The sequence below is a fragment of the Finegoldia magna genome, from assembly GCF_003182075.1.
GTDB classification, from domain to species: Bacteria; Bacillota; Clostridia; order Tissierellales; family Peptoniphilaceae; genus Finegoldia; species Finegoldia magna.
Genome location: NZ_QGTH01000018.1, coordinates 1 through 47,974, shown reverse-complemented (window position 1 = coordinate 47,974; position 47,974 = coordinate 1). Strand labels below are relative to the sequence as shown.

51 protein-coding genes are annotated in these 47,974 nt (G+C 31.0%); 21 read left to right on the top strand and 30 right to left on the bottom strand.

Annotation, left to right across the window (positions count from 1 at the left end; all coding sequences use genetic code 11):
- The 18 genes from DES33_RS07640 to DES33_RS07550 form a co-directional block, all read right to left on the bottom strand.
- Positions 1-541: leucine-rich repeat domain-containing protein (locus DES33_RS07640; RefSeq protein WP_146199873.1), on the bottom strand; the 541-nt coding region annotated here is incomplete at its 3' end.
- A complete protein-coding gene (locus DES33_RS07635; RefSeq protein WP_001035536.1) occupies positions 538-795 on the bottom strand; it encodes a hypothetical protein in 258 nt (85 codons plus the stop codon). The genes DES33_RS07635 and DES33_RS07640, both read right to left, overlap by 4 nt.
- 20 nt (positions 796-815) lie before the next feature.
- A complete protein-coding gene (locus tag DES33_RS07630) occupies positions 816-3,779 on the bottom strand; it encodes a CD1108 family mobile element protein (RefSeq protein WP_110058580.1) in 2,964 nt (987 codons plus the stop codon).
- A 9-nt stretch (positions 3,780-3,788) separates the two neighbouring features.
- A complete protein-coding gene (locus DES33_RS07625; RefSeq protein WP_110058579.1) occupies positions 3,789-4,754 on the bottom strand; it encodes a DNA-methyltransferase in 966 nt (321 codons plus the stop codon).
- Complete coding sequence (locus tag DES33_RS07620; RefSeq protein ID WP_019132982.1) at positions 4,726-7,221, bottom strand: VirB4-like conjugal transfer ATPase, CD1110 family; 2,496 nt, start codon at positions 7,219-7,221, stop codon at positions 4,726-4,728. The genes DES33_RS07625 and DES33_RS07620 overlap by 29 nt, the downstream gene beginning before the upstream one ends.
- The gene (locus DES33_RS07615; RefSeq protein WP_002838958.1) at positions 7,218-7,556 is read right to left on the bottom strand and encodes a PrgI family protein; all 339 of its coding nucleotides are present in this window, start codon (positions 7,554-7,556) and stop codon (positions 7,218-7,220) included. Before DES33_RS07615 ends, DES33_RS07620 begins: the two co-directional genes overlap by 4 nt.
- A complete protein-coding gene (locus DES33_RS07610; protein ID WP_110058578.1) occupies positions 7,556-7,813 on the bottom strand; it encodes a hypothetical protein in 258 nt (85 codons plus the stop codon). The genes DES33_RS07615 and DES33_RS07610 overlap by 1 nt, the downstream gene beginning before the upstream one ends.
- Positions 7,814-7,830: 17 nt before the next feature.
- Positions 7,831-8,694, bottom strand: coding sequence for a VirB6/TrbL-like conjugal transfer protein, CD1112 family (locus DES33_RS07605; protein WP_004838430.1), 864 nt, complete (start codon positions 8,692-8,694; stop codon positions 7,831-7,833).
- A gap of 1 nt (position 8,695) precedes the next feature.
- The gene (locus DES33_RS07600) at positions 8,696-8,911 is read right to left on the bottom strand and encodes a Maff2 family mobile element protein (protein WP_002838961.1); all 216 of its coding nucleotides are present in this window, start codon (positions 8,909-8,911) and stop codon (positions 8,696-8,698) included.
- Positions 8,912-9,235: a hypothetical protein gene (locus tag DES33_RS07595; protein WP_002838912.1), complete on the bottom strand. Its 324-nt coding sequence runs from the start codon at positions 9,233-9,235 to the stop codon at positions 8,912-8,914.
- A 191-nt stretch (positions 9,236-9,426) separates the two neighbouring features.
- Positions 9,427-10,293, bottom strand: a complete 867-nt coding sequence (locus tag DES33_RS07590; RefSeq protein WP_060800154.1) for an Abi family protein — start codon at positions 10,291-10,293, stop codon at positions 9,427-9,429.
- A 151-nt stretch (positions 10,294-10,444) separates the two neighbouring features.
- Positions 10,445-12,247, bottom strand: coding sequence for a VirD4-like conjugal transfer protein, CD1115 family (locus DES33_RS07585; protein ID WP_110058577.1), 1,803 nt, complete (start codon positions 12,245-12,247; stop codon positions 10,445-10,447).
- A 44-nt stretch (positions 12,248-12,291) separates the two neighbouring features.
- Complete coding sequence (locus DES33_RS07580) at positions 12,292-12,498, bottom strand: hypothetical protein (RefSeq protein WP_019117252.1); 207 nt, start codon at positions 12,496-12,498, stop codon at positions 12,292-12,294.
- Between the two features lie 197 nt (positions 12,499-12,695).
- On the bottom strand, positions 12,696-13,187 hold the full coding sequence (locus tag DES33_RS07570; RefSeq protein WP_050198395.1) for a PcfB family protein: 492 nt from the start codon (positions 13,185-13,187) through the stop codon (positions 12,696-12,698).
- Between the two features lie 14 nt (positions 13,188-13,201).
- Positions 13,202-14,059 (bottom strand): ATP-binding protein, encoded by an 858-nt coding sequence (locus tag DES33_RS07565; RefSeq protein WP_110058581.1) that lies wholly within the window; start codon positions 14,057-14,059, stop codon positions 13,202-13,204.
- A gap of 14 nt (positions 14,060-14,073) precedes the next feature.
- Entirely contained in the window at positions 14,074-15,051 is a 978-nt protein-coding gene (locus tag DES33_RS07560; protein WP_110058576.1) for a replication initiator protein A, read from the bottom strand.
- 86 nt (positions 15,052-15,137) lie between these two features.
- Positions 15,138-15,428: a CD1845 family protein gene (locus DES33_RS07555; RefSeq protein WP_094210146.1), complete on the bottom strand. Its 291-nt coding sequence runs from the start codon at positions 15,426-15,428 to the stop codon at positions 15,138-15,140.
- Between the two features lie 44 nt (positions 15,429-15,472).
- Positions 15,473-16,678, bottom strand: coding sequence for an ABC transporter transmembrane domain-containing protein (locus DES33_RS07550; RefSeq protein ID WP_227930625.1), 1,206 nt, complete (start codon positions 16,676-16,678; stop codon positions 15,473-15,475).
- 132 nt (positions 16,679-16,810) lie between these two features.
- Here DES33_RS07550 and scfA point away from each other — a divergent pair, with 132 nt between their 5' ends.
- From scfA to DES33_RS07520, 6 genes are all read left to right on the top strand, one after another.
- Positions 16,811-16,960: a six-cysteine ranthipeptide SCIFF gene (scfA, locus tag DES33_RS07545; protein WP_002835215.1), complete on the top strand. Its 150-nt coding sequence runs from the start codon at positions 16,811-16,813 to the stop codon at positions 16,958-16,960.
- 149 nt (positions 16,961-17,109) lie between these two features.
- Positions 17,110-18,468 carry a thioether cross-link-forming SCIFF peptide maturase gene (gene scfB, locus DES33_RS07540; protein WP_110058574.1) on the top strand — a complete coding sequence of 453 codons (1,359 nt, stop codon included), beginning with the start codon at positions 17,110-17,112 and terminating at the stop codon, positions 18,466-18,468.
- Entirely contained in the window at positions 18,461-19,705 is a 1,245-nt protein-coding gene (locus tag DES33_RS07535; RefSeq protein ID WP_110058573.1) for an aminotransferase class V-fold PLP-dependent enzyme, read from the top strand. Before scfB ends, DES33_RS07535 begins: the two co-directional genes overlap by 8 nt.
- A gap of 60 nt (positions 19,706-19,765) precedes the next feature.
- Positions 19,766-20,122, top strand: a complete 357-nt coding sequence (locus DES33_RS07530) for a GntR family transcriptional regulator (protein ID WP_094206139.1) — start codon at positions 19,766-19,768, stop codon at positions 20,120-20,122.
- Positions 20,119-20,823, top strand: coding sequence for an ABC transporter ATP-binding protein (locus DES33_RS07525; protein ID WP_094225027.1), 705 nt, complete (start codon positions 20,119-20,121; stop codon positions 20,821-20,823). The genes DES33_RS07530 and DES33_RS07525 overlap by 4 nt, the downstream gene beginning before the upstream one ends.
- Positions 20,816-21,652: an antibiotic ABC transporter permease gene (locus tag DES33_RS07520; RefSeq protein ID WP_110058572.1), complete on the top strand. Its 837-nt coding sequence runs from the start codon at positions 20,816-20,818 to the stop codon at positions 21,650-21,652. Before DES33_RS07525 ends, DES33_RS07520 begins: the two co-directional genes overlap by 8 nt.
- 30 nt (positions 21,653-21,682) lie before the next feature.
- Here the strand turns inward: DES33_RS07520 and DES33_RS07515 are convergent, their stop codons facing one another.
- From DES33_RS07515 to pfkB, 5 genes are all read right to left on the bottom strand, one after another.
- Positions 21,683-22,234, bottom strand: a complete 552-nt coding sequence (locus tag DES33_RS07515; protein WP_094202872.1) for a chromate transporter — start codon at positions 22,232-22,234, stop codon at positions 21,683-21,685.
- Positions 22,221-22,784, bottom strand: a complete 564-nt coding sequence (locus DES33_RS07510; protein ID WP_012290953.1) for a chromate transporter — start codon at positions 22,782-22,784, stop codon at positions 22,221-22,223. Before DES33_RS07510 ends, DES33_RS07515 begins: the two co-directional genes overlap by 14 nt.
- 91 nt (positions 22,785-22,875) lie before the next feature.
- Positions 22,876-23,742: a class II fructose-1,6-bisphosphate aldolase gene (gene fba / locus DES33_RS07505; protein ID WP_110058571.1), complete on the bottom strand. Its 867-nt coding sequence runs from the start codon at positions 23,740-23,742 to the stop codon at positions 22,876-22,878.
- Between the two features lie 52 nt (positions 23,743-23,794).
- A complete protein-coding gene (locus tag DES33_RS07500; protein ID WP_110058570.1) occupies positions 23,795-25,666 on the bottom strand; it encodes a PTS fructose transporter subunit IIABC in 1,872 nt (623 codons plus the stop codon).
- Positions 25,656-26,579 (bottom strand): 1-phosphofructokinase, encoded by a 924-nt coding sequence (gene pfkB, locus DES33_RS07495; RefSeq protein ID WP_110058569.1) that lies wholly within the window; start codon positions 26,577-26,579, stop codon positions 25,656-25,658. The genes DES33_RS07500 and pfkB overlap by 11 nt, the downstream gene beginning before the upstream one ends.
- 70 nt (positions 26,580-26,649) lie before the next feature.
- Here pfkB and DES33_RS07490 point away from each other — a divergent pair, with 70 nt between their 5' ends.
- Both DES33_RS07490 and DES33_RS07485 read left to right on the top strand, forming a co-directional pair.
- Positions 26,650-27,288, top strand: a complete 639-nt coding sequence (locus DES33_RS07490; RefSeq protein ID WP_110058568.1) for a Maf family protein — start codon at positions 26,650-26,652, stop codon at positions 27,286-27,288.
- Positions 27,289-27,299: 11 nt separating this feature from the next.
- Positions 27,300-27,737 carry a 2-thiouracil desulfurase family protein gene (locus tag DES33_RS07485; RefSeq protein ID WP_110058567.1) on the top strand — a complete coding sequence of 146 codons (438 nt, stop codon included), beginning with the start codon at positions 27,300-27,302 and terminating at the stop codon, positions 27,735-27,737.
- 213 nt (positions 27,738-27,950) lie between these two features.
- Here DES33_RS07485 and DES33_RS07480 read toward each other — a convergent pair whose 3' ends face one another.
- The 5 genes from DES33_RS07480 to DES33_RS07460 form a co-directional block, all read right to left on the bottom strand.
- Positions 27,951-28,976, bottom strand: coding sequence for a YeiH family protein (locus DES33_RS07480; protein ID WP_110058566.1), 1,026 nt, complete (start codon positions 28,974-28,976; stop codon positions 27,951-27,953).
- 107 nt (positions 28,977-29,083) lie between these two features.
- The gene (locus tag DES33_RS07475; protein WP_110058565.1) at positions 29,084-30,625 is read right to left on the bottom strand and encodes an ABC transporter ATP-binding protein; all 1,542 of its coding nucleotides are present in this window, start codon (positions 30,623-30,625) and stop codon (positions 29,084-29,086) included.
- A 46-nt stretch (positions 30,626-30,671) separates the two neighbouring features.
- Positions 30,672-31,535 (bottom strand): lipoyl synthase, encoded by an 864-nt coding sequence (lipA, locus tag DES33_RS07470; protein WP_110058564.1) that lies wholly within the window; start codon positions 31,533-31,535, stop codon positions 30,672-30,674.
- Positions 31,528-32,490, bottom strand: coding sequence for a lipoate--protein ligase (lplA, locus tag DES33_RS07465; RefSeq protein ID WP_110058563.1), 963 nt, complete (start codon positions 32,488-32,490; stop codon positions 31,528-31,530). The genes lipA and lplA overlap by 8 nt, the downstream gene beginning before the upstream one ends.
- Positions 32,491-32,499: 9 nt before the next feature.
- Complete coding sequence (locus tag DES33_RS07460) at positions 32,500-32,919, bottom strand: PPC domain-containing DNA-binding protein (protein ID WP_002835234.1); 420 nt, start codon at positions 32,917-32,919, stop codon at positions 32,500-32,502.
- 145 nt (positions 32,920-33,064) lie between these two features.
- Here DES33_RS07460 and DES33_RS07455 point away from each other — a divergent pair, with 145 nt between their 5' ends.
- From DES33_RS07455 to DES33_RS07400, 12 genes are all read left to right on the top strand, one after another.
- Entirely contained in the window at positions 33,065-33,535 is a 471-nt protein-coding gene (locus tag DES33_RS07455; protein WP_094206151.1) for an acyl-CoA thioesterase, read from the top strand.
- Positions 33,532-35,778: an ATP-dependent DNA helicase gene (locus DES33_RS07450; RefSeq protein ID WP_110058562.1), complete on the top strand. Its 2,247-nt coding sequence runs from the start codon at positions 33,532-33,534 to the stop codon at positions 35,776-35,778. Before DES33_RS07455 ends, DES33_RS07450 begins: the two co-directional genes overlap by 4 nt.
- A gap of 78 nt (positions 35,779-35,856) precedes the next feature.
- Positions 35,857-36,117, top strand: a complete 261-nt coding sequence (locus DES33_RS07445) for a hypothetical protein (RefSeq protein WP_002835237.1) — start codon at positions 35,857-35,859, stop codon at positions 36,115-36,117.
- Entirely contained in the window at positions 36,117-37,445 is a 1,329-nt protein-coding gene (gene rlmD / locus DES33_RS07440) for a 23S rRNA (uracil(1939)-C(5))-methyltransferase RlmD (RefSeq protein WP_110058561.1), read from the top strand. The genes DES33_RS07445 and rlmD overlap by 1 nt, the downstream gene beginning before the upstream one ends.
- A gap of 44 nt (positions 37,446-37,489) precedes the next feature.
- Positions 37,490-38,518 (top strand): S66 family peptidase, encoded by a 1,029-nt coding sequence (locus tag DES33_RS07435; protein ID WP_110058560.1) that lies wholly within the window; start codon positions 37,490-37,492, stop codon positions 38,516-38,518.
- 273 nt (positions 38,519-38,791) lie between these two features.
- Positions 38,792-39,442 (top strand): hypothetical protein, encoded by a 651-nt coding sequence (locus tag DES33_RS07430; RefSeq protein ID WP_249033623.1) that lies wholly within the window; start codon positions 38,792-38,794, stop codon positions 39,440-39,442.
- 560 nt (positions 39,443-40,002) lie between these two features.
- Positions 40,003-40,527 carry a GNAT family N-acetyltransferase gene (locus tag DES33_RS07425; protein WP_110058558.1) on the top strand — a complete coding sequence of 175 codons (525 nt, stop codon included), beginning with the start codon at positions 40,003-40,005 and terminating at the stop codon, positions 40,525-40,527.
- A 182-nt stretch (positions 40,528-40,709) separates the two neighbouring features.
- Positions 40,710-41,102 (top strand): ferritin family protein, encoded by a 393-nt coding sequence (locus DES33_RS07420; protein WP_110058557.1) that lies wholly within the window; start codon positions 40,710-40,712, stop codon positions 41,100-41,102.
- Between the two features lie 87 nt (positions 41,103-41,189).
- Positions 41,190-41,753, top strand: a complete 564-nt coding sequence (locus DES33_RS07415; protein WP_110058556.1) for a flavin reductase family protein — start codon at positions 41,190-41,192, stop codon at positions 41,751-41,753.
- A 141-nt stretch (positions 41,754-41,894) separates the two neighbouring features.
- The gene (locus DES33_RS07410; RefSeq protein ID WP_110058555.1) at positions 41,895-42,206 is read left to right on the top strand and encodes a hypothetical protein; all 312 of its coding nucleotides are present in this window, start codon (positions 41,895-41,897) and stop codon (positions 42,204-42,206) included.
- A gap of 14 nt (positions 42,207-42,220) precedes the next feature.
- Positions 42,221-42,661, top strand: coding sequence for a GNAT family N-acetyltransferase (locus DES33_RS07405; RefSeq protein ID WP_110058554.1), 441 nt, complete (start codon positions 42,221-42,223; stop codon positions 42,659-42,661).
- A 162-nt stretch (positions 42,662-42,823) separates the two neighbouring features.
- Complete coding sequence (locus DES33_RS07400) at positions 42,824-44,200, top strand: ATP-binding protein (protein ID WP_110058553.1); 1,377 nt, start codon at positions 42,824-42,826, stop codon at positions 44,198-44,200.
- Between the two features lie 49 nt (positions 44,201-44,249).
- Here DES33_RS07400 and DES33_RS07395 read toward each other — a convergent pair whose 3' ends face one another.
- Positions 44,250-46,490, bottom strand: coding sequence for an FtsX-like permease family protein (locus tag DES33_RS07395; RefSeq protein WP_110058552.1), 2,241 nt, complete (start codon positions 46,488-46,490; stop codon positions 44,250-44,252).
- Positions 46,490-47,185 carry an ABC transporter ATP-binding protein gene (locus DES33_RS07390; protein WP_012290973.1) on the bottom strand — a complete coding sequence of 232 codons (696 nt, stop codon included), beginning with the start codon at positions 47,183-47,185 and terminating at the stop codon, positions 46,490-46,492. Before DES33_RS07390 ends, DES33_RS07395 begins: the two co-directional genes overlap by 1 nt.
- 243 nt (positions 47,186-47,428) lie before the next feature.
- On the opposite strand from DES33_RS07390, the gene DES33_RS07385 reads away from it, so the two are divergent.
- Positions 47,429-47,845: a hypothetical protein gene (locus DES33_RS07385; protein WP_110058551.1), complete on the top strand. Its 417-nt coding sequence runs from the start codon at positions 47,429-47,431 to the stop codon at positions 47,843-47,845.
- Positions 47,846-47,974: the final 129 nt, after the last annotated feature.

The window sequence follows — 47,974 nt, the reverse complement described above, 5'->3', positions numbered from 1 at the left end:
GTTCAATTGTCTTCACAGACTTCGGTATAGTTATTTCTTGGAGGTTATTTCTTTCAAAAGCATTATGTTCAATATTTACCAAAGTATCAGGTAAAGTCACTTCTCTAAGTCCACAATTGAAAAATACTAAACCACCAAGATAAGTTAGACTATTTGATAGTTTTACCTCGTCTATACTTGCATCGTAAAAGGCAGCATAACCTAAATGCTTAACAGAATCAGGAATAATTACTTTATCCCAATGTTTGCCACGTCCAAATTCTCTTTTATATCTAAGTTCATCGTTTGAATGACTTAAAGAATAATTTCCATTAATAGACTTCGTTCCTTCAGGAAATACTAGAATATTTGTCTTCTCTTTCTTTTCTAAGCCTTTATCACTAAAGGCTATTATATTTCCCTCAGAGGAATACATAAAATCATCTTCCGTCCACTCTACCTTATAATCTGTACTTGCATATACAGGACTTACAGCCACTATATTCACTAAACTTACAAGTAGCATTATCACAGCTAAAATTCCACTGGTTATTTTTTTCATAAATTTTCCTCACTTTCATTTGTATCTTTTCTTTTAAGTTCTTGTCTTTCTCTATTTTCTTCTTCCTTATTTTTTCTAACAATAAATAAAAATTCATCAAGAGATATTTTTCGACTTCGAAATTCCTTAATGACCTCTAAATTTTCTATTTCTTCTTGTTCCTCTACTAATAACTGAAGTTCTATTTCAATTTCTTCTTTTTTCTTTCTTAAATTCTTCTGTTTTTCTATGTTTCTGATTAATTTTTTATTCATAGATTTTTACTCCTTCCCCCTTATTTTGGTCTACCAAAGGAATAAAAGTGATTTTTCCAATACTTTGAGTTTATACTGGCATATTGGATAGGATCTCCTGCATGGAGCATCATTCCATTTCCGGCATATATCCCTACGTGAGAAATTGGCGTGCCGGAATTATATGTGCCTTTAAAGAAAATAATATCCCCAGGTTTTGCCTCGCTTGGAGATATTGGATTACAATAGTCTTTGTATATTCTCCATGCAGTTGTTCTTGGCATTCTCTTTACACCAGACTTTGTAAATGACCAACATACAAAACCTGAACAGTCAAAGTTAGATGGTCCACTTGCTCCAAACACATATCTTTTACCTATATGTTTTTCTGCTTCATTAAATAAGGCTTTGGCAGTTTCAGAATCAAAAGCAAGACCGGGATTTCCAAAGTTTGGATTGTCTATAATCTCTCCCAAGTTCCCATAGCTTGATCCAAAATATCCACTCATATTTCCCTGACTATCAAGTAAAGCTAAATAATGAGCCATATTTGTTTCATAGTTTGCAAATTCTTCTCTTGCTATTTCATCAATACTTTTCTTTTTTATAGTTAATGTTAGAATTCTATAGGTATATGGATTTCCTTCACTGTCATATTTTGTAATAGACTTTGAAGTATATTTTTTCTCATACATTTGATTAAATAGTATTTTTAATTCCTTTTGTATCTCTTCAGCTGACTTAATCTCTCCATATCTTGCTGTTAAATAGCTAAAAAGTTCGTGTAGATCATGACCAACAGAATCTCCTTTTATATGATATTCATCATAATTTGGATAATTTTCTTTAATACTATCTATTTCATCTTGTAATGCATATTCATAACTTGTAAATTCATTATTAATATCCATTAAAACTTCTTCTTTTGATAGATAGCTTGTAGCTATAACATTACTTGTTAATCCTGAAGTAAGACTGCCAACATTGCTAATTCCTTGAAATAGCATAAAAAAAAGTCCTAAAATACAAAGGGCAATTAAAATTTGCTTATATCCTTTGTTTTTTAAAACTTCCAATGTTTTCTTTCCAATATTAGCGAAAGATTTCTTTATTCTATTTACTAAACCTTCCCCGTGTTTCTTCCTAAAATCTCTCTGAAACTTCTTTTTCATAAAAAATCGATTCAATTTATTAGAGTTTTGATAAGCTTTAGTCTTCTTCAATTCTTCAAAATTTCTTTGAAAGAGGAGTTTACTTTCTTTCTTATAAATTTTCCCTTCTAAAGATTTTATTTTTCTTTGAGTTTTTAAAGGTTTTTTCCTTCTAAAATGGCTAATTTCTCTACCTATAACTTCGGTAGTTCTACTAAGCTTATAAGCAGCGTTAACGCCTGCATTATCATCTTTCCCACTATATAGATAGTTTGCCGTCATAGCACTCGCAAAAGTAATAGGTTTTTCTAAACCCGCTTTTTTTGACTTTTTCTTATCCTTAATTAACTCTTTTTCCTTTTTATTCTTTTTCTCATATAGTTTTGATATTTTATCTTCCTTTTTATAAAACTTATCTTTTTCACTTTTGTTATCTTTTTTAGAATGGAATTTAGTTTTATTTTTTGTATCTACCTTATTTTCTTCAGATAAATTTTTGGAATCCTGTACTTCTTTTTTTGTCCTGGTGTATTCTTTCTTTGGATCAAAGTTGCTTTTCTTTATAGTATTATCAAAAGCGTCTTTTATTTGTCTTTTCTTTCCCTTGTTTTTATTAGAAATTCCACTATGATTTAAATCAAGTTCATCTACTTCAAGATTCTCATTTTTTATTACGTTTTTTTCCTGTTTGAAGATTTCTTTTTTTGTGCCTATTTTTTCTTGATTCTTTTTATTTATATTATATTTATCTTTATTTTTTTCAGATTCACTTTTAAATCCTTCAGATATGCTATCCTGTCTAAATTTCCCACTAGAAACCCTACCCATTAGCATATTTTTTTCTTCTAAATTTCTAACTTTGCCTTTGAAATATTTGCTATTTTGTTTTTTATTAGTATTCAGGTCTTGAATTATTTTTTTATCTTCTTCATTTGCCTTATATGATAGATCTTTTCCTCTAAACTTCCCATTTAAAGATTTTAATTCTGCTTTTTCCCCTTTATCCTTAAACTGACTTTGAGATTGATAAAGTTTTTTAAAGGTGTTTTTTTGAAAGCTTTCTTTCCCTTTCTTACCAAGAATAGAATAACCATCCCAATTTTTTCTTTGCACATCAGAAGATGGTAAATACTTATAGTCATCTCTTGTATCCCTATAGGATACATTGCTATCACTAAAGTTAATGTCATAGCGATCTATGACACCATCATTATCTGAGTCCTGTGATAATGGATCATATGTTGAACTTACCTCTCTATTAAAATTCTTATCTTCTTTTCTAAATCTCCTTATTTTTTTCTCTGGCACATCATTAAAAGTTTCACTCTCAACGTTTTTCTTCCATTTTAAATTACTATTCCCCTTGCAATTTTTTTTGGGAGAAATGCTACTTTTTATATTAGAATTAGTTGAAATTGGTCCATCATTAAAATCTTCTTTAAAATTACTTAGCCTGTATTCTGTTTCTTGCCCGTGATATTCACCATATCTACTTTCTTCATTTTCTTCCATTTTTCTATGCTGCCGTTGCGAATATTCCGGCTGATATTCATTATGATAGGAGGCTTCTGCAAATTTTTCCTCATGGATTTTTCTTTGTCTTCTTTCTCTATTTGGCTTTTCTTTTTCTTTGAATAAATCCTGACTATTTTCTTGCAAATGATCTGAGTAATATTTAGAGTTTTCAACATTATTGTCTATGTTGTTCCTGCTTTTTACTTTATTTATTTCTTTTTTTGAAAAATCTGATGCTCTCTCTGTATTACTGAATTTTTCATTACTTTCTTCTTTCTTTTCTGATATAAGATTGGTCTTTGGTACATCTCTTGGGTTTACTTTCCCTTTCTTTTTCATATACACCTCCTATTTCATATTTTTCTCAATCCTTTCTTTAGCTATTTGACAGTAATCTTTGTTTATGTCGATTCCAATATATTCTCTGTCCATTCTAATAGCTACCATTCCAACAGTTCCTGAACCCATAAAGGGATCAAGAATCAAGCCTTTTTTAGGACATCCTGCTTTTATACAAAGTTCTACCAGTTTTGGTGGAAATACCGCATAGTGTTTTCCTTTAAATGCACTGGTGTTAATAGTCCAAATATCTCTATTGTTTCTAAACTTAGGGACATTATCTCCTATATATTCTCCATACTCTCTTGCTTCATTTATGCTCTGTCTTTTAGCTCCTGTACCTTCTTGTAAATACTTATTGTTTTTTCCTCTTGCCCTCATATATCTTTTCTTGCTTATTTCTTTTATTGGTTCTTTCATAGCGTCAAAGTTATAGAAATACTTTCTTGCTTTTGATAGTAGGAAGATATGTTCATAAGACCTTGATGGTCTATCTCTACAAGACTCAGGCATGGCATTTTCCTTATGCCAAATAATATCGCTTCGTAAATACCAACCGTCCTCTCTTAATTTTAAAGCTAGTTGCCAAGGTATCCCCATTAAGTCTTTTGCCTTGTAGCCACTGAGTTTTTCTGTAATAGACTCTTTTTGACCACTTCTTCCTTCTATGTTTTTAGGATCTTTATATTCTTTTTTGCTTCTTGTCCCTGCATAAGAATCTCCAATAACTACCCAAAGTGTTCCTTCTTTTTTTAATACTCTTTTTACTTCTCTAAAGACTTCAATTAATTTATTTAAATATTCCTCCGGACTTTCTTCTCTTCCAATTTGTCCTTCTGCTTTATAATCTCTAAGTCCATAATATGGAGGAGATGTAATACAGCAATCAAATGTTTTATCTGGAAATTCCTTTAGAGCAGAAATTGCATCTAAATTAATAATATAGTTAGTTTTTAACTTCTCTCTGTCTATCAATTTCTATCCCTTCCTTTAATTCTTCTGGTTTAGTTGTCATTAACTTATACAATTTTGTATCTTTAGGAAATCTATCTACAAAAGGTACTATTGTGTTTCCATAGAATAGTAATCCCTCTCCCTCATTGGAATTTGTGACGTAGGATAACTGATAAAGAGATATATTTAACTTGTTAGCTAAAATTTCCCTATCACCACTAGCTTGATTAAGCATTAAGATAAAATCAGTGTTATCAAATATATTTTCTATTTCAGGACTGGCTAAAAGGTCCTTTACATTTTGTGTTAATCCTGTTGGAATCCCGCCCCATTTTCTAAATCTCTTCCAAATTTCTATGGAATATGAGGCTGTTTGTTCTTCTCTTAAAAGCAAATGGAATTCGTCACAGTAATATCTGGTTTCCTTCTTATTTCTATTAATAGTTACTCTATTCCACACTTGATCTTGAACAATTAACATACCTATTTTTCTAAGTTGCTTTCCTAATTCCTTAATGTCATAACAAAGAATTCTATTTCCTGTATCTACATTAGTCCTATGGTTAAATACATTAAGACTACCTTTGACATAAATTTCCATTTCTACCGCTAATTTTTTCCCTACATTTTCTTCTTGTTTTAAAAGTAAATTATATAAATCTTCTAAAATTGGCATATTTTCAGGAATGGGATTGTCGAAGTAATCCTTATATAATATTGGAAGACATCTATCAATTACTGAAGTTTCTTCTGCACTTAATCCTTCCTTTCCTACTACAAGTTCAAACAGTGAAAGAATAAAATCAGACTTTAAAGATAAGGGATTGTCTTCATCGGCATAGTCTACATTTATATCCAACGGGTTTATATAATCCTTACTTGTTGGCGATATTTTTATAACTTCTCCACCTAGTGCCTTAGTTAAATTTCCATACTCCCCTTCCGGATCACATATAATGATGTCATCTTGTGTGATTAAAAAAGCATTGGTAATTTCTCTTTTAGCCGAAAAAGATTTACCACTACCAGGCGTTCCAAGTATTAAACCGTTTGGATTCTTTAAAAGCTTTCTGTCTGTCATAATGATGTTACGACTTAAAGCATTTAATCCGTAGTATAAGCTCTCTCCTTCTAAGCACAACTCTTCTGTTGTAAAAGGAATAAAGACTGCTGTAGAGCTAGTTGTAAGTCCTCTTTTTATTTCGATTTCATTTTTCCCAAGTGGTAGGGAGGAAATTAGTCCTTGTTCCTGTCTATAGTTAAGATTTTTCAATACACAATTATGCCTACCTGCTATTGAATTTAGTTGAAAGATTATATTACTCAATTTCTTTCTACTTTTTTCCATATTTGTAAACAAAATAGTTATGACAAACATTCTCTCATTATGATTTTGAAGTTCTACCAATAGTTTCTTAGCATCATTACCATAGGTAATTAAATCGCTTGGAAGAATATCAATGTCATATCCTGATCTTATAGCCTTCTTATTTTCTTCAATTTTCATTTTATCCAAGTCCGTTATTTTTCTTTTAATCATCTTTATAGCTTCTGTTTGATCAATGGAATTTATATGAAATGTTACAATCATATTTTCTTCAACCCCTAAAAATTCTGATAATAATCTATCTGATAATTCAGGTGCTAGAATTTGCAGAAAGTTTACTTCTCCAAAGTATTCTCCAATTTTAAATTGATTGTGAGATGAAAAGTTAAATGATGCTGGTACTATATAATCCTTAGTAGATAGTCCACTATATTTTAGGTCTTCAAAGGAAAAAACAAAATTCTTATTCGGATTTAAGATATCGTGAATAACCTTTAACCTTTCATATCCACTTAATACATAAGCTTTTACTCCCATCTGCTTGAAGTTATTTAATATATCCATTTCCATTCTTTCAAGTCTTGTAGTTGCCTCTTTTAAATCTTGTGCTTGTAAGCTAAAGGTGATATACATATATTTAGTAAGTCCATTATTTCCTTTTTGACTCTGATTTTTTAGCATTTCCCTGTACTCTTTTCGTATTTCATTATATGAATCGTTTCTATCCGGAACATTGATGTTTTTTTCTACTTCTTCATTTTTTCCTATGCGATTAATATATGAAAGTTCTATATCAACACTTGGATCAAAATAGTTTAAAAAACTTGAAAATTCATTAAATATACTTTCCTTATCTTCTTCTGTTGAAAGCTGGTAGTTAATATCTAAAAAACGTATCATTTTATTAAATTTGTTCTTCTCAACTTGGCAAATCCCATTTCTCAACATTCTTAAATAGGGGATTGTTTCCTGAACGCTCTTTTTCTTCTTCCCACCAAAAAAGGAAAGCTTCTTTTTGGGCTTTCCTTTTTCTTTAGAAATATTTGCTTTTTTCATCTTTTTTTGACTTATACTAATGCTTTTTAAATCTTCTTTTTGTTTTTTTAAATTTCTTTTTTCTTGATTTAATTTTTTCTGTTGTTTTTTCTGTATTTGATTCATTTACTCCTTTCCTTTCTTTGTTTCTTTATATCATAAATACATTCTGTCTTGTATATCCTTATACTTGTCTGTCTTTTCTTATCTATAATATACTTTAAATATTTTTCAAAATAGATCCCGTCCTTTTCATAAAGAGTTGCAAATATTATAGGAAAAGACACACCTATCATAATTAACATAGATAGGTCATTAGGCAGCACTTTTTTTACCATTAAATATACTGGAAAGCCTATTAGACCTGCAATTGTAAAGCCAATTAATTGTCTTTTTGTTAGATTTAGAGCTACCTTTGTTTTTACTTTTGTTAAGTCCTTTGGGACATTTACATAAGCCATTATTCTAACCCCTCTAAGTAAAATCCATATATATCTTCTCTGTTCAGATCTTCTAATAATTTTCCCATATTCACTGCTATTTCTAAGACTTTTTCATTCGTTTCTTCTCTATTATCTAAAACTTCCAATGTTTTTCTTATAATCATTCTATTTTGTATTTCTCTTGTAATATATCCCCCTATTAAAAGTATTGGGAGTCCTATTGTTCCAAGTGTTTTAAAATTAATTTTTTTGTCCTTTTTTCTTCTAATTTTCATCATCTTCTCCTTTTTTATTAATGAGCATTTAAAATTGATTTTGCAATACTTCCTGATTTCATCATAGTTATACCAAGTATTAAGGTGTATCCTAGTAATTCAAAAATACTTTTGTGTATGTCTGATATATTTAAAGTCTTAACAAGTACGGCATAAATTCCTACGCATATAAGTAAGAATAAACCTTGCAAGCCAAGTGCGAAGAGCCCTCTTATATAGTTTGTTCCAATACTTCCCCATTCTTTATTGCCCATTGTGGCAAAAGGTATGGCGCAAACTGAAGTATAAATATATATTTCTATCATCCTGCCGTATAGAATAACTGTAATGAGTATTGATATCCCTTGAATTATCATCTTTACAATTGATGTCTCTAGTACTATAGTCATTAATTTTCCTATTGACTCTCCTTTTAGGCTATCTACCATATTAGCTATATCACCTGGAGAAACTTTTGCACTAGCATTTGCCACACCTGCTGCCTTTCCTATTAAATTCTGTGCCACATCAAATACTGCCATAGAAAAGTCAAAAGCATGAGATACAAGCCATACTGCTATCCACATTTTTATCATATATTTAAAAAAATCAAAGGTATCTGTGTCATGCATATTATTTTTGTTCATTACCATTTGAATTAATTCAATACATAGTACAGCCGTTATGATAAGACCTGCTATGGGAAGTATAACATTTTCTGAAATAGACTTTATGAAGTGGAAAACCTCCGAGTTCCATCCACTCGGAGTCTTTCCTACCTCATTTGCTATCGTTGATACTTTGTCATTTATATCAAGGAGCATTCCGCTTAAATTTTCCTTGATCATATCAATAAGTATCTCCGAAAAAAACTCTTTGATCTTATCTACTATATTAAACATTTTATTTTAACACGTTTGCTAATAGCGGTATTAGTTTTAAACCTATGAGTACAATTCCCCCTCCAGCCATAAGCTGCTTAATACCTTGAGATTTAGCACCAGGGTTGTCATTCCCATAACCTTCCATCAGGTTGATAACACCCCATGCTCCAAGCCCTGCACCAATTGCTGTAACTAATATTTTTAATACATTTACTGCTTGTGTAAAAAATTCCATTTATATTTCCTCCTCTTTTTCTTCTTTTTCAATTTTATTTATGTGCTTTACGATAAAATTTTTAAATGTCTTGTCTTCTTTTTTTGTTTCCTTAAAATATCCAAAAATATGGATGTATTCTCCACTTTTAAATTCCTTCACACTTTTTGCCTTTTCCCCGTAGAGATTACAGTAGATATATTCTTTTTTAACCTTTCCTTCTTCTTTGTTCTTTCTAACTATTGTGAAGTTAGCTACCTCTTTTTCTCCTTCCTTTGTATCTATTGCAGTTGTTTTTATTTCTCCTACTAGATTTCCATTAATATTTAGCATTTCTCTTTCCATTTGTTCTATCTCCTTTATTCCATAAAAAAAAGCGATAGTTTTCTCTATCGCTTCTACTTCTAATTCATTAATATTTCATTTTTCTCTGTATCTTATTTTTTCGGCTCATCTCGTATATATTTCATTCTTCCTCCTTTGGGCATAAAAAAACACCGAAATGTTTTTTTCGGTGTAAATTTCTCTATTTAATTTTATGGTTTTAGTAATTCTTTCCAGTTTTCTATAAAGCCAACATGTCTTAATTCAATATTTTCATATCTTGCTATTAGTGCTGTTAGATCATGATAAAAATTTTTGTAATTTTCTTCTTCAGAAACTATTTTAAGATTAACTAATGTAGCAAATATTGTATTGTTTGAAATGTTATTTTTTAAATATTCTTTATATAGCTTTGGTGATTTTGTAAGCTTTGCTCCATATAGCCTGCCATAATGGGCACATATATTTCTTATATAGGCAAAATTTTCTATCCAAGATTCAAAGTAATGGTAGTCTGTATGAAAGACTTTTGCAATTTTACTTTTATCTTCATTTTTCATATTTTTATACATTTTAGATAAAGTTCCAAAACTTGCTACTTCTATCACTGCATATAGCGGAATTTCTCCACCTTCATAATTGTCTTTAAAGTTTTTTATAAATGGTGAGCGTCTATTTCTTTTTGTTTCTCTTTCTAAATCATTTAATGCTTCTTTATATCTGTTTTTATATTTTCCCACATTTGACAAATCTTTGTAGCCAAAATTTCCATATTTTAAAGAAAAATAGTTTGTGATAACTGCTCTTAAAGAAACTTCAATATGTTCTATTATTTCAAATATGAGTTGTCTAAGTTCTCTATCAAATTTATATAAACTTACAATATCTTCAAAACTTATTCCTGATATATATCTTCCATCTTTTTTTAATGTGATACTATAAGCTTTAATCAGCCTGTAATAGGATATTCTTCCAAGAATTTTCTTAGCATAAGTTTTATCTTCTACTAAAAGTCCTAAGTCTATTAAGTTTTTTACTTGATTTTCTATACTAATCGGTTCTTGATAGATTTTTTTCATTTTTTCTCCTAAAATCAAATGACCCGACTTGGTCCGCATTGTTAAGAGGCGTGTCGGGTGCTGTTGAAATTATTATATGTTATAAAATATTTTTTGTCAAGTATTTCCTTTTAATCTTTCCTAAATAGCTATCTTACTTCTAATTTTAAATTTATTCATCTAATATTTCAACTACCATACTCTCTTTTAACTTAACCTCATCTTTTCTCTGTAGGTATTTCTCTATGTCAAATATATTTCTCTTATCATAATCTTCAAGGAACTTATAATTCTTATGTTTAGTTATGTCAAATTTATAAGATAAGAAAGGTCTTACTCCTCTTAGCTGGTATATACACTTACCACCGTCCATTACAGTTATTTCATCTTGACTCATAAGTTCCTTACCGGTTTTTTGATAATTTAAACCAAAGCTCTTTTGATTTGATCTTGTTTCTGATGTGTTATATAGGTCTATGGTTTCTTTGCCCAGGCTTTCAGATAATTCTTTTAATGTTGTTCTTTCTTTGCCTCCTAAAAATAATGTAGAATCACAATTGCCAACTATGGTATCTGCATTATCTTTATAGATACTTTTTAGTTGTGATTGTGCTTGTAATATTATACAAGCTGATATTTCTCTACTTCTAATAGTTGCTATCAGCTTTTCAAATTTAGGAATTAAGCCGATATTTGCGAATTCATCAAGTAGGCATCTCACATGAACAGGAAGTCTTCCGCCATATTCGTCATCTGCTTTATCACATAATAGATTAAATAATTGTGAGTACATTATTGATACTACAAAGTTAAATGTATCATCTGTATCCGATATTATTACGAATAAAGCTGTTTTCTTTTCTCCAAGTGTATCAAGCTCCAGTTCATCTTCTTTCATTAAGTCCCTAAGTTCCTGAATATCAAATGGAGCAAGCCTTGCTCCACAGGATATAAGGATTGATTTGGCAGTTTTTCCTGCTGCAAGTTTGTATTTCTTATATTGTTTTACTGCGAAATGATTTGGCTTTTCTTTTTCTAATGCTTCAAACATATAGTCTACTGCATTTTTAAAATTTTCATCTTCTTCTCTTACCTCACTTGCATCTATCATAGCAAGTAAAGTTGTAAAGTTCTGTTCTTCTTTAGGAGCTTCATACCAGATATATCCTATAAGTGCTGTGTAATAGAGTTTTTCAGCTTTCACCCAAAAATCCTCAGTTGATTTTTCTCCTTCTCCCTTTGTATTTGCAATTATTGTTTGTACTAATTTCAAAATATCTTTTTCACTTTTCAAATATGCAAATGGATTATATCTCATGGATTTTTTAAAGTTTATTGTGTTTAGTATTTTTATCTCATATCCATTTCTTTCCAACATTTTCCCACATTCCAAGACTAATGTTCCTTTTGGATCAGTTACTACATATGAAGAGTGCATTTGCATGAGATTTGGCTTTACAAAAAACCTTGTTTTACCACTACCAGAACCTCCAATTACCAATACATTTTTATTTCTCGCATATTTTGGATTTTTAGGTCTATTGTTCATGGTAAGTCTTTCAGTTTGAGTTAATAGCACATTGTTTTCAAACTTCTTGTCAATGTATGGCTCAATGTCTTTTTCATTTCCCCATCTTGCCGATCCATATTCTCTGCCCTCTCTAAACTTTTTTGCATTTTTCTTTTTCTGTATAAGGATTAACTTAATAGCTACTGATAGAATTAGACCGGGTATCAGGTTTTTTATTTTTAATGATGGAATATAGTTTAAAGTATCTATTTGACTAAAAGCTACTAGAATTCTATCTATTATATCTCCTCCTACATAAGAGTTGACATGGCTTGCAAAGATATTTCCTATATAAAAAAATAAGAGGTAAGGAAGATTTTCTAATACAAATTTCTTCTTATCTCTTATCTTAAAAACATTTTTTATATCTTTTATTATTTCATTTAGTATTTTCGAATTAATCACTTCCTCTCCATAAAAAAGAGTAGATTTCTCTACCCATTAGTATTTTATTTATCTTTTTTATATCTTATTACTGGAACTTGTTTTATTTTTTTACCTATCTTTTTTCTTTCCAAGACAAACATCATATTTTCATTTCTTTTAAAATATCCTAAATCTTTATGATAGCTTATACCACACTTGCAATGTAATAAACCTATAAACTGTTGCCTCATCTTTGAGTTACATATGGGACATATTCTTTTATTTGTCATTTTGAACCACCATTATACTTATATTTTACTTTCAAAGGTATTTTTTAGTTTTTTCCCTAATGCTTCTGTTCTCATTTTTTATCTATAGATAAGAGAAATTCTTCTACTGGATGATTCCCATCTTCTTTTTCATAGTATTCAACAATAAAGCTATTCATGCCTTCTCATCATATATATTATATATCCAAGTGTTTTTATTATAAACTTTGTTCCTGATGTTTATGTTTAACCTTATCTCTGTCAATAGTATCTTTGACTTTATCCTTGAAGTCATTAAGCCTTTCTATTACAGATTTCCTTTTTCTTGACTTATCTTTAGTAAATTTCTGGACTGTCTTTTTAAAAGCTTGTTCCATTACTTTTATATCTTTTGCTTGAAAAAAGATAATGTTGTTTCCATTTTCTAAATCTTTCTTTATGGAAAATTTCACCCCATATCTTTTTAATTCTTTTTTCAATGCTTTTAAGTCTATGTCATTTAATTCTAAGGTTTCTACTTTACCTTTTTTTACGAGGTCTTTTACTTTTACTTTTTTAAATTTTTCTAAGGGTCTTGACTGTTCTGTCTGCTCTTTATGTTTATTTATTTCTAATATTTTCTTCATCAAATTTATAACTTGCTTGGCTGTTACTATACTTGCTTTTTTTACTATGGCTATTGTTCTGCTATTTATATCATCATTTTGCATTCACTCACCTACTTTCATTCTTTTTTTAATATTTCATAGGCTAATTTTGATTTCTCCTTCATTTTTTCTATTCTTCTATTTTCTCCTGTAAATATAATGGGACTGCATATTTCAAGTATCCTTGAATAAATTCTTTTATCTTTTATAGTTTCAGGATTAGTTAAAGCTGATATATTTAAGTTTGTTGTTATAATTAGAGGTTTCCCACTTCTATATCTACTATCTATTATGTTAAAGATATGCTCAGCTGCAAAATCTGTATCTCTTTCCATTCCAAAATCATCGATAATTAATAGTTCCTTTCGATTTAGATTGTTTATATACTTACTTTTATCAATCTCAAAGTTAGTCATATCATTTAAAATTACAGAAAAATTTGTCATTTTGACTGATATTTCTTTTTCTAGTAAAGCATTTGCTATGGCACTTGCAAAGTAAGTTTTCCCACAACCAACATTCCCTGTAAGAATTAGACCTATATTGTTTTCATATATTTCATCAAATTTTTCAACATAGTTTTTTGCTACTTTTTCATGCTCACTGTCTTTGTCCATATTTTTAAAATTCCAATTTAATAGGATAGGATCAGAAAAACACTCTTTTTTTAAGTGTTCAATTTTCAAAAGCCTTTTATTTTCTTTTCTTTTTTCTTCCTCTAATTTTTGTCTTTCTTTTTTACATTGACATAAAATACCAACTTTTTTTATTTCTCCAAAGAAGTCTATTTCTTTTTCAATTGGTGTTTTACATTTTGCACAATATTTTAATCCTGTTTCTTGATCTATATAACTCCTATTTTCTTCATCTTTTGATGGACTATTTGTTTCTGCATTTTTTATTTTCTGTTCTAGGATTTCTTTTATTAATTCCATATGCTCCTCTCCTATCAAGTATTTAAAATTTCTCTCCATATATCCTCATCGTTACTATAGTCATAGTTTTCTCTTTTCTGATTTTCTCTCTTTATGACTTCTATGTTTCTAATATTTTCATCTGCATTGTATAAGAGAGTCAGTAGATAAGCATTAATGTTTCTAATATCCTTTGGAGCATTTTCTCTTAGGTATTTCAAAACATAGTCTATGTGTTTATAGTTAAGACTTAGAAATCTTTCTTTAAAATTTTCATTGGATATATGCCTCCCTCCTATTTTAATGTTTGTAAAGCTAGTTAAGGCTTTTACAAGTACATTTATCATTACATCTACTTGCTTCTTTTCTTCTATTCTAACTTTTTCAAAGGTTTCATAAGATATATTCTTTTTTATAGTTTCTTTTAATTCTTCCTCCTCCAAAGTTTTTTGTGATTTTTCTCCTAGCTTTTCTAAGGGGGATATGGGGGTGGTATTATTAAAATCAGTATTATTAGTTTCAGTATTATTAATATTAGTATTATTAGAGTCCTCTTTTGAAACTTCTTGAGGTTTGTTTTCTAAACTTCCTGAAGTTTGTTTTTTAAACTTCTTGAGGTTTGCTTTTGAAACTTCTGTAGTTTTATTATTTTCTGTGTAAATAAAGTTCTTTACATAAAGTAAATTTGGCTTTCCAAGTCCTAACCTCTTTTTCTCTAATAATCCTATCTCTTCAATTTCTTTCATTACTTTGACCGACTTATTTCTCCCCCAGTTTAATACTTCCATAATTTCTTCTATGGTATAGATGATGTATACCTTGTTTTCTTCATCTAACCATTTATTCTTAATTGACAAGCTCATTCTATCGAGTAGAATTCCATAAAGAATTTTTGCTTCTACGGATAGTTTTTTAAAATTTAAGTCGGTAAACAAAGTTTTGGGAATCCTAAAAAATGAATATTGTTCTGCTTCATTGCCATAATAGTATTCAAATTTAACTATTTCTTTCATCATAACCCCCTTTCTTTTCATATAAAAAGAGATAGCTTTGATTTTGCTATCTCTTTTTCATCGTTTTAATCTATTTATTTTTATATTTAAATTGCTTTTATTCTTTCATTCACCTCTTCTATCACTTCTATAATAAAATATCCTAGCACTGGTAAACCATAAGGACTAAAAAGATATGCTAGTATAATTGCCTCTATAGCGAGTGCTTTTTCTCCATGATAAACAGATCCTAAAAATCCCATAATAGCGATAAATGAAATCAGTTTGAAAAATATTGTGCTGAGTCCTAATACAAACGTTAAAAATAGAGTGATGATACTTAACGCTATACTAATAGGAAACAATATGATTTTGAAAAAAACTCTAAATATTATCATATTCTCTTCAATCCTTATTACTTATGTTTTCTTTTCTTTTTTTGTTAATTTAATAAAAAAGATGACAGACTTAATCCTAAATCGTCTTGTTTAAAAGTTTTGTGGAAGCCTTTAAACTTTGATTTTAATGGATTTATTGTATCTGTCATCATTATATCACTGTCCCCCGTTCCACTTTCTCCAATAATAATGTATTTTTTGCCTTTTTCAAATGTAAAATCCAAATTTTTCAAAACGTATTTGTCACTTGTTGGATATTTGAACGAAATATTGTTTAATTTCAAATTATTAAATTCAAATTCATCTTCTCCTTCAACAGGTTTTTGTTCTGAGATGAAATTCATAATTTTGTTTTGGACTGGCTTTGCTGATTTGAAACTTGTCATTATATCTGTGAAATTCAACAACGGTCCCGTCACATAAGCCATAAGTTGACTTGATTCTATTACTTGACCAATGGTTATTCTGTCTTTGAATACTAGCCATATTCCGACCAACATACAACCCAAATACATTGCCAATGAACTAGCAAATGATAAAACGTAAATAGTTTTGCTCAAAGTTTCCTTGGTATTTGATGCGTTACGATATTCAATGGATTTATCTTGGTTAATTTTTTGAAAAATAATTTCTCTTTTGAAAAACTTAATCAAATTGAAATTGTTAACGAATTCTTGCAAACTAGACGTGTATTCATTTCTTATATTCATAAGTTCTTCTTGTCTTTTTTCGATTAATTTTTCGAAAATAAATGGCACTGCTAGTTGCACCACGGAAAATATTATTATTGTGATTGCCATTATTATGTCGATTTTGACAAGCAAGACTAAGGATATTACGAAATTGAGAATTTCATGATATGAAGACACCATATTTTTGAAATAATCCATCTTCAAATCTTCCAAATCATTCAAAAACATTGATATATAATATCCACTATTTTGTTTGGAAATTTTTATTAGAGATTCATCTGTTATGCTGTTGAACAAATCATTTCTTACGTTATATATACAATTATTCGTAAGTTCTACTGTGCTTTTTCGATATAATAAATCGGAAATACTTGCAAAAATTATGTACAACACAGAAATTAGAATTAGTCTGGGCAAAAATTGTTCTTCTCCATTAGTTCCTGCATCTGTTATAATTCTTAAAAGCCACGCCAAGCCGATATCAAATCCAACGGCAATAGGCGCTGTAAGAAGTGTTAAGTAGAATAATTTTTTATTTTGCGTAATGTACTTGAACATTTTCATCATTCCTTTAAATTAAATATATCACTTGTTTTATGTTTATGCAATCCTTTTTTTGATTATACATCCGAATTATTATTTCGCACATTTTTTCTGGATTTGTGATATAATTATTTTGAGGTGAATATTATGGAAAAACATATTAAAACTTTAACACCTAACACTTTGAAAGAATCAGCTTGCAAAGGTGGTTGTGGTGAATGCCAAACATCTTGCCAATCAGCTTGCAAAACTTCTTGCACAGTTGCTAACCAAGAATGTGAAAACGAAAATAGATAATCTTGTTTACATAATGATTGAAGACTTTTAAGTAGACAATCAGATATGCGATTATTAAATTAATGCCACTCTTTTGAGTGGTTTTCGTTTTTTATTGACTTAATTCATAATTTTCTATAAAATAGTACGGTAGCTGAAAGGAGAATTATATGATACATAAATACAAAATAAATGGCCACAACATTGTTTTAGATGTAAACGGTGGAAGTGTCCATGTTTTTGACGACATAAGTTACGATGTACTTGATTATTACAAAGATTTAAGTGCAGATGAAATAGTAGAAAAATTAGCTCAATATCCTGAAGAATCTGTAAGAGATTCTATCAAGGAAATCGGAGAATTGGAAAAAGCGAATATGCTTTTTTCATCAGATGATTATCTTCACATTGAAGATTTCAAAAAGAGAGAACCTGTGTTAAAGGCAATGTGCCTTCACGTTGTTCACGATTGTAATTTGAAGTGCGAATATTGTTTTGCTTCACAAGGTGATTTTGGTGGACACAAAGCTTATATGACTGAAGAAGTCGGCAAGAAAGCTTTGAAATATTTGGTTGACAATAGCGGTTCAAGAAAATTCTTGGAAGTGGATTTCTTCGGTGGAGAACCTTTGATGGATTTCGAACTTGTAAAGAAATTAGTAAAATACGGCAACGAAATAGCCGATGAAAAAGGTAAGAAATTCAGATTTACAATAACTACTAACGGCGTTTTGTTGGACGATGACAAGATAGATTTTATCAACGAAAATATGCACAACGTTGTTCTTAGTCTTGATGGTAGAAAATCTGTCAACGATAATATGAGAAAAACTTTGAACGATAAGGGCTCTTACGATTTAATCGTTCCTAAATTCCAAAAACTTATTAAAGGAAGAAAAGGAAAATATTATTATGTTAGAGGAACTTTTACTAAAAAGAATTTGGATTTTTCAGAAGATGTAAAACATTTCAAGGATTTAGGATTTGAATTGTCAAGTATTGAACCTGTTGTAGACAGCGATTATGACGATTACGCTATTACTAAGGAAGATTTGGACACTGTTTTAAAAGAATACGAAAAGTTGGCAGTGGATTATGCAAAGGATCAAGTAAATGGTTCTAACTTTAAGTTCTTCCATTTTATGGTTGATTTAACTCAAGGTCCTTGTGTTATTAAAAGAATGCAAGGTTGTGGAGCTGGCTGCGAATACATTGCAGTTACTCCAGAAGGTGACATTTATCCTTGTCATCAATTTGTCGGCAATGAAAAATTCAAAATGGGCAATATTTTAGATGAAAATTTAACTTTACCAGAAGATATGCGTGAAGAATTTTTGAATTGTCATGTATTTACAAAAGAAGATTGCAAAAATTGTTGGTGCAAATTCTACTGTTCTGGTGGTTGCCATGCAAATGCGTACAATTTTAATAATGATATTTACAAGCCATACGAATTGGGATGTGCAATGCAAAAGAAACGTACTGAATGTGCAATTATGGTTGAAGTGGAGAAAATGTTGAATGCGTAATTTGTATGAAAATCTGATAAATAGAAAAGAAAAAGTAAGCTTTCACATGCCTGGCCATAAGGGCAAGATGTTGGAAGGAATGAACGATTTTCTTGAAAATATTTTAAAGATTGATGTAACGGAATTATCTGATACAGATGATTTGTACCATGCAAATAATATTATAGCTGAGGGCAGGAATAATCTTGCCCTTTTTTCACATGCAAAAAAATCAATGTATCTTGTCAATGGTTCAACCTCTGGAATAGCCGCAAGTATAATGAGCGTATTAGATGAAAACGACAAAATTTTGGTAGAGAAAAATTGCCACAAATCCGTAATCAACGGCGTACGACTTGCTCGTGGAGAATCTGTGGAGATTGACTGTGATGGAGTGTGTGAACAAGAAGTTTTGATAGAAAATTTGAAAAAAGATTCATCTATCAAAGCAGTTCTTATAACACGCCCCAATTATTATGGAATTTATCAGCCAATCGAAAAACTTGTAACTTATTGTCACGAAAATAATATCAAGATTATTGTTGACGAAGCACACGGAACGCATTTTGCATTGGAATGTTTTGACAAAAATGCAATGCAGCTGGGTTGTGATATTTCGATTAATTCGTATCACAAAACGATGCCTGCATTCACACAAACTGCTGCGATTAATTTCAACTCGGAAGATAGATTGATAGATAAAACTATGAGTAATCTACAAATGATTATGACATCTTCCCCATCGTATATTTTCATGACATCAGTAGAATACGCCGTCAATTATTGCACTAAATATGAAAGCAAATACGCTGAATTAAAAGAAATAATAGATTGGTTTTATAGTGAGATTGAAGGCTTGGATTTCATAAGAAAAGCTCCTATTCAAAAAAATTGCAAGAGAGATTTTACAAGAATTGTCCTTGAATGCGACAATCCAAGTGATGTGAATGAGCATTTGATAAAAAACGGAATTTATATTGAAATGATAGACGACAAAAATCTCGTATTGATTTCAACGATTGCAGATGAGAAAAAAGATTTTGAAATTTTGCTGGAAGCTTTTCGTTCATATGAAAAATCAGACTCTACGAAAATTTATAAAACATACGATTATTTACTGAATAAAATAATCGCCAATGATATCGTGATTTATCCACCCGGAAAAATTTTCGCTAAGAAAAATTCCACAATTAATCAAGAACAAATCGATGAGCTGAACGATTTATCATCAAAGGGCGTAAATATTTTATTAAAATAGCTTGACTTTTTTATTGTAACGGTGTATTATTGTTATAGAACAGATGAGAAAGGAGATAATATGCAATTTGATGATAATAAGCCTATCTACATTCAAATCGTAGATTATTTTAAATACAAAATAATTAGGCAAGAATTAAAGTCTTCTGATAAAATTCCTTCTGTCAGAGAAACTGCGAAAGAATTGAATGTAAATCCTAACACAGTTCAACGTGCTTATGCAGAGTTGGAAAGCTGTGGAATTACTATGAGTAAACGAGGACTTGGTTCATTTGTTGATGTAGATGAAGATAAATTAAAAGCTTTGAAAAATGATATGGCACAACAATTGATAGATGATTTCTTAAACGAAATGTATCAAATGAATATGCCAAAAGAAAAACTAATGGAACTTATAGATGAAAGGTGGAAAAAATGAGCGTACTCGAAATAAAAAATTTGTCGAAAAAATACGGCAACAAACAAGCACTTAAAGATGTATCATTTACAGCCGAAAAAGGGGAAGTCATCGGACTTCTAGGTCCAAATGGTTCTGGCAAGACAACTTTAATCAAAATTTTAGCTGGAATAATAAAAAAATACGAAGGCGAAGTTAAAATCGATTCACATAATGTTAATTACAAGACAAAAGAATTCGTAAGTTATTTGCCGGATCGTTTTTTCCTAGACCCTAACCTTACAATCGCTCAAACTCAAGCATTGTTCGAAGATTTTTATTCCGATTTTGACGGAGAAAAATTCACTAGTTTTATTGAACAAATGAGTTTGGACAAGAAAATGAAAATTAGCAATCTATCAAAAGGTATGACTGAAAAATTGAACTTGGCACTTGTGTTATCACGTCACGCTAAGCTTTTCATTATTGATGAGCCAATAGCAGGAGTTGACCCTGTAGCTCGTGAACAAATTTTGGATGCAATCATTGATAATATCGATCCTGATTCTACTCTTGTTATTACCACTCACTTGGTTAGAGATATAGAAAGAATTTTCGACAGAGTAATCATGCTCAACAAAGGTTCTGTGGAATTAAATGATAGCGTAGAAAATTTGAGATCAACTTACAACAAAGGCATTGAAGATGTGTACAAACAAATTTTTGGAGGTCACCATGCTTAAACTTTTAAAACACGATTTAAAAAACAACTTTAAACTATGTTTGATATCATTACTTGTAGGATTGTTGGGAAACAGCTTTTTATATGCATTATTTAAAAATTCAATAATCGTAAACACTCAAAGTATGGGATTTGTCGAAATGCTTTTCTTGATTTTATGTATACTTGCAGTTTTTGGAAGTTTCTTGGCATTGACTGTACAAATAGTTATGGTTTTCAGACGCGATTACTATTCCGACAGAGGCTATTTGATGTTCACACTTCCTGTTAAAAGCAACGACATTTTAATGAGTAAATTATTGTTCGCTCTTATTTGGACAGTAATATTTGCAATAGCATTTTCTTTAATAAACTTTTTGGGAATGTATTTTGTTGGTGAATCGAAATTCTTAGAAATGATTAAATTGGCATTTAATAATCCGTACTTTACGATTTCTCCATTTACGTTTATACTTTTAACAGTATATTTTATTATAAGTACATTCATAGGATACATCGTAATGTATTTCTCAATAGTTGCTACGAAATCATTGTTCCCATCAAACAAAACAGGTTACTCATGGATTATAATTATGATTGTGATTAACGTGGTTATATCTCTAATCGACCAAGAAATATTCACAAGATTCCCTTATCTAATCTCATATGTAGGTGAAGGAATCGTAAATGCTAGCGAATTAATAACTATAAAAAATTCAGATACAATTACAATGAACACATTCACAAAAATAATGGGAATACCTATTTCAAGTACTATTATTTGGATATTGACAGGACTTGGCTTATACCAAGCGTCAATAAAAATGATGGACAACTCAATAGATATTTAAACGACAAAAAGCCTCATAGTGAGGCTTTTTTTAAATTACAAATTGATATATTAGTCCTATCGTTGCGCACACGCCGATTATCTTAATGATAGAAACTTTTTTATAATACATTACAAATCCTACAAAAAATGAAATTACAGCTACAACGTTTATGTTTGTCGTATTAAATGTGCCGTTAAACACTGCCGATTCGAACAAATCTATAAATGCAATGAATATCAGTGCTGCAACTGCAGGTTTGATCCCTTTTAGTATATAATCCAAAAACTTTAATTCTTTTCCCGAGAAAATCAACTTAGACAACGGAAGTAGAATAATTAACGCCGGAAATACCAATCCAGTAGTTGCTACAACAGCGCCAAGCACGGAATATATTTTCATTCCAACAAATGTCGCGGAATTTATCGCTATTGGTCCTGGCGTCATTTGCGATATCGTAAGTACGTCTGTCAATTCTCTAAGACTGATCCATTGATTTTCATTTACTACAAAATTCGTGATAAGTGGAAGTGTTGCATATCCTCCACCAAATGCAAATAATCCAACTTTAAAAAACACCCAGAATAATTTAATCAAAATCATATTTTCCACCTACAATCTTTGAATACATTACTCCGATACAAGCACATGCAAGTAAAATTATCGCAACATTTATGTTAAATACAAATCCCATTACAAATGCTAAGATCATTATTCCAATTCCAAGTGCTCTGTCTTTTTTCAAATTTGATTTTGCCAAATCCACAACAGTTAAAAGTAATATCGCACTGATTGCTCCACTCATACTAATAAGCATCATATTGATAAATGGATTGTCGTGAATTTTGTTGTAAATCAAACTCACAATCGAAATAATAACCAAGCATGGAAGAGTAGCAGCCAATACACTTGCGATTGCCCCTTTTGTTTTATTAATCCTGTATCCCAATAAAATCGACGTGTTAATAGCCATCGCTCCTGGACAACTTTGAGCCAAGGCGATTATCTTCATCATTTCGTCGTCGTCAATTATTTTTTTGTTCTTAACAAACTCATCTCTAATTATAGGAACTATTGTGTATCCTCCGCCAAATGTTACGGCATTAATTTTCAAAAGAGTTTTAAATAAATCAATGTTTTTCAAATTTATCACCTAGGTAATATTATCCTATACAATAAAAATTTTTTCAAATCAAAAAGCCGAATCTAAATTAATAGATTCAGCTTGAATTCTGATTTTTAAATTAGTTTGCTTTGTTGATTGATCCAAAAATTTCCATTTTTTCTTTAACTTTTGCTTTGATTGCTTCGTAACCTGGTTTCAAAACTTTTCTTGGATCGAATCCTTTCTTTTCTTTGTCTTTATTTTCTTCGAAATATTTTCTAGTTTCTTCTGTAAATACGATTTGACATTCAGTGTTTACATTGATTTTGGATACCCCAAGGCTGATTGCTTCTTTTATCATATCAGTTGGAATTCCTGTTCCACCATGAAGAACTAGAGGCATTTCTCCGATTTCTCCTTTGATTTCTCCAAGAGCATTGAAGTCTAATCCTTTCCAGTTTTCAGGATAAACTCCATGGATATTACCAATTCCTGCTGCTAAGAAATCTATTCCCAATTCAGAAATTCTCTTGCATTCGTTTTTGTCGGCGATTTCTCCTTGACCGATTACTCCGTCTTCTTCGCCACCGATAGCTCCAACTTCTGCTTCAACGCTAATTCCTTTTGAGTGAGCAAGTTCAACTATTTCTTTTGTTTTTTCTATATTTTCATCAATTGGATATTTAGAACCATCAAACATTACTGACGTAAATCCTGCTTCGATACATTTTTTTGCACCTTCGAATGATCCGTGGTCTAAGTGGATTGCTACAGGAACTGTTATGTTTAATTCTTCAATCATTCCTTTAACCATTCCTACAACTGTTTTGTATCCGCCCATATATTTTCCAGCGCCTTCGCTAACTCCCAAAATAACTGGTGAGTTGTTTTCTTGTGCTGTTTCCAAAATAGCTTTAGTCCATTCTAAGTTGTTGATATTGAAATGACCTACTGCGTATTTTCCTTTTAATGCATCTTTTAACATTTTGTCTGCTGCTACTAACATAATTTCCTCCTTGAAAATTTGAAAATTTGTAAATTACAATAATATTATAACATTATTCTGCTTTTTGTTTCCACAATCCATAAATGATTGCTGAAACCAAAGAGCCAACTGCTACGGATAATACGAAGAACAACGCTTTGTCTACAGATTCCATAGCTGGTAAAATAAAAACTCCTCCGTGTGGTGCTGGAGATTTTACTTCAAATGCTTGTGTAAGTCCACCTGCAATTGCACTACCGATTACAGATGATACAATCACTCTCAATGGATCTTTTGCTGCAAAAGGAATCGCTCCTTCTGTGATAAATGATGCACCCAAAATATAGTTAGTGACTGCTGATTTCTTTTCTTTTTCGTCAAATTTATTTTTAAATAAACTAGATGCTAAAGCTATTGCAAGTGGTGCAACCATTCCTCCAGCCATTGTAGCTGCCATAAAAGCACCATTACCAGTATCTGTGAATACTCCTATTGAGAAAGTGTAACTTGCTTTGTTAACAGGACCTCCCATGTCCACACTCATCATCGCTCCAAGCAATGCTCCAAGTAAAATTGAGTTTGTAGTTCCCATATTTGCCAAAAATCCGTTGATCGCTTTGTTAATTGTAGTAAACACTGGAGATATTACGAAAATCATGCCCAAAGATGTTAACAATAATCCAAATACTGGAAAGATTAGCATTGGTTTAGTCCCTTCAAGTGATTTTGGAAGATTTCTAGTAATTTTCTTCAAGAATAAAATAACATAACCTGCTAAGAAACCACCTAACAGTCCTCCCAAAAATCCTGCGCCTTGTCCTGCAATGAAACCTGCAACCATACCAGGCATTAACGCCGGTCTATCCCCTATACTCATCGCAATATATCCTGCCAAAATTGGAATCAAAAATCCAAACGCAGCTTTTCCACCTACGGAGAATAAATTATAAATTGGTGAAGTATCTGAGAAAAATCTTTCAACCAAGAATGACAACGCCAATAAAATTCCACCACCAACTACAAATGGTAACATGTGACTTACGCCATTCATAATATCTTGGTATAATTTTGATTTCCAATTTGTCGTTTCTTCTTCAACTTCTTTTGAATCCGATTCATCTGCATGATAAATCTTCGCTTTGCCGTCTACTATTTTTTCAATCAAATCTTTTGGATTTCTAATCGCATCGGAAACCGGACATTCAATTACATTTTTGCCATTAAAACGTGCAGTTTCTACTTTTCTATCCGCAGCTATAATAATTCCCGTAGATTTTTCGATATCAGCAGCGCTTAATTTGTTCTTAACACCATCAGATCCGTTTGTTTCTACCTTGATGTCAACTCCCATTTTAGATGCTTGTTCCTTCAAAGCTTCTTCTGCCATATAAGTGTGTGCAATTCCCGTTGGACATGCAGTTACAGCTAAGACGAATGGCTTTTCTGTATAAATTGAGCTAGTTTCTACTGGTGCTACTTTCGGCTCAGATTCTTCTGCATAATCATCAATAGTTTTGTAAACATCTTCTGGAGTTTCTGATGCTTTTAATCTATCTATAAATCCTTCTTTCAATAAAAGCTTGGACAATTTCGCCAAAGTTTCAATGTGCATTTGGTTTTGTCCTTCAGTTGCAGCAATCATGAAAAATATATAAGTATCTTCTCCATCTAATGCTTCATAATCCACGCCAGTTGTACTTCTTGCAAATACAATCGCAGGTTTATTCACTGCCGATGTCTTTGCATGAGGCATAGCAACTCCTTCTCCAAGACCTGTCGAAGATTCCAACTCTCTTTTCATAATTTCAGATCTAAATTTTAGTACATCATTAATAACATTGTTTTCGTACAATTTTTCAATCATCTCATCTATAACATCTTTTTTTGTGGTAGATTTAAGATTCATAATCATTAGATCTTTTGAAAGCAAATCTTTAATTTCCATTATTTTCCCCCATATTTATTATTTTTAATTTGCCAAAAATTTCATTTATTTGATCCTTTTCTCCCATATCATACGAGAAAACAGTCGCAGTCGCACTTGCTACTGCCATTTTGAACATATCTTCTTCACTCATTTCATTCATATAAGCGTAGATAAATCCTGCAACCATACTATCTCCAGCGCCAACGCTGTTGATAACTTCGCCCTTTACAATTGGAATGTAAAATGAATTATTTGCACTCACAAAAATCGCACCGTCGCTTCCCAAAGAACATATCACATGCTCTGCTTTTGGAATCATAGTCGATTTTATATACGAAATTATTTCTTCTTTTGAATTAAACTTGTCTCCGTAAATTTCTTCTATTTCTGCTTGGTTGGGTTTTAAGAGCAAAGGATTATAATCTAAGCTTTTCAATAACACATCACCAGTTGTATCCAATGTGAATCTGGTATTTGGAGATAATTTTGTTATCATCTCAATATAAATATCCTTGTCCATATTCGCTGCCACAGATCCGGAAAAAGATACTATTCCACCATCAATTACAGAAAGTTTTTCGTAGAAGTCTTCTAATTCTTCTTGAGAAATATCTGGCCCTGGTGCGTTAACTTCTGTTTCAGAATCCATTTTTAATTTTACATTAATTCTGTTGTTTCCATTAATTTTTGTAAAATCGTGGAGAATTTCCATCTCATCTAATAATTTTTCGATGTAATCTCCTGTAAATCCTCCCAAAAAACCAATATTTTGGGTTTCTACATCCAAATTATGTAGCAATTTGCTAACCATAATTCCTTTTCCACCAGCATAAAGCTCCGTCACTTTTGCTCTATTTGTTTCTCCATTTTGAAAATCATCCAATCGCATTATGTAATCAATCGAAGGATTTAATGTCACTGTATATATCATATAATCACCATACTATATATACCCATTTGACACATTAATAAAAAGATAAGACAATATATTTGGTGATAAAATGAAATACGTAAAAAATGTTACAAAAATCGGGAAATTAGACGAATTTACTCATGTAATTTTGGTTAGCAAATCTCCAAGAAGAAACGAATTATTGAAAAATATTTGTGAATTTGAAAGCACATCTACAGATATTGATGAGAGAAAAATAGAAAAACTAGCTTATGAAAAATACAAAGACCGTGAAAATATAGAAAAACTTGCACTTGTTTGCTGTGAAATATCCAAAGCAAAAATTCTTCCATTAGAATTAAAAGAAGACACGCTCTACATTTCTTCTGACACAATCGTAATCAACGACGGGAAAATTTTGAACAAGCCACAAGATTATGACGAGGCATTGGATATGCTAACATCCTATCTCGGAAAAGTTCACAAAGTTGTAACGTCTGTTTGTTTGAAATCAAAAAATTACGAAGAAATATTCTACACTTACAGTAACGTAAAATTTTCAGAAAAAACAGATAAAAATATCCATTTAATCAAAAAATACATCGACGAAGGCACCGTTTACGACAAAGCTGGTGCTTACGGAATTCAAGATTTAAATCCAGTTCTTATAGAATACATCGAAGGTGATTTGAACACTATAATTGGCCTTCCTGTCAGTGAAATTAATAAAAGAATTAGCGATAAATAAAGGAGAAAAATATGCAAAATGTTTTAATTAGCGCTTGTTTATTGGGAGTTGATTGCAAATATAATGGTTCCAATAACAAATTAGACGATGAAATTATTCATTCACTCAAAGACAAATACAATTTAATTCCAGTGTGCCCAGAAATTATGGGAGGATTACCAACGCCAAGAAATCCTGTTGAGATTAAGGATGGAAAAGTTTTTGATTATGATGGAGAAGAATTCACAGAAGAATTTGAAAAAGGAAGCGACGAAGTGGTGAAATTAGCGAAATTATACAACCCTACAATCGCCATTTTAAAAGAAAATTCTCCATCTTGTGGATCCAATTATATTTACGATGGAACTTTCAATAACAAAAAAATTAAGGGAATGGGAATTACTGCACGAAAACTTTCAGAAGAATATGTGAGATTATTCAACGAAGAAAATGTTAAAATATTACTGTAAAATATAAAAATATTACTATTTGTTTGATTTTTTTAATTTGATAACCATTTTTAGTTGACAAATTGAAAAACCGTAGTATAATGATAATAGATATCAATTTATATCAAACAAACCCCTTGTAAGATAAAATTGTACTTAAGAATCACGGCTCCCCCTAAAGCCGTGATTTTTTTTCATGAAAAAAGCTACGCAAAATTTTTGCGTAGCTTTATGCTATATTAGTCCAAGTGCAAATTGCATTGCTATTGAAACTATAGCGATTCCAATCCAGCAACAAAATCCAAGAAGGATTGGTTTGCCACCTGTTTTTATTAATTTTACAATATCTGTTTTAAATCCAATTGCAGCCATTGCCATTACAATGAAAAATTTAGACAATTCTTTTAATGGATTAAAAACTTTCGCATCTACTCCCATTTTCAAAGCAACTGTAGTTATAATACTTGCAAGAACGAAATACAAAATAAACATAGGAAATATTTTTTTGAGTTCAACTTTTTCTGATTGTTCTTGTTTTTTAGTTCTCAAATACGACAATACCAAAGTGATTGGAATAATCGCTAATGTTCTAGTCAATTTTACAGTAACAGCTTTGTCCAATGTTTGTGTTCCCAAATTGTACAATCCATCCCAAGTTGCGGCTGCCGCTGTTACTGATGATGTATCATTTACAGCAGTTCCTGCAAATATTCCGAACGCTTTTCCAGAATTAGTGGAAAATCCAATCACGCTTCCCAACAACGGAAAAATCAAAGCCGCAATTACATTAAAGAAAAATATTACAGAAATTGCCTGTGCAACATCTTCATCATCAGCTTCTATTACTGGAGCAGTTGCTGCAATTGCTGATCCACCGCAAATTGATGATCCAACTCCCACTAATATCGCAATGTTTTTCGCAATATTCATTTTCTTTGCAAGTACATAAGAAATAATTAAAGATGTGGAAATAGTTAGTATAATTATTGGCAATGATTGTTTTCCAGTTTCCATTACAACCGCCAAATTCATTCCAAATCCAAGTAAAATTACAGCATACTGTAATATTTTTTTAGATGCAAATTTCATTCCGACTTCAAATTGTGATTTGTCTTTAATAACATATCCCATAACAATCCCAACCAAAATCGCTAGAACTGCACCACCTATTACAGGGAATTTTTTGCCCAAAAAATGGCAAGGAATAGCTATTAAAAGGCAAAGCAATAATCCTTTATAATTTTTATTTAACCAATTCATAATTCCTCCAAAATTTAAATTACTTATATATTTTAACTCAAAAATTTTTCTTGTAAAGTATAAAAATAAAAAAACACCACGATAAATAATTTACCGTGATGTTTGATTTATTCTTGAACTAACAAATAGTCGCTGTCAATATTTTTAACATACAATACTTCGTCGAATTTTTCCTTTATAAATGGATTAACGTCCTTAGCACAGTATATTGATCCATTGAATCTCAAGATGAAATCTTCTAGCAAAATATTGCCAGTATTTTCGTCCAAATTTTCAAACAAATTAACTACCATGTTAAATTCAGAATCTTGATTGATTATTCTCTTATATCTGATTAAATTCTTATCTCTATCACTATATTCAGAATATCTTTGTTTTGAAGTCAATTCTTCATCGAATATTTTTAACAATGGTGGGATTTTCTTATCCGCAAAAGAATTAAACAATGTAACATTATTTCTAAAATCAGTATCGAAGATGTAACTTTCATCGTAAGTTACTAGCAGGTTTGATGACAAATCAAACTCTTCTAATGGCTCATTATTTACCAAAATCATTCCACTTTGCGGAGACAATGTCTGAATGAATGATTTGGCTAGTAAGTTTACAACTTCTTCATTATCACAAATAATTAAGTATTTTTTGTCAGTATAAAATGTGTAGTTGATCTTAACTTTAACATTTGAAGAATACAATTTCACATCTCTGAACTCAATGTCTTTTATGTGTTCTACAATTTTATCTGATTTTTCTTGATTCCCAAAAATTTCTTCCATTTCGAAAACTTTTTGCTCAGATTGCACAATCATAGATCGTTCTTTTACGATTTTTTTAATGATATGATGAAGCAACATAACTGAACTTATAAGAATGATAACTTCACCGATGCTGATTTGTGGCTGTTTAATAATATAAATCAAACTAATTATAAAATATACTCCGATGAATAATAATTTTAGATTGTATTTTGTGAGCTCTTCCTTGTCAAGTTCCGTCACTTTTTCTGATATATCTTCTATTAATTTACTGTGAACAACTTCAAGCGCTTTGTTAGCCTTTGAGTTGATGACTTTCTTGGAATTTAACATATCATCTAGAAAATACACGTATCTTTTTCTTAAATTCGATGTATTTGTTTTCTTTTCTAATATTGATTTGTCGATTCTCACATTTATCAAACTGAAAACCAACACTCCTACAGTTATAATTGACACCGGAATAAATGAAACGCAGTATCCTGTTGTAACAAAAACTGCAATCAATAGAATTGCATCAGATATCAGCTCCAATGTCGGAATAATGTAATATTCTTTTAAGTATAGCGATGTCGATGTAATGTCATTCGAAAAAGTTTTTTCTTTTTGTTGTATTTCGTAAAAGTTTTGTGAAATCACATTATGAAACAAATCTTGTTTAAACCCTTCTACAAATAAAAGTCCCATATTGTAAATCGTCCTGTCCTTGAGATAATTTATTCCAGCGAATAAAATTAACGATGCACTAATTACAATAAGTGAGAAGGTCTTATTTTGGACTTCAAATAATCTTTTCGTAAATACTATCGCCACCACCAAAAAACACGACAACAAAATTGTCAGTAAAATTTGCATTAGCAAATTGATTTTCTCTCTAAAAATGTACTTATTCATATATTCCCTCTTATAATACAAAATAGAGCTTTCGCCCTATTTTGCATTACTCATTTTCTTTTTTCTCCAATGATTTAAATACATTTCCTGCATTGTAGGAACTTCTTACGAATGGGCCACTTTCAACATGCTTAATTCCGATTGATTCTCCGTATTTTTTGTATTCTTCGAATTCTTCGGGAGTAACATATCTGTCCAACTCTGCATGTTCTAATGTAGGCATCAAATATTGTCCAATAGTAACTATATCTACTTTTAATTCGTTCAACTTATCTAACATTTGATGAACTTCTTCATTAGTTTCTCCAAGTCCAACCATAAATCCAGATTTAGTTACAAGTCCTTTTTCTTTTGCATATCTTAAAACTTCAAAAGAATTGTCCAAGTTACCTTGTGGTCTCATTTCTTTGAAGATAGAACGAACTGTTTCAACGTTGTGATTTAATACATCTGGTCTTTCATCAAAAACAATATCTAACAATTCATGCTTTGCGTGCATATCAGGAATCAAAACTTCAACCAATGTTCCTTCGTTGTGTTTTCTAATTTCCTTGATAACATTTTTGAATTGAGTTGCACCTTCGTCTTTTAAATCGTCTCTGTCAACTGAAGTAATAACAGCGTATTTCAACCCTAATTTTTGCACAACTTTTGCAACATTTTCAGGTTCTTTTTCGTCAACTTCTCTTCCTCTTCCAGTAGTTACGTTGCAATATCTACAGTTTCTAGTACAAATATCTCCTAAAATCATAAATGTAGCTGTACGTGATTCGTAGCATTTCATTCTGTTAGGACAATTTGCTTCCTTACAAACTGTGTTCAATTCAAATCCATCTACTAAACTTTCTACTTCGTGAAGGTTTTGGCTACCTTCGATTTTTACTCTCATCCATTTTGGTTTTCTAATCAAATATATCACCTAAAAACACTTTCTCATCCATTCCAACAATGTATTCACCGATATTTACATCGTTCAAAACATTGTGGAAACCATCTATTGTCATAGTCTTTCCAACAAACATATCGCAAAATTCTGAAATATCTTTGTTCGAAAAGAAATCCCCTTCTATTTTGAAACTATCAATCAAATTATCCTTGATGTTGTAGCTATACTCCACAACTCCAAACTTGTGTTTTCTTTGATAATTTGCGGTAGTTTCTCCTTTTGAATAAATAAATTCTTCATTTTTAAATAAATCGATGTATTTATTCACTTCTTCTTTTTCAGAATCGTTAAGCACGTATTCTTCTAAGTTATTATCTTCAATGATTCCGTTTTTAATTTTATTGAAAAACTCATCGTATTCCATATCAATCATATCATTAATAGTTGTAATTCTGGATTCTACAGATTTGATGGCTTTTCCTTCGAATTTTATTTTTTGCGGAGTAAGTGAATGCATCATTTTTTCAACTCCGATATCGAAAAGAATTGTACCATGATGAACAACCATGCTGTTTTTCATATATTGTGCATTGCCACTTATTTTCTTACCGTCAATCAAAATATCATTTCTACCGCTGAATTCTGGATTAAGTCCCATTTTTTTCATTTGATTGATTATCATATTAGCGAAATGTTTGAAGTCATTTGCGTAGTTTTGACTTTCAATAAAAGTGTATTGCATATTTTTTTCATCAGTATATATGCAGCCACCGCCAGATAACCTACGAACTAGATTAATTCCATTTTCTTCAGTGTATCTCAAGTTAACTTCTCTGTAAATGTTTTGATTCTTGCCTAGTAAGATTGAATCCTTATTTCTCCACAAAATAAACACTGGAATGTTATGCTTTGCGAAAAAATATTCCACTGCAAAATTATAATATGGATCTACGCTGTCATTATTAAAATAATATTTCATTTATCTCCTTTAAATATCGTATAAATTTAAACCTGTTTCAGAATCTTTGAATCTATCAACTTTTTCGTCTATTTTATTAATTATGATTTCACAAGTTGCCGATATGATAGCCTCGTTCAAATGTCCGCCGTGAACATTCAAATTCTCATCTGCAAATGTAATATGCATGTGCAAATAAGGTTTGTCATTCATAGTAGATATATTTCCAAGGATGCTCGTGATTTCCATCTCTCCTGTGAAATTTTTCTTAGTGTATTCTTGTTTTTCGACACTATATAATCCCACAGTTATATTATCGCTGGCGCCAATTCCTGAAATAGAACCATTTTTTAGTTGAAGTTTTTCAACTAATTCGAATAATTTTTCTACAACGTCTTCGCCCTTTTCAATTCGGACTAAAACATTATCATAATATTCTCTATATTTCAAATCATTAACCTCCTGTAAAGTTCATACAATCTAATTATACATTTAATTTCTTTTTGTTTCAATTTTAAAAACTTGCGATTGATTTCATTTTTCCGAAAATAAAATTTTATACTATAATAGAAGTAAGAATTAAAAGGTGGAAAATATGAAAACAAAACAAGATACAAAAACAATTGTAAAATTCAGAGCAAATGGAGATATGGGAAATTTTTACGGACTTCTCCACGGAGGAGAATTGTTCAAAATGATGGACACAATCGCAGGTGTGTGCACGAGAAGATTTTGTTCCAATAAAACATTGACAAAAGCTGTAAATAATTTGACATTTAATGCTCCAACAAAATTAGGTGAAATCATAAAAATCACAGCAATCATAGATTACGTTGGCAAAACAAGCATGGAATGTTTCGTTCGTGCAAAAGTCGAGGGAACAGATATCATAAAAGCTTCGGGATATTTCACAATGGTAAGTGTGAATGAAGACGGAGAATCGGATATTGTAAATGAAACAATAGAATATGTAACAGATGAGGATAAAATGTATCGCGATTTGGCGATTGAAAGAAGGAAAATTTACAAGGAAGTAAATTTGCTTCAACAAAATTATAAGCTATGAAAAAAGAAATCAAACTTTCTGTCAGAGATTTGGTTGAATACACTGAACGAAGTGGCGACATTGACGATAGATTCAGAAATGTGTTCGACAGGGCAAAAGAAGGACAGAAAATCCACAAAATGATTCAAAAAGAATACGATATTGGATTTCTGCCAGAAGTTACTCTCAAAAACACTACCCTCTATAAATCGGTAAATTACATCGTAGAAGGAAGAGCTGACGGAATAGGAATTAAAAATGGCAAAACTTTAATAGATGAAATAAAATCGACTACGCGTGATTTGGAAGAATTGGAATACAATTCCAACAAATATCACTGGGCACAAGTAAAATGCTACGGGTATTTTTATTCTTTGGACAATGGCTTGGAAGACATTGATTTGCAACTTACTTATTATCAAACTGATACCAAGAAAATAAAATTTATCAGGCAAAATTTTACTTTTGAAGAATTAAAAGAATTTTATTTTTCATTATTAGAAAAATATTCCGTGTTCACAGAATTAATCACACAGCACATAAAGAAGCGTGACGAATCCATTCAGAACTTGTCATTTCCCTATCCTGCATTTAGAGCTGGTCAGAAGTATTTGAGCCAAAACGTGTACTCTGCAACAAAACAAGGTGTAGATTTGATGGTGGAAGCTGCAACAGGAATTGGCAAGACTATCTCCACGCTTTTTCCTTCAATTAAAGCTATGGGAGAAGATTTGACGGACAAGATTTTTTATTTGACTGCTAAGTCTACGCTAAAAAAAGCTTGTAACGACCAGTTGTATTTAATGAAGCAAAAAGGTTTGATAATAAAATCAGTCGAGATAATCGCAAAGAACAAAGTCTGCATCAATAATGAAGTCAAATGCAATCCAAATGATTGTGAATTTGCAAAAGGTCACTACGACAGGGTGAACAAATGCATTCTCGATATGCTTGAAAACGAAGATATTATAGTGGAAGAAATCATCAAAAAATATGCATTCAAATACAGAGTTTGTCCGTTGGAATTGGAGCTGGATTTGTCCAATTTCTGTGACATTGTGATTTGTGATTACAATTACGTTTTTGATCCGGTAGTATATCTGAAAAGATTTTTCGAAGTTCCATATTTGAGAATGTCGTTATTGGTTGACGAAGCTCATAACTTGGTGAGTCGAGGACGTGATATGTATTCGTATTCTTTGAGTTTCAACCAACTTATGGACTGTTGTGATGAGCTTTTAGATGATAAAAAAGAACTCAAAATCAAACGCAACTTGAAGAAACTCGCGAAACAAATCAAAGATGAAGCATTCGCAAAGCCAGTCAACACTTACCAGGATTTGTCAGTAGATTTGATTGATTATTGTGTACGTTGCAAAGAATCCATGACGAAATTCTTGATCGAAGAAAAGGACAAACCATACTACGACAAAGTATTGGATGTGTATTTTGAAATCAATAAATTTTTGAAAATTTCTGATTTTTACGATGATTCTTTCGTCACTTTGATAAAATCAGAAAACGATGATGTTATTTATAACATTATGTGCTTGAACACTCACAATATTTTTAAAAATCTTTTAAAAAAATGTAAATCCAACGTATTTTTCTCAGCGACACTGTCTCCTATGACCTACTTTGCAGATGTATTGGGCTTGGAAAAATTCTACAACATAAGATTGGAATCCCCATTCCCAAAAGAGAATTTGAAAGTAAATCACATCAACATTTCAACTAGATTCAAAGACCGCGAAGATACGAAATATAAAATCGCAGAAATTCTTCGAAAAATCAACGAAAAGCCTGGAAACAAACTCATATTCTTCCCTTCTTATTCGTATTTGGAATCAGTGTATGAGATTTGTAGCTTCGATATTTTAACGCAAGAAAGAACGCTAACTGATATGGAAAGATTGGAATTCTTGTCCCAATTTACAACAAGTTCAAACATAATGGCGTTTTGTGTTTTAGGTGGAGTGTTCAGCGAAGGCGTTGATTTGAGCGGCGACAGATTGAATACTGTAGGGATAATTTCCGTCGGACTTCCCGGAATTAGCGTAGAAAATGATTTGATTAAAAAATATTTTGACGAAAATGGAAAAAACGGATTCGATTACGCTTATGTGTATCCAGGAATGAACAAGGTACACCAAGCTGGTGGAAGACTTATTAGAACTGACACCGATACTGGAGAATTATTTTTGATTGACGATAGGTTTGATTCATATCCTTACAAATCACTTCTTCCGAATAGCTGGAAATAATTTTTCTGAGAAAAGTACAACACAATATGGTAAAATTAATTTAATCCCAATGGGAAATTTAAAAATGAAGGTGAAATTATGTCAGAACAAATAGAATTTAGATTTGATACACAATTATTAATAGCAGGAGAAAACTTATCAAGCGATACAATTAGTGAATATATCACAGAACATTTTAAAGGCGATTGCCTTTTGGTTGTAGGTGGCGATGATTTGATTAAAATTCATTTCCATACTAATGAACCTTGGCAAGTATTGGAATACGGACAATCAATCGGAGATATTCACGATATCGTCGTAGAAAATATGCAAAGACAAGCAGACGGTCTACAAGGATAATGAAAAAAATTTTAGAGGCAAAAGTAGAATACAATGTATTTCCCAACAAGGGAATTTGCAAAATAGACGATAATTTGTATTCTATAAAAAACACAATTCAAGGACAAACAATCTCTTTTCAACGAAAAAGAAAGAAAAAGGGATTTATTGAAGGAAAACTAGTTGAAAAACTAGAAATCTCCCCTCTTGAAACTATTGAAGGTTGTCCTGTAAATGAAAGATGCGGCGGTTGTATTTATCAAAAATTAGAGTATGATGTGGAGTGCGATTTGAAGAAAAAAACACTCACAGAATTATACAAAGATATTTACGATGAGGATATTACTTTTCATCCATCGCCTATTTTACAAGGCTACAGAAACAAAATGGAATACACTTTTGGAGATAGTGTCAAAGGTGGTCCACTTGTTTTGGGACTTCACACTAAAAACAAATTCTACGAAATAACAGACACCGTAGATTGCAATATAATTGATGAAGGCTTCAACAAAATCAGACAAGCTGTTCAAGAATATTTCAGAGACAAAAATTACGAATTTTTCAAAAAAATAAAACATACTGGACTTTTGAGACACTTCATAATCAGAAAAAGTTTCAGTGAAGATGAGTACATGATTAATTTGGTAACCACAAGTGATGAGTTTGATGTGAATGATTTCGTTGAATTTGCAAAGCAAATCGACAACAGAATCGTGTCTATTTATCACACAATTAACGATAATATTTCTGATGCGGTAATTGTCGACAAATTAGAATTGTTGTACGGCAAAGAATATTTGACAGAAAAAATAAACGGATTGGAATTTAGAATATCTCCATTTTCATTCTTTCAGCCAAATCCAGCACAAGCAGAACAAATTTATAACAGAGCCTTGGAATTAGCTGGAGATTTGTCAGGAAAAAACGTCTACGATTTGTACTGTGGAACTGGAACCATCGCACAAATTTTTGCAAAAAAAGCTGAAAGCGTAATCGGAGTCGAAATAGTTGCTGAAGCTGTCGAAAAAGCAAAAGAAAACGCAGAACTAAACGGATTGACTAACACAGAGTTCATCTGCGATGATTGCTTAAATTTCATGGAAAAAGTAGAGAAAAAAGACGTAGTAGTCCTCGACCCACCAAGAGATGGAATTCATCCAAAAGCAATCGACAGATTAATCGACATAAATCCCGATAAATTCATCTACATCTCATGTAATCCAATAACACAGAGAATGGATTTGGACAAATTTATCGAAAAAGGATATAAAATTCAGTCATTGGAATTTTTCGACCAGTTCCCAAGAACTTACCACTGCGAAGCTGTTGTGCTTCTATCAAGAAAATAAGAATATAGGATATTTCTACTTCATTTAGAAATTTGGAGGAAATAATGATAAAGAAAATAGGAGTTGTGAGCTTATCAAGTGGTGTTTTGGGAGAAAGTTTCGTTGAGCATGAAATAAAAATAGGAATAGACAGATTAAATAAGCTAGGAGTCGAAATAGAGTTTTTACCTAATTCTTTGAAAGGTATTGATTTTTTAAAGAATCATCCGGAAGCTAGGGCAGATGATTTGCTGCTTGCTTTTGAAGATGACACTATTGATATGATTTTATGTGCTATTGGTGGAGAAGATACCTATAGATTAGCTCCTTATTTATTTGAAAGAGATAGATTAAAAAATATTGTTAAACAAAAACTTTTTTTAGGCTTTTCTGACTCAACAATGAATCACTTTATGCTAAATAAGCTTGGAATAAAAACATTTTATGGTCAGGCTTTCTTGCCAGATGTATGTGAACTATCTGCTAATATGTTAGCTTATACAGAAAAATACTTTTTGGAACTTATAAAAACAGGAAAAATAAATGAGATACAGCCTAGTGAAGTTTGGTATGAGGCAAGGGAAGATTTTAGCGAGAAAGCTATTGGAATAGAAATGAAAAGTCATCCTAATACCGGTTTTGAGCTTTTAAGAGGAAATCCTATATTTAGCGGAAAAATTTTAGGCGGATGCATAGAAACAATATATGATATGTTCGATAATTCTAGATTTGAAGATACAGTAGAAATTTGTAGCAAATATGAGTTATTTCCAAGCCCTGAGGCATGGGAGAATAAGATTTTACTTATAGAATCAAGTGAAGAAAAAACAAAACCAGATTTATATAGGAAAATGATACTTGCTCTAAAAGACTACGGAATATTTGATAAATTATCAGGAATACTAGTAGGGAAACCTCAAAATGAAATCTATTATGAGGAGTATAAATCTATTTTATTAGACGAAATTACCAATAAAGATTTACCTATTGTCTATAATATAAATATTGGACACTCAACTCCAAGATGTATAATTCCTTTTGGGGTAGAAGCAGAAGTAAATGTAAGTAAACAAACTATATCCTTTAATTATTAAATAAAATTAAGCTAAGCCATGAGCTGTTTTTTCTACTTTAGAATGATTTAGTAAATTATAAGATGTTTATTTATCGGCATATTCTCACATACGAGGCTTTTGAAAAAATAATTTTTATCCATACTAATCACTCAAGCCACTGTTAATGTGTGGTATTGATGATTATGGAGAAAAATGAGCAAAAAGTAATGATATTTACTGATTTTTTAAGGCGGGAAACATTTTTAAAAAATTTAGTGCTAAAAGTTATGAGTTTCAGAGGTGTTAATGATAATGGGTTTAAAAGATGTAAGGATTGCAGAAACTCCTATATCCAATAATAGAAAAATTATAAATACAATTGCCGTATTCTTGCTAGGAATTATTTTGGGTACTTTTTCTAAATACTTGGACTTTCATCAATCTGAACTTCCAAGCGTGCTTATGGCAATAGATGAAATTTCAGATCTTCATAATTTTCTTGGACGTTTTGCAATTTGGGTGTTGATTGCGATGTTTATTTCTATTTACAGCAATTCAGCCCTAAGAGCAGGTATTAATATTTTTATATTTTTTGTCGCTATGGTTTCAAGCTACTATTTGTATTCAAAATTTATTGCTGGATTTTTTCCAAGAAGCTATGCAATGATTTGGATTGGATTTACAGTTGTTTCTCCATTATTAGCTTTTGTGTGTTGGTATGCAGGTGGTAAAAGTAAGCCGGCATTTATTCTGTCGATAACGATTTTGGCAGTCTTATTTAATATGTGCTTTGCATATGGATGGGGATATTTCGAAGCACGTTCCATTTTAGAATTGCTCGTCTTTATTCTCGGGTTTATCCTTTTGAAAAGGGACTCAATTAAGAGTTCTCTTCTAATGGGAACACTTAGTATCGTTCTTGCGTTTTTAATACAAATGGCTATTCCAATTCATTTTGGATAGATAAAAGACAAATCCATTTTGTGACATTTTGTCTACATCATAGAAGCTATCTTTTATGTATAGAAATAATATAAAAACCGATAGATGTTAGTATTTTAATTTGTTTATAATAGGTTTTAAATGGTTTACTCATATATGTATATCATAAAAATGTCCCACCACGTATGGTAAAGGTTGTTCTTAATTAAATTAAGGCATAAAGTTCGATTAAGTCAAGGTCTTACAGAAATAAAATTTGTATGCATAGAAACTATAAAGATATCTAGAGTATTTTTAATTAATCAATTAGAGGACATATTCCCACATACGAGGCTTTTGAAAAAAATAATTTTTATCCATACTAATCACTCAAGCCACTGCGAAGCTGTCGTGCTGTTGGAGAAAAAGTAGAAAAACCTGGGTGCTTGAAATCAATATATTATTGATTTTGTGGATTTATTATTAAAAGCTTAGTATTTTGAAATTAGTGGTCGAAAATTTCTTTCAAATTCTTGTTTTTAGCTACATTTTGGATATTTAGTAGGTTGTGTGCATGGTATGGATGGAATTAAGGAAAATATATGAAACTAAAATTAATTAAACTAACTAAAGAGTATGAATTAAAGCTTGGTGAGATGATCGATGAATGGAAGATTGACCAAGAAATGAATAACACAAACACTTCTCCGTGGTCAATATTTAAAAATGATTACCATGATTTTGACTATTATCTAAATAACTTAGAAATAAAATCTAAAACTGAAAATAAAGTTCCAGATTCAGTTTTCTTCCTTTTAGATGAAGAAAGAGATAGGCTTTTAGGAGCTGTAAATATTCGCCACTATTTAAATGAGTCACTTTTGAAAGAAGGTGGACATATTGGAGATGGAATAAGACCCAGTGAAAGAAGAAAAGGCTATGCCACAGAAATGGTAAGACTAGCTTTGATAGAGTGTAAAAAGTTGGGAATTGAAAGAGTACTCATGATTTGTGATAAAGAAAATATAGGATCAGCTAAGTCTATTATTAAAAATGGTGGAGTACTTGAAAATGAGTTTGTTAACTCAGATGGTAAGACAATTCAAAGATATTGGATAGACAATTAATTGTGTTTAAAAGCACAGCGTAAAACTACAATAGAGCAACAAAAAATTTATATTTAAATTTAAAACCCGGCTTTATCACAATTGATAATAGTCGGGTTTTTGTTTTGTGGTAAAATTAAATTAACTAAAAAATTATTCTATGAATTTAAGGGAACTAATCGAATCAAAAAAAGGAGAAAAAAATGAATATAACACAAAAAGATATGAAAATACTATTGAAATCTCAACAAGGTGAATTGGATGTTGTGTTAATGTATCGTGCACTTGCAGATACTGTAAAGGATGCAAATGACCAAGAAGCTTTTCGTAAGCTTGCAACAGAAGAAGGTCATCATGCATCGGTATTCCACAAGCTTACAAAAGAAAATTTGAAACCTAAAAAAACCAAGGCGATATTTATTCCTTTGCTCTATAAGATAATAGGAAAGAAAAAATTATATAAACTAATTGCAAACGGTGAATACAATGCTGCTAATACCTATGCACCAGTTGTTGAAAAATTCCCAGAAATAGAAAGTGTCAAAAACGATGAAAAAAGACACGGTGATATTGTAAACTCATTAATTAAGAATTAATTTCGATTTTGATAAATAATACTATTAGCGTTACAATTTTCTTGTGAAATTAATTAATAAATATCACAAAATAAATAGGAGGAAACGATGAAAAAACAAATTGAAACAACTTATTCTATATTCCCTATGCCAGTTTTAATGGTGGCCACTTTCAACGAAGATAATACTGTAGATGTAATGAATGCTGCATGGGGAACTATGCTCAACAGAGACACAGTAGCATTGAATTTGTCAGAAACTCACAAAACTGTAGAAAATATCAAAGCACGTAAAGGATTCGTAGTGCATGTGGCAGATGCAAAACATGTTGTCGAAGCTGACTATTTCGGAGTCGTTAGCGGAAATACTGAGAAAGACAAGTTCAAAAAATCAGGATTAACATACGAAAAGTCAAAACTTGTAGATGCTCCAATAATCAACGAATTTCCAGTTGCTATCGAATGTGAATTCATAGAATACCAAAAAGATAATAGTGGAATTGGAGTCATTGGAAAAGTAATCAGAACATCAGTAGATGAAGAACATTTCGACAATGATAAAGTTAACGTTGATTCATTGGAAGCCATAGCTTTTGACCCATATACTCTTGGTTACTACAAAGTAGCTGGAAGAGTAGGCAATGCTTACAAAGATGGTTTACAACTCAAATAAATATCACAGCTTTTAGGATTTGTGTAATCTTAAAAGCTGTTTTTTATTATGAGAAACTGAATAAAAATGATATTCATTTTTGATTATTAATAGTATTAGCGTTATAATATATGTAAAAAAAGTAAAAACAAGGAGCAATTTATGAAAAAAGAAGATTTTACAGAAAAAGAACAAGCAGAAATCAACGAAGGACTATCTTCAGCAGAAATCAGCGACAAAGAAGCCGCAGATAAAATATTAGCCTTGGTTCCAGATGAATGGATCAAAAAAATTCCGTTTTTTGTAAGAAAACACTCAACAACAAAAACAATCGAAAGAATTTCCAACCAATTTCCTGAACTTTACGCTGTAGCAAAAAGAGAAGGCGAACTTCCTGAAAAAGAAAAAGGTGAATTGCAAAAAATCATTACAGATATTTTTAAGGAAAAAATGGCGAAACACAATATAAAATAATTAGAGAATTTCCTATGGACACTATAATAGTCAATGATAGAATCAAACTTATTCCCTATTTTGAAAATTACGATACTACTTTGAAATGGTACGAAGATAAGGATGTGTGCAAACAAGTCGACAACATTGATTTCGTATACGATATTGATAGGCTTCAAAAAATGTACAATTACTTGAATACTCATGGAAAGTTGTTCTACATTGAATACAATAACGAATTAGTTGGAGATATTTCCTTGACTGATGACAATGAAATAACAATAGTTGTGTGCAAAGAGTTTCAAAACAAACACATTAGTAGAAATTGTGTCAAAAAGATTTTGGAATTAGCAAAAGAAAATGGATTAAAATCTGTCACGGCAAATATCTACGCTTTTAATCATCAAAGCAGAAAAATGTTTGAAGCTGTAGGTTTTAAGCAAATCGATGAAGAATTATTTGAATACAAATTTTAAGCGACTAACTTGCCGCTTTTTTTGTTGCAAAAAATTACTAAACTATTTCAAAACTTTTCAACTAATTATTATTTTGATATTTTTAATGCAACATCGTAATATACAATATCGTATTATTGCATTGTACGATATTGTGTTCTATAATAGAGATGAGGTGAGAATATGAAATTTATTGGTCGTGAAAATGAACTAGAAAAACTAAATACAGAATTTTCTAAAGAGATGTTTTCCATGTGTGTAATTTACGGTCGAAGAAGAGTCGGAAAAACTTATTTGATTCAAAAATTTATGAAAGAAAAATCTGGATCGTATTTTGTTGGTGTAGAATCTGATAAGTTTATCAACTTGAATCATTTGTCACAATCAATTTATAAGGCATGTGATTATGATGAAAATTTACCTGCATTTATTGATATTGATCATGCGTTTAGATTTCTATTCGAATATTCCGTCAATCACAGAATTGCATTCGTCATTGATGAGTATCCATACATTGCTGAATCTTTCCCATCAATTTCCTCAGTTCTTCAAAATTTGATTGACGAATTCAAAGCGACAAGCAAATTGTTTTTAATATTATGTGGTTCATCTATGAGTTTTATGGAAAACCAAGTTTTAGGATATAAAAGCCCTCTTTATGGAAGAAGATCAATTCAACTAAAAATAAATCCTTTTTCCTATAAGGAATCTGCAAAATTTGTAGAGAATTATTCTAATCATGACAAGGCAATTGTTTTTGGATTAACTGGAGGCGTTGCAGAATATCTAGTTTTTTTTGATGATTCTATTAGTTTACAAGAAAATATAGTCAATAATTTTTTGTCGGTGCAAGGCAGATTATACGAAGAACCTTCTAATTTATTGAAACAAGAACTCAGGGATCCAAAAAGATACAACGATATTTTGTATTTAATTTCCCATGGACAAACCAAAGTATCTGAAATATCCAATAAATTAGGTGTACAATCCGGCTCAATCAGTCCGTATCTTGAAAGTTTGATAGAACTTGGAATTATTGAAAGAAAAACCCCTGTGACTAATCGCAAATCTAATCGCCCTATTTATTTGATTAAAGACACGATGTTTAATTTCTGGTACAAATTTGTACAACCTAATCTCAATTTGATAAATCTCGAATTGGGTCACAGAGTATACTCGGAAAAAATAGAAAATTCTATAAATGATTATATGGGTAAAATTTTCGAAAAAATTTCGATAGAATACTTGGAATACAGAATCAAATCTGGAGATTTGAGATTCTTACCTACCGATTATGGCAATTGGTGGGGAAATGATTCTCTTCGTAAAAAACAATCAGAAATTGATATATTAGCTTACGACAGTGAAAATTATCTGTTCGTGGAATGCAAATGGAGAAATGGACTTTGTTCGAAATCTGTACTCAATGAATTAATTGAAAAATCGAAAATATTTAACAGCAACCAAAAATTTTACTGGATAATTAGCATGTCTGGATTTGAAGATTTTTCATACGATGACAATGTTGAGCTTATTACGTTAGATGACATGTACGCTTAGTTTCAACTAAAAAATCACCCCAAAGTCTACAAAAACTTTGGGGTTTTGTTTATCCATTAATGGTTTTCAATTCTTTTACCATATCGAGTTTTGATATTTTTATTTTTTGAAGCAATTGAATAACCGCAAAAATTATTATGCTGTACAAAATCGCGAGCAAGTACATATGCACAGGAATTTCTGCTATAATGTACGCATCGAACTTCGACATCACTACTAATATGATAAGTTTAAATAATTTATCTATTAAAGGTATCATAATTAGCTGGAAGACAACCAGCATTACAAATACAATATTAACGTAAATACTCATTATCTCACCGTCATTGTATCCAAAGATTTTGAGATACGATATGTTGAGCTTGGACTTGTCGAGTATGATGTTGGAAATTATAAATGTGATTATCAGATAAAATCCAATTCCAATATACAACAACATTTTAAAAACAACTCCGAAACTATCCAAAAAGTGAATCATAAATTTATCCATCTCGTCTCTGTTGATTTTTGTGATTAAATTAGAATTGGAAATGTGGAGCTTGCTGTTCGATTGATAAGCATTAAAATATCCACTATCTTTTTCGATAATTTTATTCAGCAATTCTCTCTTGGTGAATATCTGATACAAATTATTATCTTCGTCAACACCTTTTATCTTTAATTCTAGTGTTTTGCTGTTATAAGGCTCTGTGATTTTGATTTTGTCGTTTATTTTATGTTCAAATCTCTGCAAAAATCCCTTCGACACAACTACTTCATCTTTTTTTAATTGCGATAAGTTTTTGATTTTATAATTGGAATTGTCATCTACTCCATAAAACTGAACTTTTTTATTGTCATTATCCATCAATTCAACGTCTAAAATTGTCGACTTGTCAGCTTTTACGTTTTTTTCTTCAGTTCGCACAAAATAAGTGTAGTTGTATTTCATCGTGTTTTTCATATTTTCAGAGTACGACTCAAAAATAGGCTTGACTGACAAACCATATAACAGTATCATATTTGCTAGGAAAATGCCAAAAGCAAGTGCGATAAGGTTGAATTTGTTGTCCAAGAACATTCTGAGTTTGAATTTGGTCATGATATTAAATTTTGTGAGTTTCACCTTGGATTTTCTTTTTTCTCTTTTGAAGGTTCCCCTTAAAAATTCCAATGGCGTAGCTTTCAATTTCATCGAAATAACCAACAAATTAATTACCATATAAATTGTAAGAGGAATTATGCAAGTTATCAAAAACGACCTCAAACTTATAATCGGTTTGAATTTTGGCAAATCAAAACTTTGGTAGTACAAAAATACGTATTTTTTGTAAGCATAGGAATATGAAATTACATTCCCCACAACAGCCGAAAACAACGTCATAATTACAGGTGTTATCATATAATTTTTCAGTAATTCAGCCTTCGTGTATCCAGATGCTAACAGCGTTCCTATTACGGATGATTCCTTCTCTATCATACTTTTAATTTGAACGGCGCTGACAAAAGCAATCGCTATGAACAAAATAACCATAAAAGTTGTCATTGTCGGAACGTCTCCGTCCATATCGTCCATTAAGTAAGTTATGCAGTGATTGTCGTATCTCGTAACTGCATCTATCACGACATTTTTCTTCATAATAATCTTAATCAAATCTTTCAGCTTATCGTTGGCAGGTTTTTTTGTTAAGTTGTTTTTTGTGTGATAAGAATAAGTATATTTGATGGGGACATCTTTGAATAACTCAAATCCATCTTTATCTAACAGACAAGTGCCATAATATCCGGTGTCCATTACGAGGTCATCTCTATTTCTCAGAATTGATGAGTAATCCGGCAGTGAAACAATTCCCACGACTTTGAAATTTTTGTCGTTTAATTTTATCGAATCTTCCAGTTTTATTTTGTTGGCTCTTGCGTAATTTCCGGAAATAGCCACCTCATCTTTTCTTTCAGCAAGCCTTCCTTCTAAAATTTGAGCTATATTAATGTTTTTTCTGTTGATGAAAGCTTTGAGTTTTCTTTCATTTGTATGAGAAATCTCAACATTGAAATTTTCGTACAAATCTATATTTTCGTCTTCGAGTTTTCCTTTTGTAACATCATCAAGCGGATAAATCGTCGTAAATTGTCCATCTTCGACTTTCCCCTTGTTTATTTGCTCGTAATAAAGAGCCTTTGCTGAATCTTGTGAAGTGAAAAAAGATGACGAAAAAACAACAACAAAAACCATAGCTAAAATAATCGGCAAATATTTTGCAGGATTTTTTACAAGTTGCCTTGCTATCCTTTTGTTAATTGGATTTTTCATTACCAAGTCACCTCATTCGCAGAAATTTTTTCTCTATTTTCTTCGATTGATTTTATCGAGCCATTGTGAATAGACAATATCACATCGCACATTTTCGAAATTTGCGTGTTGTGCGTTGCGATTATTATAGTTGAGCCATAAAGTTTGTTGAGTTTTTCAATCAAAACCAAAACATCCTTTGCGCTCTCGTAATCCAATGCCCCAGTCGGCTCATCACAAATCAATAATTTTGGCCTTTTGATGATAGCCCTTCCTATTGATGTTCTTTGAGCTTGTCCTCCAGATATTTCGTTGGGGAATTTGTAAATATGCTCCTTTAATCCCAAATCGTCAATCAAACCATCTATATCTATTGGATTATTTGATAAATATTTTCCAACTTCAATATTTTCCAACACATTTAGATTGCTGACTAAGTTGTAGAATTGGAAAACGAATCCAACATAATTTCGCCTGTACTTTTCAAGTTCTTTTTTGCTGATGGATTCAAGTTTATTATCGAAAACATCTACCTCACCTTCATCTATCGTTTCAATTCCGCCGAGTATGTTCAATAAAGTGGATTTGCCCGAGCCAGATGGCCCCAAAACGCAAATTATTTGACCATCTTTTATTTCCAAATCAATTCCTTTAAGTACCTCAATAGATTCTTGACCAGAGCTGTAGCTCTTGTGTAAATTATTTACTTTTATCATTTCGTCCTCCTTTCAATATTGATTATCGTTATTGATATTATATCACTTTTTCACTTTAGCATATATAAAATTTTCGAATTTTTCGTTCATTCGTATAAATTCAATTATCAGATAGTTTGTATTTTGTTTTATGTTTTGTAATAATTATTTTCAGTTGATTGAGTATTATATTTCTGATTTGTGATATTATAAGTATGGTAGCAAAAATTAAAAAATAAATTTTTGAATTTAAGGAGGGTTTTTATGCTTGAGTTTTTGAAAAAGGGAGTTTTTAGTGGAACTGATGAGTTTTTAGAGCAAAATAGTAAATTGATTTTGAAAACTTCGGAAAAAACATTCGACTCTCCCCTATTCGATATAGTTTTAGATGAGATAGACAAGATTTCAGAAGATGCACTTAGAAATTACAAGGAAGTAAGATCTTGTAAGAAGACTTACTTTTTCTCGTTGGAATTTGTGGGCGAAAGTTTCATTCAAGCGACTTTTATTCCTAATGCTTACGAATGTGTTTATCATATTGAATATATGAAGGATATTGCTGACAGTTTGGTGAAGTGTGTCGATGATGTGAGTGTCGAAGACACAAAGGATTTGTTCAAGGACTTTTATAATAAAAAGCCTTTGAGTGATGACTTTGATTGGGAAGATATGAATATTTAAGACCAGCTATCAAATGTCAAGAGAAAATAAAAAGTAATTTATCTTGAAATTTAAGGCATGTCAAACAAGCCTAAAAATTTAGGCTTAGAAAAATTGAATAACAACTAAATATTAGGTATGTAAGATTTG

Coding starts and splice junctions, on each gene's coding strand:
- DES33_RS07630 (WP_110058580.1), bottom strand. CDS start 3,779: ATGAAAAAGAAAGGGAAAGTAAACCCAAGAGATGTACCAAAGACCAAT.
- DES33_RS07610 (WP_110058578.1), bottom strand. CDS start 7,813: ATGAAAATTAGAAGAAAAAAGGACAAAAAAATTAATTTTAAAACACTT.
- DES33_RS07615 (WP_002838958.1), bottom strand. CDS start 7,556: ATGGCTTATGTAAATGTCCCAAAGGACTTAACAAAAGTAAAAACAAAG.
- DES33_RS07395 (WP_110058552.1), bottom strand. CDS start 46,490: ATGAAAAATCCAATTAACAAAAGGATAGCAAGGCAACTTGTAAAAAAT.
- DES33_RS07570 (WP_050198395.1), bottom strand. CDS start 13,187: ATGCAAAATGATGATATAAATAGCAGAACAATAGCCATAGTAAAAAAA.
- DES33_RS07500 (WP_110058570.1), bottom strand. CDS start 25,666: ATGGAAATTAAAGATTTGCTTTCAAAAGATCTAATGATTATGAATCTT.
- DES33_RS07385 (WP_110058551.1), top strand. CDS start 47,429: ATGCTTGAGTTTTTGAAAAAGGGAGTTTTTAGTGGAACTGATGAGTTT.
- DES33_RS07605 (WP_004838430.1), bottom strand. CDS start 8,694: ATGTTTAATATAGTAGATAAGATCAAAGAGTTTTTTTCGGAGATACTT.
- DES33_RS07560 (WP_110058576.1), bottom strand. CDS start 15,051: ATGAAAGAAATAGTTAAATTTGAATACTATTATGGCAATGAAGCAGAA.
- DES33_RS07580 (WP_019117252.1), bottom strand. CDS start 12,498: ATGACAAATAAAAGAATATGTCCCATATGTAACTCAAAGATGAGGCAA.
- DES33_RS07425 (WP_110058558.1), top strand. CDS start 40,003: ATGAAACTAAAATTAATTAAACTAACTAAAGAGTATGAATTAAAGCTT.
- DES33_RS07390 (WP_012290973.1), bottom strand. CDS start 47,185: ATGATAAAAGTAAATAATTTACACAAGAGCTACAGCTCTGGTCAAGAA.
- DES33_RS07550 (WP_227930625.1), bottom strand. CDS start 16,678: ATGTTCAAGTACATTACGCAAAATAAAAAATTATTCTACTTAACACTT.
- DES33_RS07565 (WP_110058581.1), bottom strand. CDS start 14,059: ATGGAATTAATAAAAGAAATCCTAGAACAGAAAATAAAAAATGCAGAA.
- lplA (WP_110058563.1), bottom strand. CDS start 32,490: ATGAAATATTATTTTAATAATGACAGCGTAGATCCATATTATAATTTT.
- DES33_RS07535 (WP_110058573.1), top strand. CDS start 18,461: ATGCGTAATTTGTATGAAAATCTGATAAATAGAAAAGAAAAAGTAAGC.
- rlmD (WP_110058561.1), top strand. CDS start 36,117: ATGAAAAAAATTTTAGAGGCAAAAGTAGAATACAATGTATTTCCCAAC.
- fba (WP_110058571.1), bottom strand. CDS start 23,742: ATGTTAGTAGCAGCAGACAAAATGTTAAAAGATGCATTAAAAGGAAAA.
- DES33_RS07405 (WP_110058554.1), top strand. CDS start 42,221: ATGGACACTATAATAGTCAATGATAGAATCAAACTTATTCCCTATTTT.
- DES33_RS07595 (WP_002838912.1), bottom strand. CDS start 9,235: ATGGAAAGAGAAATGCTAAATATTAATGGAAATCTAGTAGGAGAAATA.
- DES33_RS07480 (WP_110058566.1), bottom strand. CDS start 28,976: ATGAATTGGTTAAATAAAAATTATAAAGGATTATTGCTTTGCCTTTTA.
- DES33_RS07400 (WP_110058553.1), top strand. CDS start 42,824: ATGAAATTTATTGGTCGTGAAAATGAACTAGAAAAACTAAATACAGAA.
- scfB (WP_110058574.1), top strand. CDS start 17,110: ATGATACATAAATACAAAATAAATGGCCACAACATTGTTTTAGATGTA.
- DES33_RS07445 (WP_002835237.1), top strand. CDS start 35,857: ATGTCAGAACAAATAGAATTTAGATTTGATACACAATTATTAATAGCA.
- DES33_RS07485 (WP_110058567.1), top strand. CDS start 27,300: ATGCAAAATGTTTTAATTAGCGCTTGTTTATTGGGAGTTGATTGCAAA.
- DES33_RS07420 (WP_110058557.1), top strand. CDS start 40,710: ATGAATATAACACAAAAAGATATGAAAATACTATTGAAATCTCAACAA.
- DES33_RS07555 (WP_094210146.1), bottom strand. CDS start 15,428: ATGATAATATTTAGAGTTTTTTTCAAAATCATATTGTTTCCTATTAGT.
- DES33_RS07620 (WP_019132982.1), bottom strand. CDS start 7,221: ATGAATCAAATACAGAAAAAACAACAGAAAAAATTAAATCAAGAAAAA.
- DES33_RS07410 (WP_110058555.1), top strand. CDS start 41,895: ATGAAAAAAGAAGATTTTACAGAAAAAGAACAAGCAGAAATCAACGAA.
- DES33_RS07435 (WP_110058560.1), top strand. CDS start 37,490: ATGATAAAGAAAATAGGAGTTGTGAGCTTATCAAGTGGTGTTTTGGGA.
- DES33_RS07475 (WP_110058565.1), bottom strand. CDS start 30,625: ATGAATAAGTACATTTTTAGAGAGAAAATCAATTTGCTAATGCAAATT.
- DES33_RS07590 (WP_060800154.1), bottom strand. CDS start 10,293: ATGAAAAAAATCTATCAAGAACCGATTAGTATAGAAAATCAAGTAAAA.
- DES33_RS07600 (WP_002838961.1), bottom strand. CDS start 8,911: ATGGAATTTTTTACACAAGCAGTAAATGTATTAAAAATATTAGTTACA.
- DES33_RS07415 (WP_110058556.1), top strand. CDS start 41,190: ATGAAAAAACAAATTGAAACAACTTATTCTATATTCCCTATGCCAGTT.
- DES33_RS07450 (WP_110058562.1), top strand. CDS start 33,532: ATGAAAAAAGAAATCAAACTTTCTGTCAGAGATTTGGTTGAATACACT.
- DES33_RS07635 (WP_001035536.1), bottom strand. CDS start 795: ATGAATAAAAAATTAATCAGAAACATAGAAAAACAGAAGAATTTAAGA.
- DES33_RS07455 (WP_094206151.1), top strand. CDS start 33,065: ATGAAAACAAAACAAGATACAAAAACAATTGTAAAATTCAGAGCAAAT.
- DES33_RS07515 (WP_094202872.1), bottom strand. CDS start 22,234: ATGATTTTGATTAAATTATTCTGGGTGTTTTTTAAAGTTGGATTATTT.
- DES33_RS07520 (WP_110058572.1), top strand. CDS start 20,816: ATGCTTAAACTTTTAAAACACGATTTAAAAAACAACTTTAAACTATGT.
- DES33_RS07490 (WP_110058568.1), top strand. CDS start 26,650: ATGAAATACGTAAAAAATGTTACAAAAATCGGGAAATTAGACGAATTT.
- DES33_RS07525 (WP_094225027.1), top strand. CDS start 20,119: ATGAGCGTACTCGAAATAAAAAATTTGTCGAAAAAATACGGCAACAAA.
- DES33_RS07530 (WP_094206139.1), top strand. CDS start 19,766: ATGCAATTTGATGATAATAAGCCTATCTACATTCAAATCGTAGATTAT.
- DES33_RS07430 (WP_249033623.1), top strand. CDS start 38,792: ATGGGTTTAAAAGATGTAAGGATTGCAGAAACTCCTATATCCAATAAT.
- scfA (WP_002835215.1), top strand. CDS start 16,811: ATGGAAAAACATATTAAAACTTTAACACCTAACACTTTGAAAGAATCA.
- pfkB (WP_110058569.1), bottom strand. CDS start 26,579: ATGATATATACAGTGACATTAAATCCTTCGATTGATTACATAATGCGA.